This is a genomic window from Corallococcus sp. AB032C (assembly GCF_003668935.1).
GTDB lineage: Bacteria > Myxococcota > Myxococcia > Myxococcales > Myxococcaceae > Corallococcus > Corallococcus exiguus.
The window spans coordinates 1-57,671 of sequence record NZ_RAWP01000033.1 but is presented as its reverse complement, the minus strand read 5'-3'; the positions used below and the strand labels follow the sequence as shown (position 1 = coordinate 57,671).

Genomic DNA, 57,671 nt, shown 5'->3' with positions numbered 1-57,671 from the left:
GGAAGGCCTGGACCTCATCCGTCACGACGCCGCGCACGTGGTGGCCAGCGCCGTGCAGAAGCTGTTCCCCGGCACGCAGGTGACCATCGGTCCGTCGACGGAGGAGGGCTTCTACTACGACTTCTTCCGCGAGAAGCCCTTCACGCCGGAGGAGCTGGAGAAGATTGAAGCGGCCGCCAACGCGGAGCTCAAGCAGGACGCGCCCTTCGTCCGCACCGAGATCTCCATGGAGGACGCCATCAAGCTCTTCGAGGAGAAGGGCGAGAAGTTCAAGGTGGAGATCGTCAAGGACATCGCCGCCAAGGGCGCCAAGACGCTCACGCTCTACACCCACGGCGACTGGGTGGACTTCTGCCTGGGGCCTCACGCGCCCAGCACGGGGAAGATCGGCGTCATCAAGATCCTCTCCTCCAGCGGCGCGTACTGGCGCGGCGATCACCGCAACCCCATGCTCCAGCGCGTGTACGGCACCGCCTTCTTCGACAAGAAGGCGCTGGAGGCCTACGTCACGCGCATTGAAGAGGCGCGCAAGCGCGACCACCGCAAGCTGGGCAAGGAGTTGGATCTCTTCCACTTCCACCCGTACTCGCCGGGCGCGGCCTTCTGGACGCCCAAGGGCACCGCGCTCTATCAGACGCTGTCGGACTGGATGCGCTCGCTCACGGCCGGTGATGGCTACCTGGAGATCAAGACGCCCCTGATGTTCAACAAGGGCCTCTGGGAGACGAGCGGCCACTGGGGCAAGTACAAGGAGAACATGTTCCTGGTGCTCGACAGCGAGTCCGGCGAGCACGACTTCTCCCTCAAGCCGATGAACTGCCCGTCGCACCACCTGTTCTACGGCTTCAAGAAGCACAGCTACCGCGACCTGCCCCTGCGCCTGCACACCCAGGACGTGCTCCACCGCAACGAGGCCGCGGGCTCCCTGGGCGGCCTCACCCGCGTGCGCCAGTTCGCGCAGGACGACGCGCACATCTACTGCATGGAGAGCCAGATCACCGACGAGGTGCGGCGCTTCGTGAAGCTGCTGGACCGCGTCTACAAGGCGGTGGGCCTCACCTACGCGGTGAAGCTGTCCACGCGCCCCGAGCAGCGCCTGGGTGACGAATCCCTTTGGGATCGCGCGGAAGGCGGCCTCAAGGCGGCGCTGGAGTCGCTGGGCCTGGAGTACGAGCTGGCCCCCGGTGACGGCGCCTTCTACGGCCCGAAGATCGACTTCGCCGTGTCCGACAGCATCGGCCGCAAGTGGCAGCTGGGCACCATGCAGCTGGACTACCTGGCCCCGGAGCGCTTCGACCTCACCTACGTGGGCGAGGACAACGCCCCGCACCGCCCGGTGGTCCTCCACCGCGCCATCTTCGGCTCCTTCGAGCGCTTCACCGCCATCCTCATCGAGCACTTCGCCGGCGCCTTCCCGGCGTGGCTGGCCCCGGTGCAGGCCATCCTCGTCACCGTGGCGGACCGTCAGATGGACTACGCCCGCAAGGTGCGCGACGACCTGCGCGCCAAGGGCTTCCGCGTGGAGCTGGACGAGCGCGGCATCACGCTCAACGCGAAGATCCGCGAAGCCCAGCTGCAGAAGATCCCCTTCACCCTGGTGGTGGGCGACAACGAGGTGGAGGCTGGCGCCGTGGCCCCCCGTCGCTACGGCGGCGAGGACCTGAAGACGATGAAGTACGCCGACTTCGAGGCGCTCCTCATCAAGGAAGCCACGCTGCCCTGAACGGCAGTGCAGGGGATTTGACTTTTCGTGTGGGTCGCGGCTGTGGTTTCTGCGATGGCTGTAGGAAACGCTACCCCCATCGCATCAAAAGAGTGATAGAGGCTTTCGCCCAAAGCGTCCGGGAACCGTGTGTCCCGGACCGCCGTCAGTCACGAAGATTGCCGGCCGATAGGAAGCAGAAGGAAGGTTTGGGATCATGCCCAAGTTGAAGACCCGCAGCGCCGCGAAGAAGCGCTTCCACGTGAAGAAGAGCGGCCAGGTGAAGTTCGGCAAGGCGTTCAGCAAGCACCTGTTCACCTTCTCCAAGACGGCCAAGCAGAAGCGCGGCAACCGTGGCACGGGCCACCTGCGCGACATGGACGCGAAGAAGGTCATCAAGGAGCTGTTCCCCTACGGCGCCTGAGTCGTCCTCGGGTTTGAACCAACCGTGAGTCCAGGCGGAGCGGCGTGAAGCCAGCGCCCCGGGGCTCCCTTCCAGAAGTCAGGAGTGTGTCATGCGCGTCAAAAAGGGTTTCAAGGCTCGTCGTCGTCGTAATCGCATTCTCAAGCTTGCGAAGGGCTTCCGCGGCCGTCGCAAGAACTGCTACCGCCGTGCGAACCAGGCCGTCGAGCGCGCCCTGGACTACGCCACCCGCGACCGCGCGGTGCGCAAGCGCAACTTCCGCTCGCTGTGGATCGTCCGCATCAACGCGGCCGCTCGCACCGTGGGCCTGTCCTACTCGAAGCTGATCGCCGGCCTGGCGAAGGCGAAGATCTCCCTGGACCGCAAGGTCCTGTCGGATCTGGCCATCGCGGACCCCGCGGGCTTTGCCGCCATCGCCAACATCGCGAAGGCAGCCTGAGACACGGCCGGCGGTGACGCCGGCTTCCGAAGCTGAAACGGGCTGCCTCCACCAGGGGGCGGCCCTTTTTTTTGCCCGGCGCCAGAGGCGACCGGGGCGTGAATGGAAGGCGGGAAGAGGACCATGCGAGACCGGTTGCAGGCGTTGGCGGACGCGGCGCGCCAGGAGATCTCCGGCGTGTCGGAGCCCTCGCAGGTGGAGGCGTTGCGCATCCGCTACCTGGGCAAGAAGGGTGAGCTGTCCGCGGTGCTGGGCGGCATGGGCAAGCTGCCCCCCGACGAGCGGCGCGCGTTGGGAGAAATCGCCAACACCGTCAAGGCGGAACTGGAGCAGCTGCTGGCGGACGCCACGAAGCGCGCGGAAGACGCCGCGCTGGAGGCCCAGCTGAAGGGCCCCAAGCTGGACGTGACGCTGCCCGGGCGCGCGGTGCTGCTCGGCGGACGGCACCCAGTGTCGCGCACGATGGAGGACATCGTCCGCACGTTCGCGCGGCTCGGGTTCGAGGTGGCCGTGGGCCCGGAGATCGAGCTCGACTACTTCAACTTCGAGGCGCTGAACCTGCCCAAGGATCACCCCGCGCGGGACATGCAGGACACGTTCTACGTGGACGAGCCCAGCCTGGGCCACGCGAAGAAGGCGGACAGCCCGTCGCTGCTGCGCACGCACACTTCGCCGGTGCAGGTGCGGCACATGCTGTCGCGCAAGCCGCCCATCCGCGCGGTGATGCCGGGCCGGGTGTACCGGCGGGATTCGGACATCACGCACACGCCCATGTTCCACCAGGTGGAAGGCCTGCTCGTGGACAAGGACGTGAGCTTCGCGGAGCTGAAGGGCACGCTGGACGCGTTCGTGAAGGCGTTCTTCGGCTCGGAGACGCGCACGCGCTTCCGCCCGTCGTTCTTCCCCTTCACGGAGCCCTCCGCGGAGGTGGACGTCACCTGTGCGTCGTGCGGTGGCAAGGGCTGCCGCGTGTGCAAGCAGACCGGCTGGCTGGAGGTGCTGGGCAGCGGCATGGTGCACCCGAACGTCTTCACCGCCGCGGGTTACGACCCGAAGGAGGTGACGGGCTACGCGTTCGGCATGGGCGTGGAGCGACTGGCCATGCTGCGCTACGGCATCGACGACCTGCGGATGATGTTCGAAAACGACGCGCGCTTCCTCGCGCAGTTCTGATTCCGGCCCACCAGGAAAGAGGACAACCCTGTGAAGATTTCAGTGAAGTGGCTGGGTGATTACGTCGCGCTGCCGCCGTCCGTGGACGAGCTGGCGCGCAAGCTGACCGCGGCGGGCCTGGAGATCGAGGGCGTGGAGCGCCCCGGCGAGGGCCTGCGCGGCGTGGTGGTGGCGCAGATCCGCGAGTCGGTGCAGCACCCCAACGCGGACAAGCTGTCCGTCACGCAGGTGGACATCGGCGGCTCCGCGCTGTTCCAGGTGGTGTGCGGCGCGAAGAACTTCAAGGTCGGCGACAAGGTGCCGCTGGCCACGGTGGGTGCGAAGCTGCCCAACGGTATGGAGATCAAGCAGGCCGCGCTCCGGGGCGTGGACAGCTTCGGCATGCTCTGCTCCTCGAAGGAGCTGGGCATCACGGAGGATTCGTCCGGCCTCCTCATCCTGCCCGCGGACACGAAGCTGGGCATCCCCATCGCGGAGGCCCTGGGGCTGGATGACTCCGTGCTGGAGGTGAACGTCACCCCGAACCGGCCGGACGCGCTCAGCCACCTGGGCATCGCGCGCGAGGTGGGCGTGGTGACGGGCGCAGCGTTGAAGCCGCCGCAGCCGAAGCCCGCCGAGTCCGGCAAGCCCGTGGCGGAGCTGGTGAAGGTGCGCATCGACGCGAAGGAGCGCTGCTCGCGCTACGCGGCGCGCGTGGTGGAGGGCGTCACCATCCAGCCGTCGCCGCAGTGGATGCAGGACCGGCTGAAGGCGTGCGGCGTGCGCGCCATCAACAACGTGGTGGACGTCACCAACTTCGTGCTCCTGGAGTACGGCCAGCCGCTGCACGCGTTCGACCTGGAGAAGGTGGCGGGCCAGGAGATCATCGTCCGCACCGCGAAGGCGGGCGAGAAGCTGCGCACGCTGGATGACAAGGAGCGCACGCTGGACGCGGACGACCTGGTCATCGCGGACCGCGACCGGGCGCAGGCGCTGGCGGGCGTGATGGGCGGCGGCGACAGCGAGGTGACGCAGGGCACGAAGCGCATCGTCATCGAGTCCGCGCACTTCCACGGTTCCGGCGTGCGCCGGTCCGCGAAGCGCTACGCGCTGCACACGGAGGCGTCGCACCGCTTCGAGCGCGGGGCGGACCTGGACGCGGTGCTGCCGGCGTTGGACCGGGCCGCGCAGCTCATCGCGGAGCTGTCGGGTGGCACGGTGGTGCCGGGGAGGGTGGACGTGCAGCCCGAGCCCCTGGCGCCGCGCCGGGCGACGCTGCGCTACGCGCGGGTGGAGAAGGTGCTGGGCGTGGCGGTGCCGGAGACGGAGGTCCGGCGCATCCTGACGGCGCTGGGCTTCAAGTCCGTGGAGGAGTCCCAGGGGCAGACGACGTACGAGGTGCCCCGGGCGCGGGTGGACGTGGAGCGCGAGGAGGACCTGATGGAGGAGGTCGCCCGCGTGTACGGCTACGACAACATCCCGGCGCGGCTGCCGCGAGGGCTGGAGACGCTGGCGCCGGAGCCGCTGTCCATGGAGGCCGAGCGCCGGCTGCGCCACGCGCTGGGCGGCGTGGGGCTGTCCGAGGTGGTGAACTACTCGTTCGTCGCGCCGAAGTCGCTGGAGGTGCTGGGCGGGAAGGAAGCGCCCATCGCGCTGATGAACCCGCTGAGCGTCGAGCAGTCGGTGATGCGCACGAGCCTGCTGCCGGGCCTGCTGGAGAACCTGTCACGCAGCGTGCGCCACCAGGTGGAGTCGGTGGGCCTCTACGAGACGGGCCGGGCGTACTTCCGGGACGCGCAGGGCGGGCAGGGCATGCGCCCGGCGGCTCGCGAGGTGCCGCGCGTGGCGGGCCTGGTGTGGGGCCTGCGAGGCGGTGGCCGGAGCTGGACGCAGAAGGACTCGCGCGTGGACTTCTACGACGCGAAGGGTGCGGTGGAGGCGCTGCTGCACGCGCTGCACGTGGAGGGCGCGGCGTTCACTCCGGCGGAGGCGCCTGCGTACCACCCGCGGAGCTGCGCGCAGGTGGCGTTGAGCGACGGGACGGTGCTGGGCCTGGTGGGCGAGGTGCACCCGCGCGTGACGAAGGCGCTGGGGCTGCCGGAGGGTGTGTTCGTGTTCGAGCTGGACACGGATCCGCTGTACGCGGCGGCGCGGCTGGTGCCTCAGGCGGCGGCGCTGCCCAAGTATCCGGCGGTGCTGCGCGACCTGGCGGTGGTGGTGCCGCTGGAGCTGCGCAACGAGGAGGTGCGCCGGGTGATCCTGGAGGTGGGGGCGCCGCTGGTGGAGGACGCGCTCGTGTTCGACGTCTACACGGGCAAGCCCATCCCCGAGGGGAAGAAGAACCTGGCGTACGCCTTGAGGTACCGCTCGCCCGAGCGGACGCTGACCGACGCGGAGGTCACGGCGGCCCACCAGCGCATCATCACGGAGGTGAACCAGCGGCTGGGGGCGGCGCTGCGCGCCTGAATTCCTGAATGAAGTCAGGACGTTGACACGGTTCGGGGAAGGCTGACACCATGCCCCGCGTTCACCGGCCAATCACGGGTGCCAGAGGACTCGCATGACGAAAGCGGACATCATCGAGGGGGTCTACGAGAAGGTCGGCTTCTCCAAGAAGGAGTCGGCGGAGATCGTCGAGCTCGTCTTCGACACCGTGAAGGAGACGTTGGAGCGCGGGGACAAGATCAAGATCTCCGGGTTCGGAAACTTCCAGGTGCGCCAGAAGAAGGCGCGAGTGGGGCGCAACCCGCAGACGGGCAAGGAGATCGAGATCAGCGCCCGCCGGGTGCTGACCTTCCGGCCGAGCCAGGTGTTGAAGAGTGCCCTGAACGGCGAGGCACCCCCGGAGAACCACGCGGAGATCGACGCGCAGGAAGAGGCGGCGGCGGACGCGGCGGAGGCCCGGGGCGAGGACTTCGACGAGGGAATGGAAGAGGGCGACGAGTAGGTTTTTTTCATCGGCGCCCCTCACCTCCTGCTTGACCTGAAACGAGGGCAGGGGCATAAGGGCGCACCGTTTCACGACGGCCGTTTTCGGGGCGTAGCGCAGCCTGGTAGCGCACTTGCTTGGGGTGCAAGTGGTCGCAGGTTCAAATCCTGTCGCCCCGACCAAATAGAGGCCCTGGAGTTTCCGGTGCAAGCCGGTGACTCCAGGGCCTTTGTTTTTTCCGCGAGCGCGCAGGATCCAGCAGCAGAGTAACAGCAAGCAGTGTGGGCTCGATGCCAGCAGGGACGCAGGGCTTGCGGTACGGGCTCGGTGAAGCCTGAAGCCAGGGTCCCGAACGCGAGTGGGTGAAGCCCTTGCGCATGTCCTCCACATCGCGGCTTGGGCCAGAGCTGCATGCTCCAGCGGGGCAGGGCTTGGAAGCGGCGTGACTCCTCCGCTCCGCATGATCGCAGGAGATTGGTCCGCGAGGCCCTGAACGACGTCGGTGGCTATGAGCGAGCTTCACGGAGCACCTGGCCCGAGCCATCCGCAAGTGCGGTGTCACCCAGGTCCTCGCCACCTACGCCAACATCCTTGAAGAGCTATACCTCCGACCCAATGCCGCCATTCTCGTCGTGGAGCCGCCCCACCGCGAGGTGCTGCGCTCTCCGAACGCCGCCGTCCTCCTGGAGCGATGGTTCACCCCTTCCGAACTCATTGGTGAGGATGTCCTCACCCAGCCTCGCGGCTCGTCCTTCCCAGTAGCTGCGGCTGCGGTGGCGCAGGTCCGCACGGTGCTGGGGCAGGTGCGCCTCGTGGGTGCTGTAGAGGCCACTGCCGCGCCGGGCGTGCGTGGCCACGCGCACGTCGTCCGCGTAGGCCTCCAGGCTTGCGTCGGTGACGCGCAGCCAGACTTCGCCGCCGATGAGGCGCCAGGGCACCGAGTAGAAGCGCCTGTCGAAGAGGACGTGGCTGTCCTGGTGGACGCGCGCGGCCTTCCAGAGGACGGGCGTGAAACGCTTCGCGAGCAGGGGCCGCAGGGCGGGCAACTCCTCCTCGCGAAAGACATCCACGGGGCGCCGTCCTGTCGTCCCGTGCCGCCGCACGTTGGCCACCTCCGTCAGCCAGCGCTTCAAGTCCGCGCGCACGACGTCGGTGTCTTGCCCCTCGCGGCCCTTGAAGAAGTTGGACTGGACGTACTTGACGCCCGCTTCCACCTTGCCCTTCTTCTGGGGCGCGTAGGGCGGCGTCGGGTCCACCTTGAAGCCTTGGTGCCGCGCCACCTCGCGGTAGCCTCGGTTGAGGGCGGACGGCTCGTCCGGGGTGAAGGCCGCGCGCAGCACGGCGGCCTTCAAGTTGTCCGGCACTACCGTCTCCACCACGCATCCCAGCTGCTCGAAGGCCTCCACGTGCAACCGCAGCCACGTCGGCAGCGACTGCTCGAAGACGACGTCCGCCACCAGGTAGCGGCTGTGCGCCAGCACCAGGACGAAAACCCAGGCCTTCCTCGGCACCCTCTGCTTCGGGCACAGCAGCTTCCCCACGTAGCCAAAGTCCACCTGCGCCACCTCGCCCGCCGCGGTGACGACGGGAATGGCGACATCCTGCGCCCTCACGCCCCTCGCTTTGCGCAGCTGCCGCACCATTCGCTTCACCGCCGAGTCGCTGGCGCTGAAACCCTCCACTTCCAGGCGCAGCCTGTCGTGGATGGCGCGTGCACCCAGCCCCTGGGCAAGCCACGCCTCCACGCGCGGCTGCCACTCCACCAGCGATGACGTCTGCTGCGCGGGCACCTTCGGTGGCCGGTGCTCCAGCACCAGCACCTTGAGCGCCTCCAACTCGGGCACCTCCTCCGGGCGCCCCTCCAGCATTCCCGCCCTCGTGAGCGCCGCGCGGTACGCCCGCTCCGTATTCGGGCCCATCCTCAACAGCCGGGCCACTTCGCGCGCACCCGTCCCCATCCGGTGCAGGCGCACCAGCTCTCTCAACCTGTCCATGTCGACTCTCCGGGCCCGGTGTGACTCCAAGTCGTTGGAGCCAGCACTGGCGGTGCGTTAGACCCCTCCGCGTGACAGAGCGCTGACGCGTCACGGACGGGCCATGACACGTCAGGGCGCCGTGTAGGGAATTTCGGTTTATTTCGGCTTTGATGTTATTTCGGCTATTTGCGAAGCCTGACGACTGGCATTGCCCTTGCGATAGGCGCCTGCACATCCAACCCCAGCCAGGGACGCCCGCATGTCGCTCGTGAGTTGCAACCCACTGAACCAGCTCTTCCAGCAGGGCATCATGACCGTCAAGGTCTGCTACAACATGGCGGACGCCGCCGCCAAGCTGGCCAATGAGCAGCAGATCAAGGCCTACTCGAACCTCCCGGGCGTGCCGGACCTCACCACCCCGTTGATGGTGGAGAACGTCATCAACACCAAGAACAGCCAGCTGGTCGACAATGGCAAGGGCGTCATCATTCCGCCCAACACCTATATCGGCTTCCAGATTGGATTTGGCTGTCAGGTGGGATTTGGCTTTGGCATCGAAATCCTCCCGAGTGCCATCACCGTCGTCGGTAACAACTCCCTCATCCTGCCCCGTTCGTCCGTGCCGTCCTCCAACGAATGGATCACCGCCACCCAATACGCGTTCTTCTCGGACAACAAGTACGACGGGGACACGATTTATGTCTACGACGATGCCTTCGGTGAGCACCCGCTGGACGAGCAGATCGCGACCAACTCCTACCAGATTCGTATCACTTGCACCCCGTTGAAGTCCTGGACCGACAGCGGCAACCATAAGTACTCCGCGACGCGGTTGAGCCTGGATCCCCCCTCGAACCCGCCACATCTGACCGGCAATCTGAGCGCGGACAGCGGAGGCGACATCAACGTGCATCCCGGCACGATCACCGGTGGCGGCACCTCCGGCGAGAAGTACGGAGGGTGCAACGGCTACGAGACGGCCGACAACCTGGCGGTCTCGATGGTGTTCGATGTCTTCGTGGTCAATCAGAAATATTACAACTCGCAGACCTATCAATTCTATTCGTCGCCGAATAATGGCGACGGATTGAACGACTAGCGCCGCCGGGTTGATGACCTCCTGCTGAGTAGACTCTTTCGCGAAGGAAATAACGAAAATGACCCTCCAGAAGCTCAAGAGTTCAGATGACCTCCCCAGCGATCCGTATGATTTCACCGCCCAGGACTGGCTCCACCTGTTCGCGGACCGTGGCCTCTTCCACGCCATGGTCATCACCGAGGAGGTGAACCCCTCCAACGTGTTCAGCATCCGTCAGGCATTGCAGCTCACGTCGCCGACCCTGGTCCTCCCGGATCCGACCCACCCCGGGAACAATCCGACCTTCCAGTGGCTCATCCCGAACCTCACCGCGCAGATCCACACGGTGGAGACCTTCTCCCAGACGGAGCACACGTACCACGAGCAGGGGTACGACGTGACGAAGGCGAACATCGGTGTCCCCGGCATCTTCAGCGTGAGTCATGAGCACGACCACGAGTACACGAAGGACCAGTCGTTTTCGGAGACGGACTACTTCGTCACCAGCATGTACCGCGTCCCCAAGCTGGAGATTGGCTTCAGTGACGGGGCGATGACGCTGACGGATGACTTCGTCAGTGCGCTGCGGGAGGCCTCTACGCTCGGTGTCAACGATGCGCGCTCCTACGGCCGGATCGTGAGCGTGCTGAACGACTGGGGCCACTACTACGTGAAGAAGCTGGACCTGGGCGGGCTCCTGTTTGGCACGGACTCCAAGAAGGTGACCAGCCTGAGCCAGGGACAGAGCTTCTCGGACAGCGTGTCCACGGGCTTCGAGGTCAAGCTGGAGGTGGAGGACGTGCCCATCTCTGGAGGAGCCAATAACGGTCACGGGCATGGGTCCTCCTCGAACGACAGTTCCGTGGAGGCGGACAACAACGTCACCATCACCGTGATTGGTGGCAATGGGTCGCTCATCGGCAAGTACCCCGCATGGGCTGACTCCCTGAACGGCAACTACGTGAGCTGGCACATCATCAACACTCTCACGCTGGAGCCTGTCATCAACCTCATCCCCGACAAGACGCTGCGCAACCAGGTCGCGGCCATCCTCATCAACAAGGACGGCGTCACGCCGTACACGCAGACCATCTCCAACGACGGGCGGGATGACTTGAACGACTGACGTGGAATCCCCGGGGCGGCGCATGCCCCCATGCGCCGCCCCGCCGCGTTCCCCTGGACCGAGCCGCCATGAAATACACGACCGAACACCTGCTGAAGCCTGTCTCTCCGGACGCATTCCTGCGGACGTACTTCGAGAAGGAAAGGCTGCTGATCCGCCGGGGAGACGCGGAATACTATTCAGGCCTCTTCGGCATTGAGGAGATGCTGGCGTTCCTGCAGAAGGAGAACAACGCCTATCCCCATGTGCGGATGGTGAAGGACGGCCGCGAGACCTCGTACAACGAATTCTCGTCCTCCGTGTCGTACAAGGAGTCCCGGGTCAACTTCAACCACGTCATCAACCGTGAGCGTGTGTCGCGCTTGTTCCTGGAACAGGGACACTCGGTGATTGTCTATCAATCGCAGACGGCGCTGGACCCCATCCGGCGGCTCTGCGACACGCTGGAGCAGGAGTGGCGGGTGCGGATGCAGGCGAACCTGTACATGACACCCGCGGGCGCGCAGGGCTTCACGCTCCACTACGACACGCACGACGCCTTCATCCTGCAACTGGAGGGGGAGAAGCGCTGGCGGCTCTACGACAAGCCCATCCACCTGCCCTATGACGGCGAGCCGATGCAGAACCCGGAGCAGCACCGGCCCTCGCTGAACTGCGTGTTCGACGAGGTGCTGCGCAAGGGAGACCTGTTGTACCTGCCCCGGGGGCATTTCCACGACGTGAGCGCCACGGACGTGCATTCGCTGCACATGACGGTGGGGCTCCTGACCAGCCCCTGGCAGTCGCTGTTCCGGAGGGTGGTGGAGCAACTCGAGAAAGAGGACTTCATGCGCGCCACCGTCCCGCTGGCGGTCTGGCAGCAGGGAGAGTTGCCGGCGTTCAAGGATGCGCTGAAGGCCGCGGTGATGGCGGGCCTGGAGACGAAGCTGGACGGGCTGGTGGAGGAATACCTGGGCCGGAACACGGGAGGGAGCGCCTCCGCTGGAATCAACAGGATGGCGCGGTCCTTCTCGGAGCAGGCCCGGCCTCGGCTCCGGGCGGTCTCGGGCGGGGGAGGGTGACATGGAACGCATCCCCGTCCCCACCCAGCTGTACCTCCAGGGCGGGCAGGTCATGCTCCAGACGGCGGAGCTGTCTCCGGCTGTCTATGAAGCGCCCTTCATGTCCGACGGCCTCCAGCAGGCGTTGGAGGCGGGGACGTTCTTCCGGGCGTGTCCGGTGAAGGACCTGCCGGAGGACGGGGCGTTGCCGGCGGGGCTCATCTTCCACGTCTCGCGGTGTGGGAGCACGCTGGTGAGCCAGATGCTGGGGACGCTCCCGGGCGTGCGGGCGGTGAGCGAGCCCGAGGTGCTGTCGCGCTACCTGCTTCATTGCGCCCAGGGGGTGTGTGCCTTCGACGCGGACGAGTTCCGCCGGTTGGTCCGGATCCTGGGGCGGGGGAGCGGGCGCCATGTCATCAAGTTCTCGTCATGGAACCTGGTGTTCCTGGACCGGATCCGGGAGGCGTTGCCGGACGTGCCCTGGGGATTCCTGACGCGCGACGCGACGGAGGTGATGGCGTCCAACTTCCGAAACCCGTCAGCACCCTTGCGGTGGTACCGGAGCGGCGACCCGAGGTTCAAGACGTGCTTCCCGGATTGGCCCGGCGCTGAGCGTGGCGCGCCGGAAGCCTTCTTCGCGTGGTGCCTGTCCCGCTACGCGCATGCGGCCCGGCGGCACGCGGGCCCCCTGGGCGCGTGGGTGGACTACGCGCAGCTGCCCGGCGCGGTGCCCGGCCACCTCCTGTCCCACTTCGGGCTGGAGGCGGACGCGGCGCAGAGGGCACGGATGGAGGAGAAGAGCCGCTACCGCTCGAAGGGAAACACCCGGGAGGCGTTCGTGCCCGATGGGGCGGTGAAGCGGGCGGAGGCCACGAAACCCATCCGGGAGGCCGTGACGCGCTGGCTCTAACGGCGCCAAGGTGCCGCCCTCGCAGGAATCATGCACTCTCATTTTCGCTGAAATCCCAGGGACAGCGGCAAGTCCTTGTTAAGTCCATATTGCGGAGAGTGCATGGTTGGCGCGAGCATGCGGTCCGCTGCTCGCCCCCAGGCGGGCGGTCCTCACCCTCAAGGAGTGTTCAGCACATGCGAATCCCCCGGACTTCCGGCCGTAGGACGCTGCTTGGAACGCTGCTGTGTACCCTCTCCCTCGTGGCCTGTGGTCCGGCCCCCGAGTCCGAGCCCAACGACAGCGCTCCCGTGGGCACGGAGCAGCAGCCCGTCGTCTACGGGACTGACAACCGCACGGACGTGTACGCGCACGCGAACGCCACGCTGCGCGCCCGCGCTCAGCAGTCCACCGTCGCGCTGATGAACCCTTCGGACTTCAACGCGACCAACCCCAACAACGTCACCTTCAACGGGTCCACGCTGCGCTCCGCGTACAACCTCTGCACCTCCGAGCGCTTCCTGGACGACCTGACCCCGGCCTTCTGCTCCGGCACGCTCATCGACGATGACCTGGTGCTCACGGCGGGCCACTGCATCACCAGCGCGTCGGCCTGCACCAGCACGCGCTTCGTCTTCAACTTCTACCGCACCGCCGCCGGCGCCATGCAGACGGTGACGACCGCGGACATCTTCTCCTGTCAGGCGATTGTCGCGCGCCAGCAGGCCACGGTGGGCGGTCGCAACCTGGACTTCGCCATCGTCCGGCTGGACCGGGCGGCCACCCCGCGCTTCACGCCCGCCCCCATTCGCGCGGGCAACGCCGCGCTGCCCGTGGGCACCAACGTGACGGTCATCGGCTCGGGCAGCGGCATCCCCTTCAAGATCGACTCGGGCGGCTCGGTGCGTGACGCGCGCGCGGGCACGCTGGACTACTTCGTGGGCACCACGGACACGTTCGGCGGCAACTCGGGCTCGGGCGTGTACGAGAACAACGGCTACACGGTGGCCGGCATCCTGGTGCGCGGCGAGACCGACTACAAGGCCAACGGGAGCTGCAGCGTCGTCAACACCTGCACGGAGACGGGCTGCCGCGGCGAGGACATCACCTACGTCCGGCCGGCCATCGACGAGTACTGTGGCGTGGCGACCAGCACGCGCCTGTGCGCGGGCTACCCGCCGCCCCCGACGCCGGTGACGTTCACCTTCACCGCCACCAACACCAACAGCGCCAACCAGAACACCGTCAACCACAACGTCACCCTGGCCGCCGGGCAGACCCTCAAGTTCGGCACCTGCACGGTGCCGGGCGCCACCGGCACGGGTGACACGTACCTGCGCCTGTTCAACGGAACCTCCCTGGTGGTCTCGAACGACGACGCCTGCGGCACGCTGTCCTACGCGAGCTTCAAGGCCACGACGGCGGGCACCTACCAGATCCGCGCCGGCTGCTACTCCAGCGGGAGCTGCAGCGGCACGGTGGCGTACACCGTCCAGTAGTCCCTGAAGGACCCAGGCGGGCGGTGGCGTCCGTCACCGCCCGCGCCGGGCTCCTTCACTCCGGCAGCACGAGGGCGCTCCTCGCCCCGCCAGCCCTCCTGGCGGGGGCCGGAGCGTGACGAGCGCTCAGCAGCAGTTGGATGGCTTCTGGGCGATGACGGCGATCAGCACGGCGATGTTGAGCACGAGCTGCGCCAGCACGACGGCCAGGTACGCGCCACCGGTCGTGAACAGGCCGACGACCATCAGGATGAGCGACGCGCAGTTGAGGGCGATGGTGAACCAGCTGCCCGTCAGCGCCGCCCCGAAGATCTTGCCGAGGGTCCCTCCGAGGTAGAGCGCCTTGATGATCCGGATGACGGTGGAGCCATCGATGGCACCCTGCTGCGCCGCCGCCCCCAGCGTCCGGAGCAGCGACGTGCTCTCCGTGATGAGCGGCCTGGCGGCCTTGACCACCTGTGTCGCCGAGTAGCCCAGCCCTACCACCGCCAGCAGCAGGCACACGCAGGTCGAGGCCACGGAGATGACCCAGCCGATGCACTCGGTGTCGACCGTCAGCTCCATCCGGTCGCACTCCACCGGGCCCTGGGCGGTGTGGTGATAGAAGACGTAGTGCTTGCCCTCGACCTTCCCGGCGATGGTGCCCACCGGCAAGCCCCCGGGCCCGTTGCCGCGTGACAACCCCAGGTGGAGGTTGTTGCGGAAGAGTGAGCGCAGCCGGTCCTTCATCGCGCCCGGCACGGAGGCCAGCACCTGCTCGTAGGAAGCGATGAGGGCGTCCACCTGCTCGCCCGAGAGCGGGCTCTGCGCGGGGAGGGCCACCTCCTCCGTGGCCCACCGGACGGAGGGCTGGAGGCCCGCGGAGGGGCGAGGCACCGCCACCAGCGTGGTCGTGGACGGCGCCCCGGGCGGCGGCGTGGAGTCGGAGGGCGGCGTGGCGACGAGCGAGGGCGTCGCCGTGTTGAGCAACGACGGCGGATTGCCGGTCACCTGGTTGGCCAGGCCGAGCGCGTTCCAGGCGTAGTACGCCACGCAGCCGTCCGCGTCGGAGGGGTCGCTCGACATGTACTGCTGGAGTTCGTTCTGGGGGAGTTCGCGCGACCACAGGCCCACCGCCTGCAGGTGCCCCTGGAAGTCGTGGACCGCCCCACCCGCGACACTGGCATCGGGGTCCGCGCCGAACACCCAGACAGGGCTGGCCACCGAAGGCAGCGTGGTGCCGATGGCCGAAACGGAGTTGCCATCCAGGAAGAGCCGCACCGTGGCGCTCCCGTCGTAGGTCATCGCCAGGTGGTGCCACCCACCCGCGGGCAGCGCCGTTCCCTGCTCCCAGCTCGCACCGCTCGAGCCCGACAGGGACTTGAGGCAGACGTCGAACGCGCCATTGTCCCACCGCAGGCCCAGGGCGATGCCATCCCGGGTGTCGCGGTCCCGGCACGCGAACAGCGTACGGTCGCTCAGCTGGAAGTCGGAGGGGGCATCCGCGTTGAACCACGCCTGCACGCTGAAGGGCCCGCCGTTGGCCACCACGGTGAGGTTGTCTCTCGGTGAAGGCTGGACCGCCGCGTTGACGACCCGGAGGGCGGGGGCGAGCATCGTCACGTGCGCGCCGCCCTGGAAGGTCGCGGCCGGGCGGTTGTGGCCGGAGACGTCCCCGGTGGACCCGTCGCTGAAGCTGTAGCAGGCGCTGAGTGACGGGCCCGGCGGCGGCACGTCCCACACCGGCTGGCACTCCTCGCCGGTGAACGCGGTGGACCAGAACGCGACGTTGCAGAACTGCGCGTCGGTGGTGCCCCCCAGGGTGAAGACGCTTTCGGTGATGATGACTCCCGAGGCACTCCCCTCGATGACGGGCGTGCCGTTCGCGTAGAGCGTGTAGTTGCCGGCGCCAGTGCCGGTCCACTGCCAGACGTACAGGATGTACTGCCACTGATCCGGCAGCAGCTCGACCTCCGCGCACCGCGGCGCATTGAGGCCCGGCATGTCGAGCGTCAGCTGCATACCGTGAAGCCCGATGGACCAGTCCGTCCCCATCGACAGCAGCAATCCGTCGTAGGCAGGGGTCCGGGGACGAACCCAGAAACCGATGGAGTAGGACGAGGTGCCAGAGTTGTTGATGGGGGTGGACGTGCCCAGTTGGATGCGCTGGCCGTAGCGAACGTCGGCGGCACCGTACTGATACATGGGTCTCATGATGGGGGGCTCCAGGGGTGGGGAAGGACCGCCGCCGCGAAGAGCAAGGGGCGCGCCAACGCGCGGCGCCTGACCTCTCCTCTGGGGGCTCGCGGTGCGACCCGCCGCTTGCGTCCCGGCATCACGCAGCCGAGTCAATCTGGGACGCACGGCACGCCATGCTCAAGCGTCACGACGCCAGGGCCCGTAAGGTAGACAGACCCGGAATGTGCACGTGTTGTATGGGGTTGGGTGGTCCGCGACATCCCAGCCAGCAAGCGCCGAGCGTGGAGAATTCCTGTCTATAATCAGCGGACCTTGCTGCCAGCGCGGGCGGACAACTCCCGCGGCCACTTCACGAGGAGACGCCACATGAATCGGGTGGAATTGAAGAAAGGGATGGAGGGATGGATGTCGGAGAACGGCAATTGCTTCATCCCGGATGGCTGGGATGGGCAGGTGATGTTCGCGACAGCCGCCCCGTTGAACAGCGTCGTGTTCCGGAAGCAGGGATTGAACGACACCTTGTTCAGCAGCAAGACCTACGTCCCCTACGTCTCCACGACGTTCATCAAGGACTGCCTGCACACCGCCGAAGAAATCATGCATCAGTCGCTGTTCGACCCGAAGGAAGGAGCGACGCGCAGCAAGAGCGTGGAGAATGGCTCCGCCTTCGGGAACAGCAAGCTGGAAAACGTTCTCGTCGCCCAATCCCTGCTCAAGGGCAGGGGCAGCAATGACAATGCGGCGCCGCTCGCGGGCCAGGCCTATGTCATCGTCAACATGAAGTGGGACACGGAGGGGACCTCCCCCTACCACGCCGCCGGGGTGGTCGCGGTGGATGGCGGTGACCGCATCACGCTGGAGGTGTTCGCGAGCACCCGCACTTCGTATGCGCGGAAGGAGGCGGGCTGCTATCGCATGTACAAGACGTCGGGCGTCGAGGGACACACCTTCCACGGCGCATGGGGTTCCCAGGAGGAGTATTTCTCCGACAGCGCGGTCACCTTCGCCCTCTGCGCGAAGTGATGGAGCCTCCGGCGCCGGGGCTCGTGAGTCATCCAGCTGTTCCCGGAGCTCACCCCCATTGCAGGAGGAGGGCCCCGTTATCTTCCAGCTCCACCCGCGTCCGGGGTGCCAGCCGGCGTCCCTCTCGGCCCAGGACTTCGCACAACCATTCGGCGTCCCGTCGCGAGGCCCGGTGGGGTCGGAGCTGGCGCAGCTGCATGGGGAGCATGCGCAGGCTGGCGATCCGGCCGTTCGCCGGGTCCACTGACGCCAGGTACATCAAGGCCAGGTCCGGTCGGTATTCCTCGTGGCCGAGGATGCCTTCGTAGTCGTTCAGGAAGTCGCCGCAGCCATGGAGGATGAGGCGGCCGTGGTGGACCTCGATGCCGCGAGGGTGGTGCGAGGAGTGGCCATGGACGACGTCCACGCCAGCCTCGTCGATGAGTGCATGAGCGAAGTCCCGCTGCGCCCGTGGCACCGTGTAGCCCCAGTTTTCGCCCCAGTGGATGGAGGCGATGACGACGTCGCCTTCGCGCTTGAGGTCCGCCACCCGTTTGCCCAGGTGCCTCGCCGTGGTGGGGGACAGGTCGGGCAGCAGGTCCACGCCCGGTCTGTCCTTCCTCGCCGCCCACGATGGCGGAATGCCGCTGCTGACATCTCCGCACGAAAACACCACGACTCGCCGCCCGGTCCCTACAGCCACGAGCGCGGGCTGCTGGGCCTCCTCCAGGTCCTCACCCATCCCCGAGGTGGCGATTCCCAGACGGCGGAGGGTGGACAGCGTTTGCGCCAGCCCCGGGTAGCCCCAGTCCAGCACGTGGTTGTTCGCCATCGTGCAGCAACTGATTCGGGCCGCCGTGAGGCATTCGGCATTCTCCGGGTGCATGCGGTAGTGGATGCCCTTGTCGGGCCACCACTGCTCGCTCGTGGTGATGCTCGTCTCCAGGTTGATGATCCGCACGTCGGACGCGGCGTGCTCCAGCGCGGCGAGCGCGTCCCCCCAGATTTCACCGAAGCCGACGGGCTTGCGGATGGGGCCGTTGCGCTCCTCGGCGAGCGCGACGTAGTCCCGGGCATCGTGCAGGTAGGACTCATGGATGCCGGGTGGAGCAGGGTGGGGCAGCACCTGATCAATGCCCCTGCCTGTCATCACGTCGCCGCAGAGGAAGAGGGAAACCAACCTCTTGTCTTGCTGGCCAGGAGTCATCATCGACGAAGGACAGGGAGCCCCGAGTCCTTCAGTAGGTGAGCGACTTCTTGGTGGTCACGGCATGGGCGGAAGAGATGCGCTTCTCCACCTCTTTCGCGTCGTGGCCACGCGGGCACTTCGGTGCTCGCTCGTCGTGCTCCTGGATGGTCATGAATGCGGTGAAGGGCTCCTGGCACTTGCGGCAGAAGAACTCGTAGATGGGCATGGCGTGCTCCCCCTTTGAAGGAAGATGGGGCCCACCACCGGCGGGTGGCAGGTCACGAGGCGCCATCCAGCCGCCGGCGCGCCAGGTCGTGCCCGCTGCCTGGAACATTTTACCGGATATGGAAGTGGAAACTCCGTCGTGTAGGATTCATGCCCTCAAGCACCTTCAACTGGAGGCAGGCCCTTGATCAGCTCCCTCATCCGCCAGGTCGTCACCACGATCCAGGCCGCGGTCACGAAGCCTCCGGTGGCCCCGGCTCCGCCCACGCCTCCTCCCTCCGCCGCGCCGTACTTCCAGGACGGTGTGGACGCGGCGAAGGCCAGCCCCGTGAACCTCAGCGGCTACGGGAACACTCCGTCGGCCGCGGCTCCCGCGAGCGTGGACTCGCCGCTGACGAAGGCGAGCAAGGGGGAGAAGGTCGGCCCGGAGTTCATCCACCTGGACGCCGGATGGACTCCCCAGGGACAGGGCTACGACGCCGGGCGCGGTGAAGTGCTCACGACCTATTACAACGACGACCACCGGGTGCTCCTGTCGGTGCAGGACAAGGACTCGGGGAAGGAGACGCATCAGGCGGTGCTCGGTGGCCCTCCTCCCGCGGGGCCTCCCAGCCATGGTGGCGGCGTCTCCACGGATGGCGACAACGTCTATGTCTCCGACACGGATCACATCTACGTCTACACGCGCGAGGAGCTCGAGGCCGCCCAGAACGAGTGCCGCGAGGCCATGCCCTCCCAGGTCATGGATGTCCCCAAGCCTGAAGGCCTCACGGATCCGGCCACGGGCATCGGCCTGGTCTCCGCCGGCAGCTTCATGACCGTGAAGGACGGCTACGCGTACATCGGTGGCTACAGCAAGGACGGCGATGGCAAGGCAGGTGCCGTCTGGCGGTACGAGATCGACGAGAAGACCGGCGAGATCATCGAGGACTCTCGCGAGGGCCCCATCCGCGCTCCGGACCGCGCTCAGGGAATGACCGTCGTCGATGGCGGCATCATCTTCACCACGGGCGACAAGAAGCTCATCTACCAGCCGTTCACGTCCACCGAGGACACCTTCTCGGCGGACATCGACAAGCGGGTGGACATCGGCAACGGGCTCATCGACCCCTACGCCCAGGGCGTGAACATCATCGATGGTGAGATCTGGGTCACCTACGAGAGCGGCTCGGACAAGTACCGCGACAAGGTCGACAAGCCCCGCGAACACATCCAGCGCATCCCGCTGGAGGATCTGGACCTCGCGGCGGGATGCCTCACGGCGGAGCAGCTCGAAGGCTGAGGCCCTACACGGACGCGGTCGCCTCCATGTCGGCGAGCGTGAAGTCGTCCATCGTCAGCGTGCCCACCTGGTCGATGGACAGGCCCACGCTGAGGGCCTTCGCCGCGGAGGGCGTGGCGGGCGTGGTCCACTCGGCGAAGGTGTAGCTGCTTTTCGGGGGCAACAGGGGCCCCTGGGACCAGTAGGTCCAGGCGCCCGCGCTGGTGCGGTAGTACGCCTTGAACCGCACCTGCGTGGTGGCCTTGTACCAGGCGGTGATCCGGTAGTGATGTCCCGTCACCGGCGTGGGCGTGCAGCTGCTGTCGTCCTGTCGGGTGATGAGCTTCCGGTCTCCGTCGGTGATCTGCGTGATGCGCACCTGCTGCGCCCAGCTGCCTCCGTGAGCGTCCGACGTCCGGTTCCACGTGAAGGTGTTGTTCCCGAAGCCGCCTCGCTGCCAGCAGTCCGGGGTCCCGTCGCCGTTGGTGTCCGCTTCGAGCGAGGGGTTCTTCAGGAGCTGCGCGGGGGGCCAGCTCACCGGGGGCTTGAGCACGCCGCCGATGATCGCGTCCATCGTGGCCACGGTGGTGCCTCGCGAGGCGCGCGTGGCCAGCCAGTCGATGAACGCCGTCAGGTTGGCGGGCGAGATGGAATAGGTCTGCGGCGGGTCGCATGGCCCGCAGATGTGGTGGAAGACGATGGGCACCCAGCCGCCGCCTGACTCCTCGGCGCGCAGCACGTAGTTCTTCAGGTCCGTGAGCGTGGTGGTCGCCTGCGCGGAACCGTTTGTCCGGATGGCGTACGGGTCCGCGGGAGGCACGGGCTCGGCGGCCGGGCTGCTTCCAGTGGAGGAGGTCCTCAGTCCGCCGCTCTCCCTCGCGGAGTTGTAGTTGCAGTCGATGACGATCTGCCGCGTGGTCGCGTCCTTGTCTCCGAAGGGATAGGCGAAGGACGTGACGCGGAAGCCATCGTTCAGCAGGGCGACCCGGTCGTTGCAGATCTCCTTGCGCTGAGCGTCCGCCGACAGCTCCGTGAGGTGCGGATGGGTCAGCGTGTGGCCGCCAATCTCATGGCCCTTGTCCCGGAGCGTGCGCACCTGTGCGAGCGTGAGGCGGCCGGACTGCCCCAGCCTGCTGCTGTTGATGAAGAACGTCCCCCGCATGCCACGGGCCTCCATGGCGGAGGCCGCGATGAGCTGGGATGCCAGGCAGTCGTCGAAGTTCAGCGAGACGACCACCTGGCCGGGCAGGAGGGCAGTGGCTCGGGGCGTGGGTTCCATGGTGGGTGCTCCCCCTTGTGCACGAGGACTTCACCCACAACCTGTGCATGCTCCGCTATTCGATCTTCGACGTGGCGTCGATGGTCAGCTCCAGCGTCGTGAGCTCCGGATCCGCGAGGATGTCCGCTTCGTTGAAGCGCACGGGACGGAAGTGCTTGCCGGAGAAGAGGTCCGTCTGGTCCGCGAAGTGCGGAGACGCCGGGTCGGTGGACTCCGCGTAGGAGAGGACCGCGTTCGCCTTGGGCCCCTCCGGCGTGAACTCCATCACCATGAGGAAGCTGGTCCCGAAGTCGACCAGGTAGCCCTCCGGCGTGAGCCCCGTGCCGGGGGAGAGCAGCGGGCCCTGCGGCTGGGACTGCGGCAGCAGGGTCGCGTTCGCGCCGGAATAGCCGACGACGTTGGTGACGCCCTCGAAGGCCGCGCCGCCGTGCAGGGGCACCTTGCGGTCTCCCTTCCACGCGAACTGCACGTCGCCCAGCTTCGTTCCCACCGCGATGCCCGCCTTGCCCAGGAGCGCCACGGCCTCCGCCAGCTTCTGGTTCACCGGATCCACGCCGGACTCCGGCGCGGGGACCAGGCCCGCCGGCGTCACCGCCGCCTGGGCCGGATCGAAGGGCTGCGCGAAGAGGGCGCCCTTGTCCACGAGGTCGGAGCGGTTGAAGCCGTTCAGGAACTCACGCCAGACGATGGCGCCCGAGCGGTCCAGGTCCAGCCGGCCATCCCACGCGGAGATCAGCTGGCACGCCTCCGCGATGTCCACCGGAGCGCCCTCGACGACGATGGGCTCCGCGCCCTGGCAGCGCTGCACCACGGCCGTGCGCAGCTGCTCCGCCACCCAGGTGCGGTTGCTCAGGATGGCCTGCTCGGCCTCCTCGCGCGTGAAGCGCCCGTCGCTCCCGGCCGCCGCGGTGTCACCCTGTTCGGTGATCAGCGTGAGGTTCATGTGCGAGCGCGTGCTCATGCGGCCGCGCGTCCCGAAGATTTCGTAGAGGAAGGGCAGGTCGAGCAGGGGAGAGGCGGGGTTGGTGAACGTCGCCGGATCATTCGCGTTCATCACGAAGTCCGTGCGGCGGAGCTGCGGCATGACGGTCGTCGGCACCAGGCCGTGCGACTCGCTGTCCAGGCCCACCCATTCGTCGCGGGACGTGCTGCCGTCCAGCAGGACGAGCCCCAGTGACGCGAACACCGGTGCATCCGGGGTGGATTCGAGTGACTCGCGATACGCCGCGACGGTGGCGGGGCTCAAATAGGGGACCCGGGATGCGTCCACGTAGCGCGTGTCTCCACTCGCGCTCGTCATGAGCGTGTTCACCCAGGGCGCGCCGCGCACCGTGCGCTCCACGTCCGCGGCTTCGTCGATGCCATGGGCCGTGTTCAGGCGCACCCAGTGCTCCGTGAAGCGCGGGTTGTCCTCCGTCGCGTCGCGAGTCGTGTACGCGGTCTCGTCCGTCCAGTCCGCGCCGGGGCCGGCGAGGATGGGGCCGTAGTGGCTGCGCCAGAACGTGCGCGTCTCCTGCGTCATGCCGCCGTCGTCCCCGCGCACGTTGACGGTGACGGTCCGCGACGTCATGCGGCGGGTCGCTCCGTCATAGACGTACGCCGTGGGGTCTCCCGGCACGAGCTTGAGCCGGTACAGCGTCAGGTGGCTCGACGCCGTCACCGTGTGCGTCCACGCGATGTCCCGGTTGAAGCCGATGTTGATCGCCGGAACGCCCAGCAGGGACACGCCGTACACATCCAGCTTGCCGGGGATCGTCTGGTGGCTCTCGTGGAAGCGGAGGCTGCCCTCCCAGGGGAAGTGTGGGTTGGCAACGAGCATGCCCCGGCCGCTGGCCGTCTTCTCGCGACCCAGCGCCCAGCCGTTGCTGCCCAGCTCATCCTTGCGAGGCGACAGCGCGAGCGGCCTCGACTGGAGCCGCTCGCCTCCCGTCTCCGCGCTCGGAGGCTGCGCGTTGCCCACGTAGCCGAGCAGCGGGATCAGCGTGTCGAACAGCGACAGGTCCAGGTGGTACGCGATGAGATCGTACGCGCTGATGGGCTTCACCCACGCGGCGCCCCGGCAGGGTTCGGGCCGCTGAGCGGCCGGCACATCCGCGAGGTACTGGTTGTAGCCAGCGGCATAGCCCTGCACGAGGTCGCGCAGTTCCTGCGACTGCTCCGCGAAGCTGGCCTCGGCGCGGGTCCGCAGCGCGAGCCCCAGGTAGGTGAAGTCGCTTTCGAGGAAGGCGTCCTGCGGGCCCCGGCCCAGGTAGCGAGCGCGCTCGCCACGCACCTTGAGGAACTGGTCCGCGAGGATGCAGACCGCGTCCTGTGCCTGCGCGTAGCCGATGCCAGCGCCCAGGCTGCGATAGCCGTCGGCCTGGATGTGGGGGACACCGAACGACGTGCGGTGGAGGGTGGCCTTGAGCGGTAGGGGCGCCGGCGGGTCGTCGTTCCGGCAGCCGCCGAACGCCGTCAGGGTCAGCAACAGGGGGAGGGAGATTCGGGATGTGCGCATGGGTCGTCAGCCTCGCAAACAGGGCTGACAAGGATATCCGCTCTAAGCCAAGTATCCTTGACCACGAGGGTAGTAGCGGTCGCGTGGGACCGGTGGCATAGGCTGCGCCCCAACAAGGAGCAGACCATGTCGTACATGCTGGTGGTGATGCAGGTTGAGGGCGGGATGCCCCAGACGGCGGAAAAGAAGCGTGTCGCGGCGGACCGGATGGAGCGGATGCAGGGCTTTGGGGCGTCGCTCCAGGCGCGCGGCATCCTCCAGGCGGCGGATTCCCTGCGTACGGACGCGGAGGGTACCCGGGTGGAGCGGCGTGACGGGAAGCTCAGCTTCAGCGACGGGCCGTTCACCGAGTCCAAGGAGATCATCGGTGGCTTCTTCCTCGTCGACGTGAAGACGCGCGAGGAGGCGCTGGAGCTGGCCACGCAGTGCCCCGCGGCGGAGTGGTCCACCGTCGAGGTGCGCCAGTGCGGTCCCTGCTACGACCCGTGAGCGGCGCGCCTGCGCACGCCGTCGCCTACGGCGGCGTGACGCGGTTGCGGCACAGCTGCAGGTAGCGCCGGATGAGCTGGAGCCGCGCCCGGTCGAAGGCCTCGCCGTCGTCGGGGACCGCCCAGGCGTGTGGGATGAGCTTCCGGGCCACGGCACGCGCATACGCCGGGTCGCCCGCGTCACTCACCAGCTTCAGCCATTCGTAGTCCTGCATGCCCTGCCGGATGAGCTTCATGCGCAGCGAGGGCAGCGGGATTTCGGTGGTGCCACCGATGATGGAGGGCAGCCCCGGATAGAAGAGCGTGCCGTCTCCATTGCCATTGAAGCGGAACTGCGTCGTCCACGCGGTGAAGAGCAGGCCCACCGTCTGGTAGTACAGCTCGCCGCTGGCTCCGTTGATGAAGTCCAGCCACTGCATGCCGCGCGCCTTGGCCGCCGAGCGGTCCACCATGTACGAGGGCCAACCCTGGCCGGGGATGTTCTCCGGCGGGGGCGGTTCTCCCGGGGCGCAGCCGTGGCTCGCGCAGCTCTGGTACAGCCACAGCTCACGGTTGGGCTGGGTGAGGAAGTCGTCGTATTTCGGGCGCTGGTCCCCCACGTAGGGTGGCTGGGTTCCGTCGATGAAGTTCACCAGCACGGTGATGATGTCGATTTCCTCCAGCAGCCCGTGAGCCTCCAGCTCGGTGACGGTGCTGGTCAGCAGCGTGCGCAGCTTCGGGGCCGCCGTGCGGGTGAGCTCCGCCCGGGCCGCCACCGCCTCCCAGGTGGAGCCATAGGGCGGCTCATCCCCCACGTAATCGAACGAGCGCGACAGCCAGCCGCGCGTGTCCGCCTCCGTCTGGAACTCCGTCAGCGACGCGCCATTGGCTGGCCCCAGGTACTGCAAGGCCGTCATGCGCGCCCCGGGCAGGCGGTTGGGGGCGGAGCCGTCGAGGAACGGGCCCCAGCGCTCACTGAATGTGTCGTAGTCCGGCAGGTCCCACGTGGGCAGGTTCACCTCCCGGGGAAAGCCGCTCGCCAGCGTGATGCGGTGCTCCAGCGCCATCCGGTGGAAGAGCTTCAAGAGGCGCACCTGGGTGTCCACGGGGCACACCGGATCCCCCGTGAAGGCACGGCACACGTGGGGAGGCCAGAGCAGGAAGGCGCTGCGCAGCGAGGAGGTGCTCGGCAGGACGGCATCCACCACCTGGAGGCGCACCTCCACCCGTGACGTGAAGCCGTCACCCTTCACCGTCACCGCGCCACGGTAGGTGCCCGGACGCGCGTGGGGCGGCACGTGCACGTCCACCCAGACGGCGCGGGATTCGCCCGCGGGCACGTCGAAGGGAAAGGCCAGACGCTTCTCGCCCACCACCTCGTCCACGTCCGGCACCAGGCCATCCGGCCACCGCCCGGGCGTCGTCCCCGGGGGCGTGGGGGTCGTGATGTCCAGGAGCGCTTCCCGGTAGAGCAGCAGGTCCCCGCCGTTGATGCTCGAGCGGGGCCCGCGCAGCTCCGGCAGGGCGGCGCTCACGCCCCGCAGCCCCGACCGGCCTCCGTGGAGCACCACCTGGAAGGACACGAACTCGTTGCGCGCGGCGGTCAGCGACACGGAACGCTGGACGCGGGGAGGCGTCTCCGGGCGCACCTTCACCATCGCGCTTTCGCCCCAGATGGCCGGACGCGATGGATGCGCCCAGGCGACCTGGTTTCCCATCAATAACAAACAGGCCAGTCCCAGCTTGATGGATTGCATGGCATCCCAGGTTGGAACGTGAGAGGGATTATGGCAATCCACCCCCCGGCGCCAGTGCCCGTGGGGCATCCGATGCTGGCGGACAGGGCGGGCCGCGGGTCGCCCTTGCCGAGAGAGCGCACTGGAGACTGCGTGAGAGTGCGTCGATCGCCCTGTGCTCGACCCATTTCCCTCGCTCTTCGCCGTGTCTCCGCTCGGCGCTGCGAATCTGATCCACGACGCATCTCGACGCCCGGATGCTCCCTCCCGAGTCGAGTAGGGCTCACGGGCTAGAGGACTGTTGACCCAGGCGCTTGCGCAGCAGATGGAAGGCCCACAGGCCGGCGAGGACGCCGGCCGCGCCCAGTCCCAGCAGCACGGGGGTGCGCCGCTCCAGGAAGCTGGCGCCCAGGTAGACGGTGCCCACCGCGTAGGGGAGCTCCGCCAGGGCGAGGATGGCCAGATAGCGGCGCAGGCCATAGCGCGCGAGGCCGAGCACGTAGCCCGGGACTTCGGATGGGACGGCGAGCTGGAAGAGGAGCACCACACCGAAGGGCGTGCGCCGGGAGATGCGCTCATCCTAACGGGCGAGCAGGCTGGCGGAGGTGAGCCGGCGGATGACGGGCCTGCCCCATGCGCGGGCGATGCCGTAGGCGCAAGCGCCGCCCAGCATCCAGCCCAACCAGAGCAGGAGCGCGCAGACCGCCTTGCCCCAGGCCTGGAGCGCCACCGGCAGCAGCAGCGCGCTGGAGAAGAAGGCCAGCATCGCCGACAGGGAGGAGAGGAGGACGAAGCGCACCAGCACCGTGGCGGTGGCCTTGGAGCGGTCGATGCGCAGGGCGCTCAACGCGGTCTGGGATTGTGCGTCCGCCATGGCACCTCCCGGCCAGGACCCCGAGCCCTTGAAGATGAGGGTAGGGAGGCGGAGGGCGGGGCGCCGCTCGCCGCCGCGCCCCGGCTACTCCACGCGCTCCACCCGGACGGCCGTGACCTTGTAGTCGGGCGTATGGGTATACGGGTCCTGATGCGGGCCGATGACGGCGTTGATGAGGGTCTCCGCGGTGTGGAAGGTGGTGAAGAGCTCGCCGGGCCGCAGCCCCTCCGCGCGGTGCATGGGCAGCACCGCCTCTCCATGCCGGCTGCGCACCCGCACGCGCGCGCCCTCCTGGAGCCCCAGCCGCTCCGCGTCCGCCGGGGCCATGTCCAGCCAGTCGCCGGGTTGGAGACGCGCGTTCGGCGTGCGGGACGTCATGGTCCCCGCGTTGAACGCATACAGCCGCCGGCCCGTCATCAACACGAAGGGGAAGTCCTCCGAGCGCGCCTCCGGCGACGGCGTGTAGCTGATGCGGCGCAGCGCCGCCCGGGGGCCCAGGGCAAAGCCGTCGGTGTGCAGCACCCGGGTGCCTGGATGCGCCTCGTCGGGGCAGGGCCACTGGAGACCGCCGTGCTCCAGGCGCGCATACGACAGGCCGGCCCCCACGGGCCACATGCGCCGCACCTCGTCCCAGATTCCTTCAGGGGTGGTGAACGCGAAACCTTCAGGGTGTCCCAGCGCGCGCGCCGCGCGGCAGAGGATCTCCCAGTCCGGCAGGGACTCCCCCGAAGGGGGCAGCGACGCGCGCACCCGCTGCACGCGCCGCTCGCCGTTCATGAACGTGCCGTCCTTCTCGAACGAGGTGCAAGCGGGCAGGAAGACGTGGCCGCAGGCCCTCGCGGTCTCGTTGAGGAACAGGTCCTGCACCACCAGCAGCTCCAGCCGCTCCAGCGCCTGGCGCGTGGTGTTCGCCCCCGGGTTGGTGAGCAGCACGTCGTAGCCAAAGGCCCACAGCGCCTTGAGCCGCCCGCCGCGCGCCGCCTCCATCATTTGCATCAGGTCCAGCCCCGGCGTGGAGGGCAGGGGCGAGCCCCAGGCGGCCTCGAAGCGGGCGCGGTGCTCCTCCAGGGGGACGTAGCCGGTGAGCTGCCCCGGCTCGCAGCCCATGTGCGCCGCGCCCTGCACGTTGTTCTGTCCGCGCAGCGGGTTGACGCCCATGCCCGGCCCACCGAGGTTGCCCGTCAGGAGCGCCAGGTTCACCAGCGCCATGACCGTCTCCGTGCCCTGCACGTGCTCCGTCATGCCCAGCCCGTGCACCATCATGGACGGGCCGTGCGTGGCGTAGAGGCGCGCGGCCTTCCGGAGGTCCTCCGCGTCCACCTCGCACAGCCGCGCGGCGCGCTCGGGCGTCCAGTCGCGGATGAAGGCCTGGAAGTCCTCCACGGCGTCCACGCGCTCGCGCAGGAAGTCCGGAGCGCACAGGCCCTCGGTCACGATGACCTGCGCCAGCGCGTTGAGCAGCGGCACATCCGTGCCGGGCCGGGGCCGCAGGTGCACGTCCGCGTGGCGCGCCAGCTCCGTGCGCCGCGAGTCGATGACGATGAGCTTCGCGCCCCGGAGCGCCGCCTGCTTGATGCGGGCGCCGACGACGGGGTGGCACTCGGTGGCGTTGCTGCCCGCCACCAGCAGGGTGCGCGCGTGCTCCACGTCCTCGAAGGAGTTGGTGGAGGCGCCCGTGCCCAGCATCCGCTTCAGCCCGGCGGCGCTGGGCGCGTGGCACACGCGGGCGCAGCAGTCCACGTTGTTCGTCCCCAGCACCACGCGGGCCAGCTTCTGCGCCAGGTAGTTCTCCTCGTTGGTGGCGCGAGCGGAGCCCAGCATGCCCACCGTGTCCGGGCCGTGCGCGTCCCGCAGGCGGCGCAGGCGCTCCGCGATGAAGCCCAGCGCCTCGTCCCAGGAGGCCCGCCTCCAGCCGCCCGCCTCGCGCAGGAGCGGCACGGTGACGCGGTCCGGCGCCGTCACGAAGTCGAAGGCGTAGCGCCCCTTGGAGCACAGGTGGCCCCGGTTGGACGGGCCCTCGCGCGAGGGCCGCACGGTGACGATGCGGCCCTCACGCGTGCCCACGTCCATCTCGCAGCCCACGCCGCAGTAGGAGCAGGTGGTCCGCGTCCACGCCTCCGGCGAGCCCCGGTCCAGCAGGGTGCGGTCCTCCAGCGCGCCGGTGGGGCAGCTGTCCACGCACGCCCCGCAGGAGACGCACGAGCTCTCCCGCAGGCTGGGCCCGTCCGGGAGGATGCGCGTCGCGGCGCCCCGGTCCCACACCCGCCAGACGAACTGTCCCTGCACGTCGTCGCAGATGCGCACGCAGCGGTAGCAGTGGATGCACTGGGACATGTCCACGTGGATGTACGGGTGCGAGTCGTCCAGCGACTCCGGCCGGTGCGCGCCGAGCGCCTCGTCCGCCAGGCCGTACTCGCGCAGCGCGCGGTGGAAGGGCTTGTCCGGGTGGCGCGCCACCGCTTCGGCCGGATACTGGGAGGCCAGCAGCCGCAGCAGCACCCGGCGCCGCGCCTCCACCTGGGGACTGCGCGTGCGCACCTCCATGCCCTCCGCCAGTGGAGTGGTGCAGGCGGCCACCGGACGCTCGCAGCCCTCCACCTCCACGATGCACGTGCGGCACGCGCCCACCGGCGTCAGGCGTGTGTCGTCGCACAGCGCGGGGATGGAGATGCCCAGGGACTCCAGCGCCTCCAACACGGTGCCGGGCGCGCACTCGCGAGCCTGCCCGTCGATGATCACCCGAAGCATGCCTCCACCTCCTCCCGGTAGTGGCGCAGCACGCTCCGGGCGAACTCCCCCAGCCCGGTGCCGTGTCCACACAGGCTGGTGAGGCGCAGCGCCTCGGCGACCTCCTCCCAGTCCGCCGCGCCGGCACGGGGGGCGGGGCCGGCGTCCAGCACGCGCGCGAAGAGCCGCTCGACGTGTCGCGCCCCCAGGCGGCAGGGCGTGCACCTTCCGCATGACTCGTACGCGCCGAAGGAGAAGACGTGGTGCACCAGCGCGGCGATGGACGTGTTCGCGTCGAAGGCCACCACGCCGCCATGCCCCACGGAGGCGCCCACGGCCTGGAGCTCCTCGAAGCCCAGCGGGGTGTCCAGCAGGTGCGGAGGGAGGATGCCCGCCAGCGGCCCGCCAATGAGGACGCCCTTCATCGGCCCGGTGCGCAGCCCGCCTCCCAGCTCCTCCACCACGGTGCGCACCGGCGTGCCCAGCTCCACTTCGTAGAGCCCCGGGCGGTGGAAGAGCGAGTTGAGCGACAGCACCTTCGTGCCCCGGCTGCCCGGGATTCCCAGCGCCGCGTAGGCCTCGCCACCATGGCGTGCAAGCCACGGGAGGTTGGCGAGCGTCTCCACGTTCTGCACCAGCGTGGGCTGGCCGAACAGGCCCGCCTGGGCGGGGTAGGGGGGCCGCGCGCGCACGAAGGGCCGGCGTCCCTCCAGGGCGTTGAGCAGCGCCGTCTCCTCGCCGCACAGGTAGCTGCCGCGCCCCACCTCGATGGAGACCTCGCAGGAGAACGCGCTGCCCAGGATGTGTGGACCCAGCACGCCCTCACGGTGGGCCTCGTGCAGGGCCACGTGCAGCACGCACGCCGCGAGCGGATACTCCTTGCGCACGTAGATGACGCCCCGGCGTGCGCCCACCGCGTAGGCCGCCAGCAACAGGCCCTCCAGCACGGCGTGGGGGTCGTCCTCCATCAGGAAGCGGTCGATATAGGCCCCGGCGTCACCCTCGTCCGCGTTGGCCACGACGACCTTCTCCGCGCCAGGCGCGGCGGCCACCGCGCGCAGCTTGCGTCCGGTGGGGAAGCCCGCGCCTCCCCGGCCGCGCAGCCCGGACCGCTCCACCTGCGCGATGAGGGCCTCGGGGGGCGAGGACAACGCCTGCTCCAGGGCCGCGTAGGCGCCCTGGCGGGTGGCCTCTGTCACGGCGCGGGCTCCGCCGCTGGCGACGCGCCCCAGCGTGATGGCCTGGGGGGCCCGGACGTGCACTTCAGGGCGAGCGTCCTCACCCGTGACGGAGGGCGCCCGGTAGCACTGGCCCAGGCAGTAGACGCGGGTCTCGCCCGAAGTGGCCTGCCGCCAGCGCGCGGCATCCAGGTGGCGCGCGACGAAGCAGGCGGTGCCCTGACAGGCATGCGTCCCCAGGGGGCCAGGCCCCAGGTGGTAGAAGGATTCGATTTCGGGTGTGTGCTGCCCTGGCTTCATGCGCCGCCTCCTCCCGCAACATGCGCACGCCGCGTGATTCGGACTTCGCGCCCGCACTGCTTCCTCGGGGTGACATCCCTCCTCACTCCAGGGCGATTCGCACGGCGGTGTCCCCCGCCCATCCTCCGGGGCCATGGCCACGACACCGCACGATGCCCCGGAGGCGGGTCAGCCGTACCTGCCCACGCCCCAGGCGGAGGCGCAGGCCTTCGCGTGGGACGACCTGCTGACGCCCACCCGCCAGGGACTCCGGGAGCTCTTCTCCTGGCTGGAGGCGGCCTGCGAGGGCAGCGCGGACGCGGCCAGCACTGAACACCTCTCCACCAGCCTCCTCGTCTCCGGCGCCCGGGGCTGCGGCAAGACGACCCTTCTGCTCAGCGCCGTGCAGGCGTTGCGGGACTGGAAGTCCTTCGTGCGCGGGGCGCCCGGTCCGGAGGTGGCCGCTCTGTCGCGGACGCTCGAACGGCTGGAGCGGCGCATCCTCTGGCTGGAGCCGCTCGACCTGGAACCCGTCCCGACGCAGGCGAACCTGCTGGCCACGCTGCTGGTCCGTGTGCGGGCCGCGTTGGATCAACCCCGCCGCGGGAAGGGCGCGCGCGGCGAGTCCTCCCGGTGGGCGTCCTCCATCCTGGAAGAGGGCGCGGAGGAGACGTGGGGGAAGTTGGATCACCTCATCCGCGACGCGTCGTTCATGTGGGAGGACATCCCGTCCACCACCGATGCCCGCGTGCGCGCGGAGCAGCAGATCCGCGCGTCGGAGATCTACGCCAACTTCCAGCCGCGCTTCGCCGACGCCATGGAGGACGTGGCGCGCACGCTGTCCATGCCGCGCTTCGGCGCGTCCGGCGGTGACCAGGTGCTGCTGGTGCTGCCCATCGACAACGTGGACCGCAGCATCGAGCACCTCTACAACATCGTGAAGCTCACGCGCATGGTGGCCAGCCGCCACCTCTGGTTCGTCCTGGCCGCCGGACACCAGGAGTTCCAGCGCTTCATGGAGCGCTCCTTCCAGAAGGAGTTGATCATCTCCGGACAGGCCGGCATCGGTGCGCGCGGCCAGGAGGAGACGCTCGCCATCGCCCGGCGCCAGGCGGCCACCACGCTGCGCCGCGCGCTGCCGCCCAGCTACCGCATCGCGCTGGACCTGGTGGAACCCCACGAGGCCTGGCGCTTCCCCGTGGACGGGCGGGGTGAGCCGCTGGGCTCGCTGCTGCGGCGCATGCGCCTCCCTGCCAGCAAGCGGACGGAGTCGCGCGTGCTGGAGACCTTCGCGGATCTCTTCGACCTGCAAGCCCGCCTCGCGCCCGACGTGGCGCGCTGCTACCGCGAAGCCCTCCGCAATGACGACGCGGAGGCCCGCGAAACCGAAGCGCGCCCGGACGAGCCGCTCCTCCACCACGTGGGGAGGCTCGCGCTCACGCTGCCCGCGCGCACCCTGCAGGACCTGTGGCACGCCGTCCGGCGCGAGGTCATGTGCTCCACCGCGCCCGCCGCCGGGGCCGCGCCGGAGCAGGGCGAGCCCGTGGTCCGCATCGCCTCGGAGATGCTCCGCAACGCCATCGACGAGAGCGACCTGCCGGCCTGGGCCAGCGAGCAACTGCACCACCGCATCCTCCGTCAGGACGACCAGGGCCGCGTCTGCCTGGACCTGACGGGCAAGCCCATCCGCCGCTCCAAGCGCACCAGCCTCCACGGCGTCCTGCAGGCGCCGCCGCGCGACCCCGGTGGAAACGGGACGGGCGCTCACGCCCGGGTGCTGGGCACGGAGGTGCACCTGCGCCGCTTCCACGAGGTGGTCCTGGTGCTGGAGGACCTGGAGCAGCCCGGCCGCGAAGCGCCGCTGCCCGCGAACGTCGCCGGCTGGTTCATGGTCCTGCATGACGTGCTGATGCTCTTCGAGCGGCCCCGCGTGCTGAGCGCGGACGTGACGGCGCTCGAGATGAGTCCGGAGATGATCGCCACCGTGCACGAGTTCTGGTCGGGCCGCGCGCGCGGCGAGCCGTTCGTCCAGGCCGCGTTCTGGTGGACGCCCCCCTCGTGGAACACCTTCATCGAGTTCGCCATCCTCACCGCGCAGTGGCGCGCGTTCCTGGTGCGACTCTCCAGGGGCTTCCTCACCGCTGGGGACGGGGAGGACGCCACCCTGCGCGCGCGCTTCATCCAGGCTGCGTGGGTGGAGAACATCTGCTCCGTGTCCGGAATGGCGATGGGCCGGTGGAACTGGGGCGATGAACGCCAGGGCACCGTCTCCGTGCTGAAGGCTTCGCGGCTGACCCTCGCGCTGGAACGCTATGAACAGTGGGTGCGCGACACGGTGGCGGAGCTCGTCACGCGGATCCGTGAGCACAGCGCCGGATATGATCGGCTCTGGACGGCGCAGGTCTGGCTTCGCGACATGCTGCCGCTCCAGGTGCTGCCGGAGTTCGCGCTCGCGTTCGATGCGCGGAGCCTGCTGCGCCAACCGTCCGGTGTCTCCAGTCCGAATGAAGGCTGGGACCTCCTGGTGAAGGACTGGCGCACCCAGGCGCCCCGGCTGGCGGCCTTCCGGCACCAGCGGGTGCGCGACGCGGTGAACCGCTCCAGCGCGGCGGAGTCGCTCCGTCAGGCGCTCGGCGCGGGCGGCGGGCGCGCGTCGGAGACGTACTACGGCTGGCTCGACACCTTGGTGGACGCCTGGTTCGCGGTGGTGGACCACGACGGGGATCCGCTGGCGGGGGTGGTGCTGGGCCTGACGCCCCACCTGAACCCTCCGTCCCCGGATGAGCATCCGTGAGCAGCGAGGGCGCACGCCCACCGCCGGGAAACCTGGCCCCTCGCCGCGTCCCGGAGGCCTTCGTCCGAGCCGAGGTCGCCAGCTTCCCGCTGACGAGCCTCGGGGCCTTCCGCTCGGCGGTGACGGAGTTGGTGCCGTCGCTGGACGCGGAGGCCGGCGGCCCCACGCGCGCGCTCTGGCGCGAGTGCGAGAAGAGCCTGTCGGAGCACGCCAGCGGTTGGTCGTTGGACCGGATCATCGCCGTGCGCGACGCGTTCTGGTTTCCCTCGCGAGGCCACGTCAGCCACCGGCAGGCTCCGCGCAAGGGCGTGTCGATGTTCCACTACCTGCGGAACCTGGCGGACACGCACCTGGAGCGCAGGCCCGGCGTCACCGTCATCTTCCAGGGCACGGGCGCGGAGGCGGTGGAGGCGCTGACGCACTACCGCTGGCTCACCTTCGCGATGCCGGAGGATCTGCTGCTGGCGGCCGTGCCGGTGGAGCCGCCTCCCACGCGCGTGGACATCGAACCGCCGCTGCTGGTGCGTCACCTGTTGGATCGCGGCGTGGCGGAGGTGCACCACCACGTCGGCGCGGGCATGGACTTCCCGCTCCTGTGGGCGTCGCTGCTGTCCTCCGTGGGAGACGCGGGCCTGGATCCGAGCACCCTGACGGGGCCGGGCCTTCCCTTCGACGAAGGGGAGGTGATGCTGCGCTGGCTGCTGGCGACCGCGGTGACCCGCTGTGTCCTCGCGGAGGTCCTGTTGCGCCGCGAGACGCCTTCGCTCCTGGACTTCGTGCGCGGCCTCTCGGAATCCCAGGCATGGCTGCCGCAGCGGCGGCGCGTGCTCTCACGCACGTTGGAGGCGCTCTCTCGGGGCCGGCGGGAGATCCTCCCGTCGCTGGATGAGCTGCGCGGCCTCTACGAGGACCTCCACCCGTTGGGGGCCCGCAACGTGACCGACCCACCCGCCACGCTCGATGAAGTATGGCGGCGGTGTGATCCGGTGGCCTTGCGGCTGCGCCTGAGCAGCCCCAACGGAGGGGAGCGCTGGCTGGTGCGCGCGGGCCTGAATCACCTGGGGCGCCTGGAGCGCGCGGGCGAGCACGACGTGCACTTCGACCGGCTCTTCTGGCAGGTCCAGCGCGTGCGGTGCATCAGCTACCGCGCCTACGTGCAGCGGCCGCTGACCGCGGGCCTCCAGTGGTTCATCCGTTTCTATGGCCGTCCGGCCGCGATGAAGCGGCCCCTGCGCGCCGTGCGCGCGGAGGTGTCCTACGCGGTGGCGGGCGGCGACCAACCCATCGCCGCGCTGGAGGTCCGCACGAGCCTCGCGAACGACCCCATCCGCATCGCGGAGGAGTTGGCCTCCCTCACGCAGTCATGGCGGGGCGTGCTGGGCCGCACGGGAGAGCGCGCCGTCGCAGGGCGCCCGCCGGAGTTCGGCGTGGTGATGCACCTCATCAAGGCCCGGGACCCAGGCCGGCACTGGACGCAGGGGCAGCCGCCCGCGCACGGCATGGGCACGTACGCGGAGCCGGTGCCCGAGGGACGCGTGCGGCTGGGCGGACGATTCTCCGACTACTTCGCCGCGCAGTCGGTGCAGGTGGAGGCGCTGGTGGACCTGATTCGGGCGGTGCCACTGTCGCTCTGGCTGGTGCGGGGCCTGGACGTGGCGTCGGATGAGCTGAGCGTGCCCACGTGGGTGCTGGCACCGCTCTACCGCTACGTGCGGTGGGGGGCCGCGCGCGCCGCGACGAGGCGGGAGGCCCGGGGCGCTCCACCGCTCCGCCTGACGTCGCACGTGGGCGAGGACTACCGGCACCTCATGGAGGGACTGCGCCGCATCTACGAGAGCATGCACTACCTGCTGGACCGCACCGGGGGACGGCTGGGTCACGCCACCGCGCTGGGCGTGGAGCCCGGGATGTGGGCGGAGTCCGTGGGCGCGGTGATGATGCCGGCCGAGGACCGGCTGTGGGACCTGGTCTTCGAGTGGCGCCTCTACGGCGACTACCGGCTGCCACCGGCGCTGGCCGCGGAGGCACCTCCCGGAAGGCCGCAGCGCGTGGAGAACATGCTGCGCGAGCTGTCCGAGTCCGTCTTCGGAGACTGCATCGCGCCGCACGTGCTGGCCGAGGCGCACCACGTGCTGCACAACCTCTGGTGCCCGCCGCTGGCGCGGGAGGAGGGCGGCGTGGGGCTGGATGCCTTCAGCCGCACCTTCCGCCGGCTGAACTGGACCCGGGTGCTCAACGCGGAGCAGGTCCGAAGCCTCCTCATCGCCTACCGGGAGGACGAGCGCGTGTTCCAGCGCGGGCAGCAGTTGGTGGACATCCCGCTGGATGCGTCGGAGGTGGACGCGCTCCGGACGGTGCAGGACGCGATGCGCCGGCACGTGGGCGCGCGGGGGACCGTCGTGGAGGTGAACCCGTCCAGCAACCTGCTCATCGGCAACTTGATGGACTTGCGCAACCACCCCATCCTGCGACTCAACCCCCCGCGCGCGGATGACAACGCGCCCCCGCCGGTGCCCATCGCGTTGGGCGCGGACGACCCCGTCACGTTCTCCACCTTCCTGCTGCGCGAATACTCCCTGCTGCACGAGGCGGCGCGCAGCGCGGGCTACTCCGAGCGGGTGGTGCACGAGTGGCTGTCCACCATCCGCCAGACGAGCATGGACGCGCGCTTCACCGCGCCCTGGCGCCCCAACGCCCTGCACATGGCGGACGAGCTGCTGGCCGCGCTGGCCCGCTTCGCCCGGAGGTCCGTGCCCCGCCACGAAGCCCCAGCGCCCGCTTGATCCTCACCGCGCCGCTGGCGTGCGAGGCGGCGGAGTGCTGGCGGGGTTGGACGGAGGCAGCACCTTCTCCGACTGGCCGAGGAGCCGGCCCAGCACCTTGTCCATGATGGAGCTCAGGAGCTTGTCCGCGGACCAACCCGCGACGACCGCCAGCGCCATCAGCGTGAAGAACACGGCCTGGTTGTCGCTCACCACGATGTGGAAGAGGGCAGGGCTGGGGTCCACCCCGGTGCTTCCCGTCCGCGTGTCCACCGACAGCAGCATGCGGGACTGCTCCAGGAAGAGGAGCATCAGCGCCGCGAACGCGCCGATGACGGGCTTCACCATCAGGTGGTAGGCGAAGAAGCGGCCCGTTGCCCCCGTGGCGACGACGAAGCGCTCCTTCGACAGCATGTTGGAGATGATGGCCCCGGAGGCCCCCGCGAAGCCCACCAGGAGCAGGCCCCGGGGAATCAGCTCCCCCGGCCAGGTCTGGATCAACTCCCGCGTCAGCAGCACGAAGGAGATGACGAAGACCGCCAGCAGCAGGAGCGTGCTGAAGACCTGCAACGTGACATTGATGGAGAGCTGCCAGAACGTCTTGTCCACCTGCTGGTTGACGGTGTCGAGCGCCCCGCGAAGCACGCTGCGGCAGTAGCGGGACTCCTCCGCGTCGAGGGGCGGGGGAGCAACGCTTCCGGGCTCGTCCACGCGGGTGAGCTGGCGCACGCTCCGGGGCAGGGGACCGCTCGCCCTGTCCGCGCCGAGCCAGAGGTGGGCCCGCGAGTCGGTCACCCGGCGCTCGAACTGCTGTTGGATCTCCAGCGCCCGGGGCACCAGCATGGACGCGGGCATCACCAGCAACAGCAGCCCGTCGACCTCATGGATGAGCTCCCAGAAGGAGAAGGACCAGCGCCCCGTGGGCTTGTCCAGGCACCACCGTGCGGCCTCCAGCTTCTCCTGGCATTGCCGCAGGATGGCCGTCTCCTCGGCGGTGAGATCCTGGCGGATCCGGCACAGCTCGAGGAGCGAGGCGTTGCTCTCCACCCTGTTCCAGAGCAGCTGGGTGGCCGAGCCGAACCCCCACCGCCGCCGCCGGAAGCCCACGCGCTTCAGCAGCTCCGGTAGCGCAGAGTCGGGGAGCGTGTCGGTGGCCTCCATGAGGCACACATGGCCACGTCTCGGGCATGTGACAACCCTCCCGCGTGGCGCGTCGCGTCAATGCGAGGCTTCACCGCGCTTAGGCCGCAAGCATTGATTAGCTGGAACCGGGGCTGATACTCCCAGTGTGCCCCACCCCCCAGAGAGGTGCATTGCATGTCGCGTCGCTCCCGAATTGTCTCAAGGTATTTGTTCTCACCGCTGCTCGCGGCCACGTCGCTCGCGCTGGCCTGCGGGCCCGTCACGGACGAGCCGTCCGCCCCCGTGGAGGCGCCCGTGGAGGTGGCCCAGCCGCTCGCGGTGAGCGGCTTCGCGGAGATGCACCACCACATGTTCGCCGAGGAGGCGTTCGGCGGTGGGTGGTTCCACGGCAGTCACACCGGCACGCTGGCGAGCTGTGACGGCGGCATGCCGGAGAGCGACCACGCGCGTGTCCGCATGGACCTGAGCAACATGCTCAACCTCTGTCCCAACTCGGGCAACGTGAACCTGAGCGGCATCCCCGTCCTGTCCGACGTCTTCGGCGTGGGCGGCGCGGTGGCGTCGGAGATCATCGGCCAGGTCGAAGGCACCCAGGGCGACACCGGTCTGCACCTGGGCCGCATGGACACGCCCACCCAGTGGCCGCGCTGGGACACCATCGCGCATCAGCAGGCGTGGGAGGGCTGGCTGAACAAGGCCCGCCAGGGCGGCATGTCCCTGGTCATGGTGTCGCTGGTCAGCAACGAGTTCCTCTGCAAGGCGCTGCCGTACCAGAACCTCAAGCGCCCTTGTGACGAGATGATGGACGTGGACGTCCAGCTCCAGATGGCCCGCGACTTCGACGCGCGCACGGACTGGGCGGAGATTGCCCTTTCGCCCGCGCACGCCCGGCAGATCATCGCGCAGGGCAAGCTCGCCATGGTGCTCTCCATCGAGTCCAGCAAGCTCTTCGGCACCAAGGACTGGCGCGCGGAGTTGAACCGCGTCTATTCGCTGGGCGTGCGCTCGCTGCAGCCCGTGCACCAGCTGGACAACCGCTTTGGCGGCGCTGCCCCGCACAACGCCATCTTCCAGGTGGCCCAGTTCCTGGAGAACTGTCACATCGACACGGACTGCGGCCTCACCGGCAACGGCTTCACGCTCGGCTTCGACGTGGACGCCAACTGCAAGAACACCAAGGGCCTCACCGCGGACGGCAAGCTGCTGGTCCAGGAGATGATGAACAAGGGAATGCTCATCGACATGGCCCACATGTCCGAGAAGAGCGTCCAGGACGCCTATGCCCTGTCCCAGGGCCAGACGTACTACCCGCTGTTCATCTCCCACGGCCACTTCCGCGAGGTGATGAACCCGGACCTGGCCTCCAACGAGAAGACGACGCCGTCGTGGGTGGTCCGCTACGTGCGCCAGACGGGCGGCATGTTCGGCCTGCGCACCGCGCACGACGAGACGCGCAACTACAACCGCACGCCGGTGGCCAACAACTGCCAGGGCTCCACGCGCTCGCTCGCGCAGGCGTACGAGTTTGGCCGCCAGGGCCTGAAGGTCAACATGGGCTTCGGCGCGGACCTGAACGGCTTCATCCAGCAGACGCGCCCGCGCTTCGGTGACTTCGGCGCGTGCTCCGCGGGCTTCCACGCGGAGGCGGACGCGCAGGAGGAGCAGCAGCGCGTCTCCGGCCCGCCGCCGCTGGGCACCGACTTCGACGTGTACGGCCTGGCCCACGTGGGCCTCCTGCCGGACGTGGTGAAGGACCTGAAGCAGCTGGGCGTCAACACCACGGGCCTGGAGGGCTCCTCGGAGAACTTCATCCGGATGTGGGAGCGCGCCAACGGCACCCGCACCGGCATGGCGGACGCGGCCAACGACATCGACACCGGTGGCGTCGACCCCTACGTCGCCAAGGCCACCCGTGAGGCGGCGTTCCCGAAGATCTGCGGCAAGGCATACGCCCCCAGCACCAAGCTGGTGTCGGAGACGTGCCGCTTTGATCAGGAGTGCAAGTCCAGCCTGTGCAGCGCCCTGGACAACTGCGGCGACATCCCGGGTGTCTGCACCTGCTCCACGGATTCGCACTGCGCCTCGAACCAGTTCTGCGGCTGGGGCACCAACGACGGCAAGTGCGTGAACAAGCGCGCCAAGGGTTCGCTGTGCTCCGCGGGCCGCGAGTGTCAGTCCGGCAAGTGCTCGTGGCTGATGTGCACGTAAGCTGCCCGCAATGAAACGGCCCCCGGGATCCTGAGGATCCCGGGGGCCGGATGCTTCAGGAGCGACTAGCGCAGCTGCAGGAACGAGAACGACAGGCCCTGGTGCGTCGCCACCAGGTTGCCGCTCAGGTCCGTCAGCTCGCGGTAGTTCGTGGTGCCGCTGTTGTTGGTGAACTCGCTGAACACCGTGCGGCCGTTCATCTCGTACAGGAACGAGCTGCCCGTGCTGGCCGGCAGCGTGTCCACGAGCGTCGCGTTGGTGCCGGCGGCCGGGTCGATCTTCCACCACTTCCAGGCCACGGCGCTCGCCAGGGTGCGCGCGACCGTGTCCGCAGCGACCGGGTAGACGGTCTCATCCAGCACGCGCAGGTAGCCCGTGCCGTTGGGGCCCGCGAGCAGCGAGCCGGTGGCGCCGCCGTTCGTCAGCGTGCTCAGGTCCTTGAAGAAGTTCGTGTCGTACTTGTTCGTCGCCGGGTCGAACTTCAGGAGGCAGGGGGTGGGCACGCTGGAGTTGGTGCCGGACACGCGCTTCTCCGCGGCGCCGTACGCCTCCGTCGCCAGGTACACCTGGTTGTCCGTGCCCACGATGCCGTCGCGCACGTAGCCGCAGCGCTCATCCGTCACCACCACCGCGCTGTCGTTCGCCGTGTCCACCACGATGATGCCCGCCTTCTTGGTGACGGCGGCGCCCGCGCGCCAGCCCAGCGGCATCAGCACCTTGGTGCCCACGCGGATCGGGTTGGAGGCGAAGGTCGTCGAGCTCCCGGTGACAGTCATGTCCGGCAGCGAGATGCTGTTCGTCAGCGTCATGTCCTTCGGGTTCCAGATGATGACCTGCGAGTTGCGGCCGTCGAAGTAGTAGGCCTTGGTCTCGGAGGCGAACTGGAACTGGTTCTGGTACTCGCCGATGGAGGTGACGCCCTTGCCCGCGAAGGTGACCTCACCGGCCTTCTCCAGCGTGTTGCTGGCCGTCAGGTTGTAGCGGGTGACGGTGGCGCCAGCGCTGCTGGAGACGAAGATGGCGCCCGACTTCGAGATGCCGGAGCCCAGCGCGCGGCCGTTGATCTGCGTGGCGTTGGCGGTGGACAGCGGCGTGGCCGGGTCCAGCGTCTCCGTCAGGATGACGTAGCTCTGGGGGTTGCCCTCGACGCTGACCTGCGCGACGAACGCGTACATCGGCGGCGTCGTCGTGCCACCGTCGGTGTCCGTGCCCGCGTCGGTGTTGGTGCCCGCGTCGGTGTTGGTGCCCGAGTCCGGGGTGTTGTCGTCGCCGTCGTCGTTGCAGGCGGCCGCCGTGAAGGCGAGGGAGAGCGCCAGCAGCAGGCGCGCGGAGGTGCGGAAGAAGGGTGAAGGCTTCAAAGGACTTCCCTTTCAAGTGGGGTGAGGGTGCTGCGAATGACGGAAGGCGGTGCTCAGCGCTCCAGCGTGAACTTGGCGGCGATGAGCCGCCCGGGGCGCTGGACCCCGTAGAAGTCGTAGGTCTGGGCGTTGGTGATGTTCTGGAAGTCCAGCGTCCAGCTCAGCCGGGTCGTCATGTCGCGGATGACGTAGGTGAGCGCCAGCCCGTGCGTGAGCTGTGAATCGATGCCCAGCTTCTCGTCGTTGCCCAGCGCCTCCCAGGAGAGGAGGAAGTCGTCCACGTAGCGCGTGCGCCACGTGACGAGCAGCTCGTCCTGGAACTTGAGCAGGCCGGACACCCGGACCTGCGCGCTGCCGTTGGCCGTCAGGTAGGGACGGTTGGGGATGCGCTGGTCCTTGAACTCGGCGTAGTTGCCCTCGCCGGAGGTGTTGCGCAGATCCTGGTACGTGGCGTTGCCGTCCAGGCTCAGGTAGCGGCCCGGAGACGTCCACCCCAGGGAGCCCATCGCGCCCAGCGCTCGGGAACCGTAGACGTTCTGGTAGGTGAAATAGCTGCCCTGGCCAATCAGGATGATGAGCTGATCCGTCAGCCGGGCAAAGCCGTTCACGTTGGCGCGGAAGCTGCCGGCGCGGCCTGGCTCGGACGCGTAGCCCAGCCCCAGGTTGAAGTTGTGGCTGGTCTCCGGCTGGAGCTCCAGGTTGGCGTCGATGAGGTTCCCGTCACCGAAGATTTCATCCGGGCGCGGCAGCCGCGTGGCCCACTCGTAGGAGGCCTTGGCGCCAAGCTCGGGGGTGATGCGGAAGCGCAGGCTGTCACCCAGGCCGAACTCGTGCGCGGTGCGGCCCTGATCCAGGAACTCCGCGCTGGCCAGCAGCTTCTGCGCGCGCACGTCCTGGAGGTAGTCCTTCACGAAGGCGATGTTCTGCAGCCGCCCGTCGATGGCATCGAGCTGGTACTCCAGGCCCGACACCAGGGACGTGACGCCGCGGGGCGCGGTGAGTGGATCCGGCTGGTTGTTCGCCTGGAGCCGGCGGTCCTCGCCGGAGCGCGCCACGAAGGTGGGCGACACCGCGAGCCGCAGCGTGTGCGCGCCACCGGGCACGGGCGTCCAGGCGGCGTTGAGCCGCGCGAACGCGGTGTGCTGGTTGACGTAGCGCTCCGTGCCGCCTTCGCTGATCTCCCCCGGCTGGGGCAGGGTGAGGAAGCAGCGGCCATACCAGTCGTAGGCGCACGAGCCGATGTCCAGGAACCGGTTGCGGCGGAACGTGTACCCGCCCACCGCGTCCACGCTCACGCCCGGGTCGTAGTTCTGCGCGTAGCGCAGCGTGGCGCCCGCGGAGCCGTCGGCGGTGGTCACCTCGCCGTAGGCTGCCTCCATGTTGACGTCGTTCTGGATGTCGCGGCCGGCGGCGTTGACGAAGCCGCGCATGAGCAGTCGCCGCGCCCAGGGCTTGTCCACGAAGCCCGCCTCGACGCTGGCCCCGCCCGCGCGGTAGCCGTCGTGGAAGCGCCGCACCTCCACGGGCACGGGCTTGCCCAGGTCGTTGGGCACCTCCACGTTGACGGGGTAGTCGTTGCGCGCGTCGTCGTAGAAGCCGTGCGCGCGCACCAGCAGGCCGGTGGACTCCTGATAGTGACGGCCGCTCGCGGTGAAGCGGTGGATGTTGAAGGAGGCCAGCTCGTAGGAACCCGCCACGGCCGAGCCGCGCACGTCCTGGTCGGTGACGAGCTCCACGGCGCCACCCAGCACGTCCGCGCCGAAGCGGATGGGCACCACGCCCGTGTAGACCTCCATCTGCTGCACCAGGTTCACCGGCACGTTCGCCAGGCCCGGGCCGTAGCCCGCGAACTCCAGCGGGACGCCGTCGATGAAGAAGCGCACCTGATCATCCGACAGGCCCGCGATGGAGATGCGCGCGGTGCTGCCCAGGCCGCCGGTGCGGCGCACGTCCACGCCCTCCGTGCGCGCCAGCGCGGTGCCCAGGTCGGCGGACTCCATGCTGGCCTGCTCCAGCTCGATGACCTGCACGGCCTCCGCGGACTTGCGGCGGCGCTCGGCGCGCGTCTCGCCCACGGCGGTGACCTCGACGTCCTCCTGGTACTCGGTCGGGGCCTCGTCCTGGGACGCCGCGGCCTTCGGGCCGCTGGACAGGGCGGGCGGGGGCGTGGCGGCCACGGCCTTGGATCGGCCGGGCAGCTGGAAGACGTAGGTGTACGTGACGCGCGCGGGGGCAGGGACGCCGTTGCGCTTCGCGGGCGTGAAGCGGAACTGGAGCGCGGCGGTGCGCGCGGCTTCATCGAAGCCGTGGCCCACGGGCTCCATTACCTCCGCCTGCGTCACCACGCCCTGCGTGTCCACGCGCAGACGCAGGCGGACGTTCGCCTCCAGCTGCGCGCGCTCCGCCTCTTCAGGGTAGGGCGCCTCCACGGTGTGGAGCAGCTTCGGCAGCTCGATGACGGGCTCCGCTGGAGCGGGCGCAGGAGCTGCTTCGGATGCCGTGGGCGCGGCCGCCGGATCCTCAGCCTGCGTCGTGCCCGCGTGAGCCAGGCCACCGAAACAAATAGAAGACAGCAGCGCCGCGCCCAACTGGGACCGCCACCTGCGCTTCGCCTCGATCGCGATTATGAAAATGGTTCTCATTTTCAACGGCGCGACGTTTAGTCGCTCGAAGTCTGAGCTGTCAAGGCTGCATGGCAATTCAGGCAGCGCGGTCTTGGGGGGTGAGCACCGTGGTGTGAAGGCCATCCGCGACGCGGAACGCGAGCTGGAGCGACTGGTCCGCGTTGAGGCGCGGATCGCAGTGCGTGTGGTAGCGGTCGGAGAGGTCGTCCTCGGACACGTCCAGCGGGCCGCCCAGGCACTCGGTGACGTCCTGGCCGGTCATCTCCAGGTGGATGCCCCCGGGGTGCACGCCCTCGGCGGCGGCGACCTGGAGGAAGCCCATCACCTCCGCGAGGATCCGCTCCAGCGAGCGCGTCTTGTAGCCGTTGCTGGCCTTGTGCGTGTTGCCGTGCATCGGGTCGCTGGACCAGACGACGGGGCTGCCATGGCGCCGGGTGGCGGCCATCAGCCGGGGCAGGCGCGCGGCGACCTGATCCGAGCCGAAGCGGCCAATGAGCGTGAGCTTGCCCGGGATGCCCTGGGGGTTGAGCGTGTCGATGAGGCGGACCAGGTCGTCCGGCTCCAGCGTGGGGCCGCACTTGATCCCGATGGGGTTCTGGATGCCGCGCATGAACTCCACGTGGCCGCCGTCCAGCTGGCGGGTGCGCTCGCCAATCCAGAGCATGTGCGCGGACGTGTCGTACCAGCCGCCCGTGGCCTCATCGACGCGCGTCATGGCCTGCTCGACGTTGAGGAGCAGGGCCTCGTGGCTGGTGAAGAAGTCCACCGGGCGCACGGCGCCTTCGGACTCCGGCCGGTGGCCCAGGAGGCGGGTCAGGTCCGTGTAGCCCTCGCGCGCGAAGGCCCGCACCAGCTGCATCGTCTCCGCGGACTGGTGGTAGGCGCGCAGCAGGCGCTGGGGATCCGGCGTCCGCTCGCGGGCGTCGAAGTCCATGCCGTTGATGATGTCGCCGCGGTAGCTGGGCAGCGTGACGCCGTTGAGGGTCTCCGTGGCGTTGGAGCGCGGCTTGGCGAACTGGCCCGCGATGCGGCCCACCTTCACCACCGGGCAGCCGCCCGCGAACGTGAGCACGCCCGCCATCTGGAGCAGGAGCTGGAAGGTACTGCGCACGTTCTCCGCGGAGAACTCCTTGAAGCTCTCCGCGCAGTCGCCGCCCTGGAGCAGGAAGGCCTTGCCCTCGGCCACCTGGCCCAGGGCTTCGCGCAGGCGGCGGGTCTCTTCGGCGTGCACCAGCGGAGGCAGCCGCGCCAGCTCCGCCTCCACGCGCGCGAGGGCGGACGGGTCGGGGTAGTCGTCTGGGATGTAGCGGACCGGCTTCGCCCGCCAGGAGGAAGGGGACCAGGAGGTATTCGTCACGGGAGCGCCGTCACTTTCGGGGGCAGGATTCCCTGCGCGACGCAGGAGTCGAGGTAGCGATAGAGGAGGTCGCGGTCGGTGGGAGGGCAGCGGACGTCGGTGCCCTCCAGCGCGGCCAGCAGACGTTCACAGCGGATGGGGCCCAGGCCAAAGGCCGGGGTGGAGTCCCCGCTGCGCAAATCAAAGAATGCGAGCGTGGCGTCGTGGCCGCCGGAGCCCTTCGCGACGCGGTCGCGCCACTCCGGCACGTGACACAAGTCCAGCGGGTAGCCGTAGTCGCGCACCCAGCCGAAGAGTTCGGACAGGCGCACTTCCTCGGCGGGCGTGACGTTGAACACCGCGCCCGGATGCGACGCACGCGAGAGTTGGACGATGGCGCTGGCCACGAAGTCCACCGGCGTCCAGACCTCGCCCACGTCCAGCAGCGGCAGGGCGCGGACGGGCAGGCCGGCGAGCACGATGCGCCACACCAGGTCCTGCGTGTTGACGAGCGCGGTGTCCGGAGCGCCCACCACGCGGCCCAGGCGGTACACCGTCGCGGGCAGGCCGCGCTCGGACGCCTGTTGCACCAGCCGCTCCGCGATCCACTTGCTCTGCTGGTAGCCGTCGCGAAGGCCGGGGTGCGAGGGGACGAAGGCCTCCGGCACGTCCGGGGACAGGTTCGCCTGGGGCGCCACCGCGATGGTGGACACGTAGTGGAAGGGCTTGGGGCGGACGGCGGCGGCCAGCTTGAGCAGCTCGCGCGTGCCGCGCACGTTGACGCCCTGGAGGCTGCCGTACTCGCGCACCACGCTGACAACAGCAGCGTTGTGGATGACGGCGTCGCACTCGGCGGCGAGTCCGTGGAAGCGCGTGGCGTCCAGGCCCAGCAGCGGCTGGGAGAGGTCCGCCGGCAGCGCGAGCACCCGCGCCTCCAGTCCGGCAACAGGGAGCTTCTGGCCGGTAAGCGCCGAGCGCAGCCGGTCCATGGCCTGCGCCTCGTCCTTGGCGCGCACGGGGCAGATGATCCGCGCGTCCGTCCGGGCCAGGAGTTGGTGGAGCAGGTGCGCGCCGACGAAGCCGGTGGCGCCCGTGAGGAGGATCTGACGGAAGCCCTGGCCCCGGCGCGGCAGCTCGCGCGCCCAGGCCTCTCCCGTCGAGGAGGGGACGACGTCCTCGCCCAGCTCCGCGTCCGCGATCATCGCGGGCGTGAGTCCGCCAGCTTCGGCACCGCCCGTGCTTCCGCCCTGGAGCGCTTGCGCGAGGCCGGACACGGTGGGGTGCTTGAAGACGGTGGCCACGGGCACGTCGCGGCCCACCGCGATGCCCAGGCGGTTGGCCACCTGGATGCTCTGGAGGGACTGGCCGCCCAGCTCGAAGAAGTCATCCTGGAGCGACGTGGCGGCGCGGCCCAGCACCTGCTCCCAGACCTCCAGCACCGTACGCTCCATGGGCGTGGCGGAGGCGAGCAGCGCGGCGCTCTCATCCGCGGGCATCGCGTTCTGGAGGGCCTTGCGGTCGATCTTCCCGGTGCTGGTGCGGGGCAGCCGCTCCGCGAAGGCGAAGGCGCCGGGCACCATGGGGGCGGGCAGCGCCGTGAGCAGGTGCTTGCGCAGCTCCGCGGGCGAGGGCTCCGGCGAGGCCACCAGGTGCGCGCACAGCCGGCGGGACCCGCCCGGCAGCACCTGTCCGACGACGGCGGCCTCACGGATACCGGGATACTTCAGCAACACGGTTTCGACTTCGCCCGGGTCGATGCGGTGGCCGCTGATCTTGAACTCGTCGTCCACGCGGCCCACGAACACCAGTTGGCCGTCGTCGCGCACGCGCACCTTGTCGCCGGTGCGGTAGGCGCGGGGCGTTCCCTCCACCGCGTCCAGGCGGGTGAAGCGGGCGGCGTCCAGCTCAGGGCGGCCCAGGTATCCGCGAGCGAGCGCGCCGCCCATCAGGCACAGCTCGCCCTCCTTGCCGGGGGCGGCCAGACGTCCCTGCGGGGTGACGACCGCCGCGATGACGCCGGGCAGCGGGCGGCCGATGGGGACCTCGTCACCGGAGGGCAGGGCGTCCGGCCCGGCCAGCTCGGCGACGGTGGCGACGACGGTGGCCTCGGTGGGGCCGTAGGTGTTGAGCAGGTGCACGCGGTCGCCCGCGACGTCCTTCCAGCGGGCGATGCGCTCCGGCAGCGCCGCCTCACCGCCGATGATGACGGTGCGAAGCGCGCCGGGCAGCTGGGCGGCGCCAGTGGACAGGCTGTAGGCCAGCTCGTGCCAGAAGGCGGTGGGTAGGTCGAGCAGGGTGATGCCGGCTTCGGCGCAGGCCTCCATGAGGCGCGGCACCGACTGGAGCATCTCGTCCGTGCGCAGCACCAGCCGTCCGCCCGCGCACAGCGTGACGAAGATCTCCTCCACGCTGGCGTCGAAGTGGAGCGGGGCGAACTGGAGGACGCGGTCCTCGGGGCCGACGCTGTAGCGCTGCGTCGCGCCCGCGACGAAGTGGGCCAGGGCCCCGTGCGTGATCTGCACGCCGTTGGGCTGCCCCGTGGAGCCGGACGTGTAGATGACGTAAGCGAGCTGCGCCTCAGAGCTCGACGCGGGCTCCGCATCGCGCGCTTCCGGCTGCTGGGCAGCGGGCACTACTCGCGGGATGGCGTGCGCCGTCGAATCCAGCGCCGAGGTGTCAGCCTGCTCCAGCCGCTGCACGACGAGCACACCCGGCGCGGTCGGATCCGTGTCGGGCGAGGGGCGTTCGGACACCACCATCACGGAGGGCCGCGCGTCCTGGAGGATGGCCGCGTTGCGAGTGGCCGGGCCGGTCGGATCAATGGGCAGGTAGCCCGCGCCCGCGAACAGGATGCCCAGGCTGGACACGATGGCGTCGATGCCCCGGGGCACCTTCACCGCCACCGCCGTGTCGGGCCGCACGCCCGCTTCGGTCAGGCGCGAGGCCAGGGCCTGCGACGCCGTCACCAGCTCGCGGTAGGTCATCCGCCAGCGGCCGTGCTCCAGCGCGACCGCGTCCGGACGGACGTCGGCCTGGGCCTTCAGCAGCTCCAGCACCGGGCGCACCGGAGGCACCGGGCCGCCATCAAGAACAGAGCCCGCAGCGCCCGAAGCGGAACGCCGCACCGGCTGCTCGGGCTGGGCGAGCAACGACTCCAGCAACTGGAGGAACCCGCGCTGGTGCTCCTCGAGCGAGGCCTCCGTGTAGCAGGCGGGGTTCGCGTCCAGGTCCACGCGCAGGGCCGTTCCACCCGACCGCGCATGGAAGCCGAAGGACAGGTCCTCCACCGGACCCGCGGAGATGTTGTGCGCCGTCCCCGGCACGCCCGCGAAGTCCAGGGCGTAATCGAACGGCATGATGTTGACGACGGGGCCGAACAGCTTGCGCTGGCCACCCACGAGGCGCAGGTCGCGCCGCAGCTGCTCGTAGCGGTAGCGCAGGTGCGGACGCGAAGCCTTCATCTCCGCCGCCACGTCGCTGGCCAGCGCGTACAGCCCCGCGTCCGACCGCACGGCGATGCGCAACGGGACGATGTTCATGGCCATGCACGGCACGCGCAGAGACGCCGAACCCAGGCGGCCCATCACCGGCAGACCCAGCACGGCCTCCGGAGCGCCCGTGCGCTGGTGCAGGTAGATGGCCGTCACGGCCAGCACCACGTCGGACCAGCTCACGCCCGCCTGCTTCGCGCCCGCCTGCAGCGCCGCCATCAGCTCCGGCCGCAGGTATTCCGAGCGCCGCAGGAAGCGCGACGACATGGGCGCCGCCTCCGCGAGCAGCGGGGGCACCGGCGCGTCCTCGAAGCGCTTCACCCAGAAGTCGCGGTCCTTCTGGAGCTGGGCGCCGCTCCGGTACGCGACGTCCTCATCCAGCACGGGGCCCAGGTGGCTGAACCCCGCCGGCGCGGCCTTGCCCGTCACTTCCGCCGTGTAGAGCTCCGCCACCCGCCGGGCGAGCAGCGAGAAGCCATAGCCATCCATGGCGATGTGGTGGATGCGCTGGAACCAGAAGGACCGCTCCGGCCCCACTGTGAGCAGCGCCTGCGCGAACAGCGGGCCCGTGCCCAGGTCCACCGTGCGGCCCAGGTCCTTCCACATCCACTCCTGCGCGGCGGCCCAGGGGTCGGACTCGCCGCTCAGGTCCACGTGCTGGAGCGTCCAATCCGTCCCTGCGTCGATGCGCTGGGCCGGGCCTTCCTCACCCGCGACGAAGCGCGAGTGCAGCGCGTCCGCGTCCGCCACCGCCTTGCGCAGGGCGGACTCGAAGCGCACGGGATCCACGGCGCCACGGAGTTCAATGCACTCCCCCGCGTTGTAGACGGGGCTCTTCAGGTCGAGCTGTTGCCCCACCCAGATGCCGTGCTGGGCCGCGGTCAGCGGGCGGTTGTCCTGGGATGGGGGAAGCATGACGGGGAACTCCGAGGGGGAAGGGTGCCGCCCCGAGGGCGGGTTATGAGGCGCGAGCGCCGGAGGCCATCGCGACAGGCTGCTTCGCGGCGAGCAGCGCGTACCAGTCGGTGAGCGTGGGCTTCTCCGCGAGCTCCACGAAGGACACCTCCGTGCCGCCCTGCCGCCAGCGCTCGACCAGGCTCATCAGGCGGATGGAATCCATGCCGCGCTCGAGCAGGTTTTCGTCCTCGCCAATCGCGGACGCGGACTCCATCAGCAGCTCCGCCACGTCCGCGCGAAGCTGCTCGCGGTCCACCGCCGCGCCAGCGGCCTGCACCGGCATCGCGTCCATGAGCTGCTGCGTGGTGGTGACGAACGCCACGAGCTTCGAGGCGTACTCCAGCGCCATCTGGTGCTTCTCCAGCGAGAAGTCCGCCACCGCGTCCGCGACGAGGAAGGGACGGATTTCGCTCATGGAGCCGTCGCTGGCCGTCTGCAGGCAGCCGATGTGCGCGTAGATGCCGCAGATGATGAGCTGGTCGCGGCCCTGCTCGCGCATCAGGTCCATCAGGCGCGTGTTGCGGAACGCGCTGTAGCGCCACTTGGTGAGGACGGTGTCGTCCTGCGCCGGGGTGAGCTCGTCGATGATCTGCTGTTTCGGACCGGCGCGGACGCCGGGGCCCCAGAACTCCAACTGGAGGCCGCGCTGCTCCGCCGTCTGGTCTCCCGGCTGCGCGGAGTAGACGACGGGGATGCCCAGCTTCACCGCGTGATCGCGCAGGCGCTGGATGTTGGCCACCAGCTCCGTCACCGGGGACTGGCCCTGCGTGAAGGCGTCCACGAAGTAGCGCTGCATGTCGTGGATGAGCAGGACGCAGCGCTTGGGCTCGGGCGTCCAGGCAAGCTTGTTCCGGGGCAGCTCCGCCGCGCCGGGCATGGAATAGGGGGCAATGGCAGGCAGTGCCATGAAGGGCTCCTGTTTCAGGGAGAAGGAGTGGAGAGGGACTGGCGCAGGCTGTCGCGCAGCGCCTTCTTGCTGACCTTGCCGACGCCCGTCTGCGGGAAGGCCGCGACGAACTCGATGCGGTCGGGGATCTTGAATGCCGCCAGGCCACGCTGGCGCAGGAAGGCGTTGAGCGCGGAGGGGGCGGGGGCCTCGCCGCGAGGGATGACGACGGCGCAGGTGCGCTCGCCCAGGAACTTGTCCGGGATGGCCACCACCGCCGCGTCGCTGACGGAAGGGTGCGCGAGCAGGTGGTTCTCCACCTCCTCCGCCGCGACCTTGTCGCCGCCCCGGTTGATCTGATCCTTCGCGCGGCCCTCCACCACCAGGTATCCCTCCGGCGTCAGGCGCACCAGGTCGCCCGTGCGGTAGAAGCCGTCCATGGTGAAGGCCTTGGTGTTGTGCGCGTCCGCCTTGTAGTAGCCGCGGATGGTGTACGGCCCGCGCGTGAGCAGGTGCCCCGTCTCACCGGGCGCCACCGGCACGTCGTCGTCGTCCACCACGCGCAGCTCGTCCGCTTCCGACATGGGGCGGCCCTGCGTGGTGACGATGAGCGTCTCCGGGTCGTCCAGCCGCGTGTAGTTCACCAGGCCCTCGGCCATGCCGAAGACCTGCTGGAGCCCGCAGCCCAGCGTGGGGCGCACGCGCGCGGCGGCCTCGTCGCTCAGCCGGGCGCCGCCCACCTGGATGACCTTCAGGCTGGACAGGTCATGCTTCTTCGCCAGCGTCGAGTCCAGCCACACCATGGTCAGCGGAGGCACCAGCGCGGTGACGGTGACGCGCTCACGCTCGATGAGCGGGAAGGCCACGTCCGGGCTGGGGTTGAGCGCCATCACCGCCGTGCCGCCCACCTGGAGCGTGCCCAGCACGCCAGGCGAGGACATGGGGAAGTTGTGCGCCGCGGGCAGCGCGCACAGGTACACCGTCTCAGCGGTGAACTGGCAAACGTCCACGCTGGCGCGCAGGCTGTAGATGTAGTCGTCGTGCGTGCGCGGGATGAGCTTGGGCACGCCGGTGCTGCCGCCGGACAGCTGGAAGAACGCCACGTCGGACGGCGACGGGCCCTCCAGCGCCTCCAACGTCAGGGGCTCCGCGGGCACGGAGGCGAGCGCCGTATGCGCACCCGCGTCACCCAGCACCAGCACGTGCTTCAACGTGGGCGTGGCGGCCTTCACCTGCTCCGCGAGCCCCCGGTAGTCGAAGCCACCGAAGCGGTCCGGGATGACGTACGCGACGGCTTCCGTGAAGGCGCAGAAGTAGCCGATCTCCGAAGCGCGGTGCGCCGGCAGCGCGAACACCGGCAGCGCGCCCATGCGGAACAGCGCGAAGATGACCTCGTAGAACTCCGGCACGTTCGGCAGCTGCACCACCACGCGGTCGCGCGCACGGATGCCCAGGGCGTGAAAGCCCGAGGCCATGCGGTCAACGCGCGCGTCCAGCTCCGCGTACGTCCAGCGGTGCGTGCCGCCCACCAGCGCCACGCGCGACCCGAAGTCCCGGGCGCGGTCGCGCAGGAGCTGACCGAAGGTCTCCCCACGCCAGTAACCGGCCTCGCGGTAGCGCTGGGCAAAGTCCTCCGGCCACGTGGGGCAGCCGGGCAGGTGTTCCCGCGCGGTGCTCACGGCTGCACCTCGAGGCCCAGGCCCATGGCCTGGAGCATGGTGCGGAACTTGGCCTCGGTCTCCGCGAGCTCCGCCTCCGGCGTGGAGCCCACGACGATGCCCGCGCCCGCGAACAGCCGCAGGGTGCGCTCGTCGGCCTCCGCGCAGCGGATGGTGACGGCCCACTGACCGTCGCCGTTCGCGTCGCACCAGCCCACGGTGCCCGTGTAGTAGCCGCGGTGGAACGGCTCGATGTTGCCAATGGCCTCGTGGGCCAGCGCCGTCGGGTGGCCGCACACCGCCGGGGTGGGGTGCATGGCCAGCGCCAGCGTCAGCGAGGTGATGGACGGATCCTTCAGCTCACCGGTGATGCGGCTGGACAGGTGCCACATCGTCTGGGTGCTCACGAGCGACGGGCCCTTGGGCACGTCCAGCGTCTTGCAGAAGGGCCGCAGCGCCTCCGCCACCGCGTCGATGACGACCGCGTGCTCGTGCAGGTCCTTGGGCGAAGCCATCAGCCGCGTGGCCCGCGCCGTGTCCTCCACCGGATCCGGGCTGCGCGCGGCGGAGCCGGCCAGCGGATTGGCCAGGACCTGGAGGCCGGAGCGCGCCACCAGCAGCTCCGGGCTCGCGCCGATGAGCGTGCGCCGTCCCGCGCCAGGGGCCGCGTCCGCGTGCTGCGGCAGGTCCACCGCGAAGGTGTACCCATGCGGGTTGCGCCGGGCCAGGTTGTGCAAGAGCTGCCGCAGGTCCACCGGCGCCGCCGTGTCCACGTGCAGGGAGCGCGACAGCACCACCTTGCGCAGCGGGCCCTCCTGCATGAGCTTCAGCGCCGCCGCCACGCCGTCCTTGTACGCGGAGGGCTCCGGCACGGGCCGCAGCGTGTACTGACCGGCCAGGGGAGACCGCGCGGCAGCGGCCGCGTCGAACACCATGGGCCCCGCGCGCTGGAGGGTCATGGGCACCACCAGGTGCGCGGCCACCTTGCCGTCGAAGGGCACCGCGCCCACCGCCACCGGGATGTCATGCGCCGCGTCCCGCGAGGCGTTGAGCACCGCGGCCACGCGCTCCGGCAGGCCGTCCAGCGAGTTCGCCCCGCCCGCGTCCGGCACCGTGGCGAACACGCCGCGCGCCAGCATGGTGCGCTTGGGGGACGCGAAGAAGAACCCGCCCGCGTCGTAGTCGCGCAGCAGCCGAGCCGCCAGCGCCTCCTGCTCCGGCTCTCGCGCCACGGCCGGCGCGCCCACCACGCCGTCCACCGTCCGCGCGTCCGTCTGCCGTTCAACGATTTTGGTATCAGGAATCATTCTCAACTCGGGGCGATTTGGGGGGAAGGACCTGCGTCCATCCCGGGAGGAAAAGTCAGGGGGGAGGAGGCGAACGTCGCGGGCGCGCTACACGCCCAGCGTGGCGCCGCCGTCGATACACAAATCGTGCATCGTGATGTGTCGGGCCTGGTCGGACGCGAGGAACACCACGGCCTCCGCGATGTCGTCCGGCGTGGCGATGCGCCGCAGCGGGATGCCCGTGCGGTAGGTGTCCAGCGAACCCTGGATGACGCGCGCGGGGCCGGACTCGTCCGTCCACATGCCCCGCTGCATGGCGGTGTCGGTGGAGCCGGGGGAGACGACGTTGCAGCGGATGCCGTGCTCAGCCAGCTCCAACCCCAGGCACTTGGTGAACATGGTGGAGGCGGCCTTGGACGCCGCGTAGGCCGCCATCTGCATGCGCGGCACGCCCGCGGCGTTGGAGCCCACCGTCACGATGGCGCCGGAGCGGCGGGGCACCATGTGCCGGGCCACCGCGCGCGAGACATGGAACACGCCGTGGGTGTTGACGGCGAAGGTGGACATCCAGTCCGCGTCGCTCTGCGTGAGCACGGACCCCATGCGCAGGATGCCCGCCACGTTGGCCAGCACCTGGATGGGGCCCAGCTTGGAGTCGATGGACGCGATGGCGTCCTCGATGCCGTCCTTGTCGCGCACGTCCACCGGGAACGCGGTGGCCTTCAGTCCCTGCTGGCGCAGCTCCGCCACCAGCAGCTCCAATCCCGCGGCGTTCTGGTCGAACACCGCGACGGGCATCGTGCGCGCCAGCTTGCGCGCCACCGCCGCGCCAATGCCTTGCGCCGCGCCCGTCACCACCGCGTGTCCCGTCGTCGAAGCCATCAGCCGCTCGCCTGGATTGTTTGAATGAAAATGAGAACCATTCTCATTTTCCGGGCCGGGAAGTGCCATGGTCACGAATTCCTGTCAAGGTGGCTCATGCCTGGAACGCCCGGCGTCTGGCTTCACGGGCGGTGGTTGATCGATTGTTTCAGTCTCAGGCGGCGCTGGTCTTGGCGGCGGCCGTCTCGCGGAGCACCTCGCCGGCGGCGGCGATGGTGTGTTCAATCTGCTCCACGGTGTGCACGGCGCTGATGAAGTTCAGGTCGCGGCGGAGGATGACGCCCCGGCGAGCCATGCCGGCCTGGAAGGGGATCATCTTCTCGATGTGCTCGGGGATGACCTTGCTGAAGCGGAAGAAGGGCACGGCGTCGTAGCCGATGACCTCCAGGCTGGAGCCCGTCTCACGCGCGTGGGCGTTGACGCCGTCACGCAGGCGGCGGCCCAGGTTGGCGATGTGCTCCACGTAGTTCGTGGTGCGGTATTCCTTGATGACCGCCTCACACACGGCCAGTGAGAGCATCTCACCGCCGAAGGTGGTGGACACCTGGAGCTCACTGAGACGCGACAGGTACTTCTCAGGGCCCGCGATGGCGGACAGGGGCATGCCCGCGGCGATGCCCTTGGACAGCGTGACGAAGTCCGCCTGGATGTTGAAGAACTGCTGCGCGCCGCCCAAAGCCAGACGGAAGCCGGTGACGACCTCGTCCAGGACGAACAGCACGCCGTGCTTCGCGCAGGTCTCCTTCACCTGGAGGAGGAACTCGCGGGTGACGGTGCGGTTGTACGGGATGGCCAGCAGCACGCAGGCCAGCTGGGCGCCGTGCTTCTCGATGTGCTCGATGAGCGCGGGCTCGTCCGGGGGCGTGAAGAGGGGCAGGCGCGTGGTGAGCTTCGCGACCGTCGGGGGCACGCCCGGCGTGTCATACATGAAGTGGTCGTGCCAGCCGTTGTAGCCCACGGTGACGATGTGCTCGCGGCCGGTGAGGTGGCGAGACAGGCGCACGGCGGCGGAGGTGGCGTCCGCGCCCGTCTTGAAGAAGCGGGCCATCTCCGCGCCGGGAATCACTTCCACCAGCGCCTTCACGGAGGAGACCTCCACCGGCGTGGGCAGCGAGTGGATGATGCCTTCCGCCAGGTGCTTGCGGATGGTCTCCGCGACGGCCGGGTGGTTGTGGCCCAGCATGTTGGCGCCCAGCGCCTGGATGAAGTCGATGTACTCCTGGCCGTCCGCGTCCTCCACCAGGGCGCCGTTGCCCTTGGCGAGGAACACGGGGAAGGCGCCGGGGGCGAAGTGGTCCGGCTTCTTCATCATCGTCTGCGTGACGCCGGGGACCCACTTGCGGGCCTCGGCGAGCAGCTGGTTGGAGCGCTCCAGCTTGATCTCACCCACGATGGGGCGAGGCAGGGATGGGTGACGGGGTGTTGCCTGGGACATGGAAGGGTCCTGGTGAGGGGTGAAGAGGGATTCAGGGCGCGGGCGTCGCGTCCAGCCGCACGGCGCGGCCCACGAAGGTCCACAACAGCCCGAGCGCGAGCGCGGAGATGCCCACGGCCAGCCAGCCCAGCTGCGCGAAGCCGATGAGCGTGCCGTCCGGCGCGGTGGTGAGCAGGAGTCCTCCCATCCACGCGGCGAGCCCCGAGGCCCCGTCGCTGGCGGCGATGTTGACCGCGAGGTAGCGGCCCCGGATGGACGGCGGCACCTGCGACGCGACCAGCGCCATGGTGGGGATGGCGCGGCCGGAGGTGAGCGTCATGAAGAGCACGAACACGACGGCCACCACCGGCAGCGGAGACGGAGGCAGGTGGGTGAAGAGCAGGTGCGGCACCATGGTGGCGACGAGCAGCAGCCCCAGCGCGCGAGCAGGGCCCATGCGGTCCGCCAACCGTCCAATCCAGCGCGAGCTCACGAAGGTGGCCGCGCCACCCGCCAGGTACACCCAGGGCAGGTCCGTGAGGGACAGGCCCACGTTGCCCACCATGAAGGCGCCCAGGTAGGGGATCAGCAGGAAGCTGGCGAACACCACGGTGAAGGTGAGGCCCCAGCCCATGGCCAGCCGGGGCGTGAAGCCCGCGGTGGCGGAGGCGCCGGACGCCTGGGACATGTGCCCGTCCACGCGCGGCAGGAAGCGCAGGAGCAGCAGCCACACGAAGCCCGCGACCGCCGCGAGGACGATGAACGGCGCGCGCCAACCCCCGAGGTTCGCGAGGCCCAGGCCCAGCGGCACGCCCGCGACGGCGGACAGCGCGTAGGCCGTCATCACGGTGCCAATGGCCTGGCCCCGGCGCTCCGCGGGCACGGTGTCGCTGACGATGGCGATGACGACGGCGCCCATCAGCCCCGCGCAGCCTCCGGCGACGGTGCGAGCGATGAGCAGGCCCGTGGCCCCGGTGGCCGCGCCGCACAGGAGCGTGGCGATGATGAAGCCCGCGTAGAGCATCAGCAGCGTGCGCTTGCGCTCCAGGCGATCCAGCCAGAACACGCCGAGCACGCCCATGGCCGCGGACGCGAGCGTGTACGCGGACACCAGCGCTCCGAACCGCGTCGCCGACAGCGAGAGCCGCTGCATCAGCAACGGGCCCAGCGGCATCAGCATCATGAAGTCGACGACGTGGGTGAACTGCACCGCCGCGAGCAGCCACAGCAGCGTGCGCTCACGCGGGGCGGGGGATGGAGCACTCAAGACAATCACCTGAATCCAGACACACGTCGGCCATGGCTCGGCCCGGCAATGCCAGGCAAGGCTCTGCCGGACCCGGGCGCGCTTCGCGCCGGACCGCCGTATTTTGATGCAGCTTAGCGAATGATAATGAGAATCATCCTCAGAAATCCTCTGGAGTCAATGGGAAAGCGGGTTCTGTGACGCAAACGTCTCTCCACGGCCTTGCGGCGTACGTCCGGCTTGACGGGCTGCGATGGGGGCGGAAGGGTCGGTATTGGAGCGCAGTCCATCCCCGTTCGTTCCGACCCAGGAGTCGATGGTGAAGAAGCTCGTCAACGCGCCGCGCGCGGTGGTCCAGGAGATGTTGGAGGGGTTCGTGGCGCTGGCGCCGGGCCAGGCGTTGTTGGAGGGGGAGACGGTGGTGGTGCGCGCGGACGCGCCGGCGGCGCTGGGGGCGAGGAAGGTGGCGGTGTTGTCGGG

General features: G+C 69.3%; 39 protein-coding genes and 1 tRNA gene (1 of these 40 running past the window's edge). 18 read left to right on the top strand and 22 right to left on the bottom strand.

Features of this window, described 5'->3' with window-relative positions; genetic code table 11:
* From thrS to D7X99_RS16890, 7 genes are all read left to right on the top strand, one after another.
* Positions 1–1,723 carry the 3' portion of a threonine--tRNA ligase gene (thrS, locus tag D7X99_RS16920; protein WP_121778708.1) on the top strand. Its footprint begins 206 nt before the window's first position, so 1,723 of the gene's 1,929 nt are visible here — the last part of the coding sequence; its start codon lies beyond the left edge, outside the window; its stop codon occupies positions 1,721–1,723.
* Positions 1,724–1,919: 196 nt separating this feature from the next.
* Complete coding sequence (rpmI, locus tag D7X99_RS16915; protein WP_120566087.1) at positions 1,920–2,126, top strand: 50S ribosomal protein L35; 207 nt, start codon at positions 1,920–1,922, stop codon at positions 2,124–2,126.
* Between the two features lie 91 nt (positions 2,127–2,217).
* Entirely contained in the window at positions 2,218–2,565 is a 348-nt protein-coding gene (rplT, locus tag D7X99_RS16910; protein ID WP_014397247.1) for a 50S ribosomal protein L20, read from the top strand.
* 123 nt (positions 2,566–2,688) lie between these two features.
* Complete coding sequence (pheS, locus tag D7X99_RS16905) at positions 2,689–3,738, top strand: phenylalanine--tRNA ligase subunit alpha (RefSeq protein ID WP_121778707.1); 1,050 nt, start codon at positions 2,689–2,691, stop codon at positions 3,736–3,738.
* Between the two features lie 30 nt (positions 3,739–3,768).
* On the top strand, positions 3,769–6,183 hold the full coding sequence (gene pheT / locus D7X99_RS16900) for a phenylalanine--tRNA ligase subunit beta (protein WP_121778706.1): 2,415 nt from the start codon (positions 3,769–3,771) through the stop codon (positions 6,181–6,183).
* A 94-nt stretch (positions 6,184–6,277) separates the two neighbouring features.
* Complete coding sequence (locus D7X99_RS16895) at positions 6,278–6,664, top strand: integration host factor subunit alpha (RefSeq protein WP_014397244.1); 387 nt, start codon at positions 6,278–6,280, stop codon at positions 6,662–6,664.
* An 87-nt stretch (positions 6,665–6,751) separates the two neighbouring features.
* A tRNA-Pro gene (locus tag D7X99_RS16890) sits at positions 6,752–6,828 on the top strand.
* 417 nt (positions 6,829–7,245) lie between these two features.
* Here the strand turns inward: D7X99_RS16890 and istA are convergent.
* The gene (gene istA, locus D7X99_RS16885) at positions 7,246–8,640 is read right to left on the bottom strand and encodes an IS21 family transposase (RefSeq protein WP_121778705.1); all 1,395 of its coding nucleotides are present in this window, start codon (positions 8,638–8,640) and stop codon (positions 7,246–7,248) included.
* 241 nt (positions 8,641–8,881) lie between these two features.
* On the opposite strand from istA, the gene D7X99_RS16880 reads away from it, so the two are divergent.
* From D7X99_RS16880 to D7X99_RS16860, 5 genes are all read left to right on the top strand, one after another.
* Complete coding sequence (locus D7X99_RS16880) at positions 8,882–9,721, top strand: hypothetical protein (RefSeq protein ID WP_121778704.1); 840 nt, start codon at positions 8,882–8,884, stop codon at positions 9,719–9,721.
* Positions 9,722–9,779: 58 nt separating this feature from the next.
* On the top strand, positions 9,780–10,826 hold the full coding sequence (locus D7X99_RS16875) for an MAC/perforin domain-containing protein (RefSeq protein ID WP_121778703.1): 1,047 nt from the start codon (positions 9,780–9,782) through the stop codon (positions 10,824–10,826).
* A 68-nt stretch (positions 10,827–10,894) separates the two neighbouring features.
* Positions 10,895–11,887, top strand: coding sequence for a cupin domain-containing protein (locus tag D7X99_RS16870; RefSeq protein ID WP_121778702.1), 993 nt, complete (start codon positions 10,895–10,897; stop codon positions 11,885–11,887).
* 1 nt (position 11,888) lies between these two features.
* A complete protein-coding gene (locus D7X99_RS42835) occupies positions 11,889–12,776 on the top strand; it encodes a hypothetical protein (RefSeq protein WP_158627022.1) in 888 nt (295 codons plus the stop codon).
* 176 nt (positions 12,777–12,952) lie between these two features.
* Positions 12,953–14,254 carry a serine protease gene (locus D7X99_RS16860; protein ID WP_121778700.1) on the top strand — a complete coding sequence of 434 codons (1,302 nt, stop codon included), beginning with the start codon at positions 12,953–12,955 and terminating at the stop codon, positions 14,252–14,254.
* Positions 14,255–14,380: 126 nt separating this feature from the next.
* Here the strand turns inward: D7X99_RS16860 and D7X99_RS16855 are convergent, their stop codons facing one another.
* Complete coding sequence (locus D7X99_RS16855; protein WP_233613462.1) at positions 14,381–16,447, bottom strand: LamG domain-containing protein; 2,067 nt, start codon at positions 16,445–16,447, stop codon at positions 14,381–14,383.
* Positions 16,448–16,798: 351 nt separating this feature from the next.
* Here D7X99_RS16855 and D7X99_RS16850 point away from each other — a divergent pair, with 351 nt between their 5' ends.
* The gene (locus D7X99_RS16850) at positions 16,799–17,455 is read left to right on the top strand and encodes a hypothetical protein (RefSeq protein ID WP_147476169.1); all 657 of its coding nucleotides are present in this window, start codon (positions 16,799–16,801) and stop codon (positions 17,453–17,455) included.
* 49 nt (positions 17,456–17,504) lie between these two features.
* Here the strand turns inward: D7X99_RS16850 and D7X99_RS16845 are convergent, their stop codons facing one another.
* On the bottom strand, positions 17,505–18,614 hold the full coding sequence (locus D7X99_RS16845; RefSeq protein ID WP_233613460.1) for a CapA family protein: 1,110 nt from the start codon (positions 18,612–18,614) through the stop codon (positions 17,505–17,507).
* A gap of 58 nt (positions 18,615–18,672) precedes the next feature.
* On the bottom strand, positions 18,673–18,849 hold the full coding sequence (locus D7X99_RS16840) for a zinc ribbon domain-containing protein (RefSeq protein ID WP_121759792.1): 177 nt from the start codon (positions 18,847–18,849) through the stop codon (positions 18,673–18,675).
* Between the two features lie 183 nt (positions 18,850–19,032).
* On the opposite strand from D7X99_RS16840, the gene D7X99_RS16835 reads away from it, so the two are divergent.
* Positions 19,033–20,130, top strand: a complete 1,098-nt coding sequence (locus D7X99_RS16835; RefSeq protein WP_121778697.1) for a hypothetical protein — start codon at positions 19,033–19,035, stop codon at positions 20,128–20,130.
* Positions 20,131–20,134: 4 nt separating this feature from the next.
* Here the strand turns inward: D7X99_RS16835 and D7X99_RS16830 are convergent, their stop codons facing one another.
* On the bottom strand, positions 20,135–21,388 hold the full coding sequence (locus D7X99_RS16830) for a polysaccharide deacetylase family protein (protein WP_121778696.1): 1,254 nt from the start codon (positions 21,386–21,388) through the stop codon (positions 20,135–20,137).
* A gap of 55 nt (positions 21,389–21,443) precedes the next feature.
* Positions 21,444–23,885, bottom strand: coding sequence for a penicillin acylase family protein (locus D7X99_RS16825; RefSeq protein ID WP_121778695.1), 2,442 nt, complete (start codon positions 23,883–23,885; stop codon positions 21,444–21,446).
* A 126-nt stretch (positions 23,886–24,011) separates the two neighbouring features.
* On the opposite strand from D7X99_RS16825, the gene D7X99_RS16820 reads away from it, so the two are divergent.
* Entirely contained in the window at positions 24,012–24,374 is a 363-nt protein-coding gene (locus D7X99_RS16820) for a YciI family protein (protein WP_121778694.1), read from the top strand.
* 25 nt (positions 24,375–24,399) lie between these two features.
* Here the strand turns inward: D7X99_RS16820 and D7X99_RS16815 are convergent, their stop codons facing one another.
* The 5 genes from D7X99_RS16815 to D7X99_RS16800 form a co-directional block, all read right to left on the bottom strand.
* Positions 24,400–26,109, bottom strand: a complete 1,710-nt coding sequence (locus D7X99_RS16815; protein ID WP_121778693.1) for a DUF4091 domain-containing protein — start codon at positions 26,107–26,109, stop codon at positions 24,400–24,402.
* Positions 26,110–26,371: 262 nt separating this feature from the next.
* Complete coding sequence (locus tag D7X99_RS43730) at positions 26,372–26,635, bottom strand: hypothetical protein (protein WP_233613458.1); 264 nt, start codon at positions 26,633–26,635, stop codon at positions 26,372–26,374.
* Between the two features lie 33 nt (positions 26,636–26,668).
* Positions 26,669–26,962 (bottom strand): hypothetical protein, encoded by a 294-nt coding sequence (locus tag D7X99_RS43725; RefSeq protein ID WP_233613457.1) that lies wholly within the window; start codon positions 26,960–26,962, stop codon positions 26,669–26,671.
* Positions 26,963–27,046: 84 nt separating this feature from the next.
* The gene (gene fdhF / locus D7X99_RS16805; RefSeq protein WP_121778692.1) at positions 27,047–29,710 is read right to left on the bottom strand and encodes a formate dehydrogenase subunit alpha; all 2,664 of its coding nucleotides are present in this window, start codon (positions 29,708–29,710) and stop codon (positions 27,047–27,049) included.
* Positions 29,698–31,167, bottom strand: a complete 1,470-nt coding sequence (locus D7X99_RS16800; protein ID WP_121778691.1) for an NADH-quinone oxidoreductase subunit F — start codon at positions 31,165–31,167, stop codon at positions 29,698–29,700. The genes fdhF and D7X99_RS16800 overlap by 13 nt, the downstream gene beginning before the upstream one ends.
* A gap of 133 nt (positions 31,168–31,300) precedes the next feature.
* On the opposite strand from D7X99_RS16800, the gene D7X99_RS16795 reads away from it, so the two are divergent.
* A complete protein-coding gene (locus tag D7X99_RS16795; RefSeq protein ID WP_121778690.1) occupies positions 31,301–33,940 on the top strand; it encodes an ATP-binding protein in 2,640 nt (879 codons plus the stop codon).
* Entirely contained in the window at positions 33,937–36,723 is a 2,787-nt protein-coding gene (locus D7X99_RS16790; protein WP_121778689.1) for a hypothetical protein, read from the top strand. The genes D7X99_RS16795 and D7X99_RS16790 overlap by 4 nt, the downstream gene beginning before the upstream one ends.
* Positions 36,724–36,726: 3 nt before the next feature.
* On the opposite strand, the gene D7X99_RS16785 is transcribed toward D7X99_RS16790, so the two are convergent.
* Complete coding sequence (locus D7X99_RS16785) at positions 36,727–37,863, bottom strand: hypothetical protein (RefSeq protein WP_147476168.1); 1,137 nt, start codon at positions 37,861–37,863, stop codon at positions 36,727–36,729.
* A 156-nt stretch (positions 37,864–38,019) separates the two neighbouring features.
* On the opposite strand from D7X99_RS16785, the gene D7X99_RS16780 reads away from it, so the two are divergent.
* Positions 38,020–40,053 carry a membrane dipeptidase gene (locus D7X99_RS16780; RefSeq protein ID WP_121778687.1) on the top strand — a complete coding sequence of 678 codons (2,034 nt, stop codon included), beginning with the start codon at positions 38,020–38,022 and terminating at the stop codon, positions 40,051–40,053.
* A gap of 65 nt (positions 40,054–40,118) precedes the next feature.
* On the opposite strand, the gene D7X99_RS16775 is transcribed toward D7X99_RS16780, so the two are convergent.
* The 10 genes from D7X99_RS16775 to mxcK all read right to left on the bottom strand — a co-directional run bounded on the left by D7X99_RS16775 (position 40,119) and on the right by mxcK (position 57,221).
* The gene (locus D7X99_RS16775; RefSeq protein ID WP_121778686.1) at positions 40,119–41,411 is read right to left on the bottom strand and encodes a hypothetical protein; all 1,293 of its coding nucleotides are present in this window, start codon (positions 41,409–41,411) and stop codon (positions 40,119–40,121) included.
* 53 nt (positions 41,412–41,464) lie between these two features.
* Positions 41,465–44,053, bottom strand: coding sequence for a TonB-dependent siderophore myxochelin receptor MxcH (gene mxcH, locus D7X99_RS16770; RefSeq protein ID WP_121778685.1), 2,589 nt, complete (start codon positions 44,051–44,053; stop codon positions 41,465–41,467).
* Between the two features lie 58 nt (positions 44,054–44,111).
* Entirely contained in the window at positions 44,112–45,392 is a 1,281-nt protein-coding gene (locus tag D7X99_RS16765) for a 3-deoxy-7-phosphoheptulonate synthase class II (RefSeq protein WP_121778684.1), read from the bottom strand.
* A complete protein-coding gene (gene mxcG, locus D7X99_RS16760) occupies positions 45,389–49,777 on the bottom strand; it encodes a myxochelin non-ribosomal peptide synthetase MxcG (protein ID WP_121778683.1) in 4,389 nt (1,462 codons plus the stop codon). Before mxcG ends, D7X99_RS16765 begins: the two co-directional genes overlap by 4 nt.
* Positions 49,778–49,820: 43 nt before the next feature.
* Positions 49,821–50,726 (bottom strand): isochorismatase family protein, encoded by a 906-nt coding sequence (locus D7X99_RS16755; RefSeq protein WP_121778682.1) that lies wholly within the window; start codon positions 50,724–50,726, stop codon positions 49,821–49,823.
* Positions 50,727–50,740: 14 nt separating this feature from the next.
* On the bottom strand, positions 50,741–52,384 hold the full coding sequence (locus D7X99_RS16750) for a (2,3-dihydroxybenzoyl)adenylate synthase (RefSeq protein WP_121778681.1): 1,644 nt from the start codon (positions 52,382–52,384) through the stop codon (positions 50,741–50,743).
* Complete coding sequence (gene dhbC, locus D7X99_RS16745; protein WP_121778680.1) at positions 52,381–53,670, bottom strand: isochorismate synthase DhbC; 1,290 nt, start codon at positions 53,668–53,670, stop codon at positions 52,381–52,383. Before dhbC ends, D7X99_RS16750 begins: the two co-directional genes overlap by 4 nt.
* Before the next feature lie 87 nt (positions 53,671–53,757).
* The gene (locus tag D7X99_RS16740; protein ID WP_121778679.1) at positions 53,758–54,531 is read right to left on the bottom strand and encodes a 2,3-dihydro-2,3-dihydroxybenzoate dehydrogenase; all 774 of its coding nucleotides are present in this window, start codon (positions 54,529–54,531) and stop codon (positions 53,758–53,760) included.
* A gap of 154 nt (positions 54,532–54,685) precedes the next feature.
* Positions 54,686–55,966, bottom strand: a complete 1,281-nt coding sequence (gene mxcL / locus D7X99_RS16735) for a myxochelin B biosynthesis transaminase MxcL (RefSeq protein ID WP_121778678.1) — start codon at positions 55,964–55,966, stop codon at positions 54,686–54,688.
* 31 nt (positions 55,967–55,997) lie between these two features.
* Positions 55,998–57,221 carry a myxochelin export MFS transporter MxcK gene (mxcK, locus tag D7X99_RS16730; protein ID WP_121778677.1) on the bottom strand — a complete coding sequence of 408 codons (1,224 nt, stop codon included), beginning with the start codon at positions 57,219–57,221 and terminating at the stop codon, positions 55,998–56,000.
* Between the last annotated feature and the right edge of the window lie 450 nt (positions 57,222–57,671).

Bases quoted from the DNA above. Each gene is read 5' to 3' on its own strand.
- mxcL (WP_121778678.1), bottom strand. From the start codon at position 55,966: ATGTCCCAGGCAACACCCCGTCACCCATCCCTGCCTCGCCCCATCGTG.
- D7X99_RS16870 (WP_121778702.1), top strand. From the start codon at position 10,895: ATGAAATACACGACCGAACACCTGCTGAAGCCTGTCTCTCCGGACGCA.
- rplT (WP_014397247.1), top strand. From the start codon at position 2,218: ATGCGCGTCAAAAAGGGTTTCAAGGCTCGTCGTCGTCGTAATCGCATT.
- D7X99_RS16880 (WP_121778704.1), top strand. From the start codon at position 8,882: ATGTCGCTCGTGAGTTGCAACCCACTGAACCAGCTCTTCCAGCAGGGC.
- mxcG (WP_121778683.1), bottom strand. From the start codon at position 49,777: ATGCTTCCCCCATCCCAGGACAACCGCCCGCTGACCGCGGCCCAGCAC.
- pheS (WP_121778707.1), top strand. From the start codon at position 2,689: ATGCGAGACCGGTTGCAGGCGTTGGCGGACGCGGCGCGCCAGGAGATC.
- D7X99_RS42835 (WP_158627022.1), top strand. From the start codon at position 11,889: ATGGAACGCATCCCCGTCCCCACCCAGCTGTACCTCCAGGGCGGGCAG.
- D7X99_RS16895 (WP_014397244.1), top strand. From the start codon at position 6,278: ATGACGAAAGCGGACATCATCGAGGGGGTCTACGAGAAGGTCGGCTTC.
- D7X99_RS16780 (WP_121778687.1), top strand. From the start codon at position 38,020: ATGTCGCGTCGCTCCCGAATTGTCTCAAGGTATTTGTTCTCACCGCTG.
- istA (WP_121778705.1), bottom strand. From the start codon at position 8,640: ATGGACAGGTTGAGAGAGCTGGTGCGCCTGCACCGGATGGGGACGGGT.
- D7X99_RS16830 (WP_121778696.1), bottom strand. From the start codon at position 21,388: ATGGAACCCACGCCCCGAGCCACTGCCCTCCTGCCCGGCCAGGTGGTC.
- D7X99_RS16840 (WP_121759792.1), bottom strand. From the start codon at position 18,849: ATGCCCATCTACGAGTTCTTCTGCCGCAAGTGCCAGGAGCCCTTCACC.
- dhbC (WP_121778680.1), bottom strand. From the start codon at position 53,670: ATGATTCCTGATACCAAAATCGTTGAACGGCAGACGGACGCGCGGACG.
- D7X99_RS16820 (WP_121778694.1), top strand. From the start codon at position 24,012: ATGTCGTACATGCTGGTGGTGATGCAGGTTGAGGGCGGGATGCCCCAG.
- D7X99_RS43725 (WP_233613457.1), bottom strand. From the start codon at position 26,962: ATGGCGGACGCACAATCCCAGACCGCGTTGAGCGCCCTGCGCATCGAC.
- D7X99_RS16740 (WP_121778679.1), bottom strand. From the start codon at position 54,531: ATGGCTTCGACGACGGGACACGCGGTGGTGACGGGCGCGGCGCAAGGC.
- D7X99_RS16860 (WP_121778700.1), top strand. From the start codon at position 12,953: ATGCGAATCCCCCGGACTTCCGGCCGTAGGACGCTGCTTGGAACGCTG.
- rpmI (WP_120566087.1), top strand. From the start codon at position 1,920: ATGCCCAAGTTGAAGACCCGCAGCGCCGCGAAGAAGCGCTTCCACGTG.
- D7X99_RS16855 (WP_233613462.1), bottom strand. From the start codon at position 16,447: ATGAGACCCATGTATCAGTACGGTGCCGCCGACGTTCGCTACGGCCAG.
- D7X99_RS16755 (WP_121778682.1), bottom strand. From the start codon at position 50,726: ATGGCACTGCCTGCCATTGCCCCCTATTCCATGCCCGGCGCGGCGGAG.
- D7X99_RS16785 (WP_147476168.1), bottom strand. From the start codon at position 37,863: ATGGAGGCCACCGACACGCTCCCCGACTCTGCGCTACCGGAGCTGCTG.
- fdhF (WP_121778692.1), bottom strand. From the start codon at position 29,710: ATGCTTCGGGTGATCATCGACGGGCAGGCTCGCGAGTGCGCGCCCGGC.
- mxcH (WP_121778685.1), bottom strand. From the start codon at position 44,053: ATGAGAACCATTTTCATAATCGCGATCGAGGCGAAGCGCAGGTGGCGG.
- D7X99_RS16850 (WP_147476169.1), top strand. From the start codon at position 16,799: ATGAATCGGGTGGAATTGAAGAAAGGGATGGAGGGATGGATGTCGGAG.
- D7X99_RS16815 (WP_121778693.1), bottom strand. From the start codon at position 26,109: ATGCAATCCATCAAGCTGGGACTGGCCTGTTTGTTATTGATGGGAAAC.
- D7X99_RS16825 (WP_121778695.1), bottom strand. From the start codon at position 23,885: ATGCGCACATCCCGAATCTCCCTCCCCCTGTTGCTGACCCTGACGGCG.
- D7X99_RS16795 (WP_121778690.1), top strand. From the start codon at position 31,301: ATGGCCACGACACCGCACGATGCCCCGGAGGCGGGTCAGCCGTACCTG.
- D7X99_RS16875 (WP_121778703.1), top strand. From the start codon at position 9,780: ATGACCCTCCAGAAGCTCAAGAGTTCAGATGACCTCCCCAGCGATCCG.
- D7X99_RS16800 (WP_121778691.1), bottom strand. From the start codon at position 31,167: ATGAAGCCAGGGCAGCACACACCCGAAATCGAATCCTTCTACCACCTG.